The following is a 57,671-nucleotide window of genomic DNA, read 5'->3' as shown; positions in this document are numbered from 1 at the left end:
AGCGTTTGACTACGAATCAAAAGGCCGGGAGTTCGAATCTCTCAGGGCGCGCCATTATTTTCATAAGTATCGGGATGTAGCTCAGCTTGGTAGAGCACCTGGTTTGGGACCAGGGGGTCGCATGTTCAAATCGTGTCATCCCGATTTTTATTTGCGGGTGTAGTTCAATGGTAGAACTTTAGCCTTCCAAGCTAATAGCGTGGGTTCGATTCCCATCACCCGCTTCATGTTTCATTAGAAAGCCTCTGTATACAGAGGCTTTTCTTTTTTTCATAGAAACAACACCTCATTAATAATACCAATCTCCTCTATATTCGTTTGATAAGTGAAAGAATACCTCCAAACTCCTTCATTAAATTCTGCTAAAAGAATCAAAAAATTATAAATACACTCTTTAATTTATTGCGTCACTGTGATAAAGTATACAAAAGCTTGCTTTGCCGGTCATGTTTCTTTATGTTTCGTCTGGTTTGTAACAATGGAAATCATGCAGATACGAATCTATTCAGGTACAACGAACATTCCCAGTCTAACTGTATATTTATGAAAAATTAAGAATAGGTATGAGTTATTCGAGGTATAAAAAGTACGTGAAAAAGGTATCATGCGACAGCATTTGACCATTAATCGAAGCAGAACAAGAAAATGAATAATAAAGCGTGTTTTTGTGCTGTAAATCAGGGTAAATCCCCATTTTTACTAGTAGAAAAATAAAGATTTTCGTACCATTTTATTGTATGATGTTATGAAGGTGTCAAATTTACGTGTACGAATGGAACGATCAGATGGGAGGATAAGCATGACTGAAACTATGGTAACCGCCAGCAAAAGCCAATCCAACAACCTGCTTCGGCGAGACGTGCGGTTCCTGGGCAATATACTCGGAGAAGTTCTTGTCCATCAAGGAGGCACGGAGCTTCTAGATATCGTTGAGAAGATTCGGGAAACGAGCAAATCGTTGCGTGCAGAGTTCTTGCCAGAACTTTATGCAGAGTTCAAAACGATGATCCAGGAATTAGACTCGGAAAATCGCCATCAGGTGATTCGAGCTTTTGCGATTTATTTTCAATTAGTTAACATTGCTGAACAAAACCATCGGATCCGGCGTAAACGGGATTATGAACGTTCTGCAGGGGACGCTGTGCAGCCAGGATCGATTGAAAAAGCAGTACAAGATCTGAAGGAACGCGGACTGTCTCACACGGAAGTAGAGGATATTCTAGAGGAGTTATCGCTGGAATTGGTGATGACAGCTCATCCGACCGAAGCCATGCGTCGGGTTATACTGGACATCCACAAACGGATATCCGAAGATGTCATGTCACTTGATAATCCTACGCTGACGTTGCGTGAACGTGAACAGTTGCGGGAGAAGCTGCTGAACGAAGTCATTACACTATGGCAGACTGATGAGCTTCGTGACCGTAAACCGACTGTGCTTGATGAAGTACGGAACGGAATGTATTACTTTCATGAAACGTTGTTCCATGTACTTCCGGATGTATACCAGGAGCTTGAACGCTGCCTGAATAAATTTTATCCTGACCATGACTGGCATGTGCCGATGTATTTGCGGTTCGGTTCCTGGATCGGTGGAGACCGGGATGGAAATCCTTCGGTAACTTCAGATGTAACATGGCAGACACTGTTGATGCAGCGTAAGCTCGCTTTACGTGAGTATCAACGTATTATGATTGAACTTATGGGACATCTCAGCTTCAGCACGAACATCATTCACGTATCGGATGAACTGGTACAGTCGATTGAGCAAGACCGTAGTTGTGTAACATTGAAAAAAGTGGATATGTGGCGGAATGAAAAAGAGCCATATCGTATTAAATTGGCATATATGATTGCCAAGCTGAACAATGTCCTGGATGAGAACAAAGTAGGACAGCCTGACCGCTATGACAGCGCTCAAGGACTGATGGATGATCTGATGATTATCGATCGCAGCCTGCGTCATCACTTTGCAGACTATGTAGCGGATACGACCATTCGCAAAATGATTCGTCAAGTGGAGTTGTTCGGTTTCCATACAGCTGCATTGGATGTGCGTCAGCACAGCAAAGAGCATGAAAATGCGATGTCAGAGATTTTGGCCAAGATGAACATCGTAGAAGATTATGCTCGTTTGACGGAAGATGGCAAAATCGATTTGCTGGCTCGTTTGCTGGATGATCCTCGTCCGCTGACTTCCCCTTATCACCAATACACAGAGGGGACCAAAGAGTGTCTGGACGTATTCCGTACGATCAAGCGTGCTCAGAGCGAGTTTGGGGCCGGTTGTATCACAAGCTACCTGATTAGTATGACCCAAGGGGCAAGTGACCTGCTTGAGGTTATGGTATTTGCTAAAGAAGTAGGTTTGTTCCGCAAAGAACATAACGGTGAAGTGGTATCTACGCTTCAAGCGGTTCCATTGTTTGAAACGATTGATGATCTTCATGCCGCTTCGGAAATTATGGAGAAGCTGTTCAACCTTCCGGTATATCGCGCAAGTGTGAGTGGACGGAATGAACTTCATGAAATCATGTTGGGTTACTCGGACAGCAACAAGGATGGCGGAGTGGTTACAGCCAACTGGGAGTTGCGCGTGGCGATGAATGCTATCACTGCTGTTGGTAATAAACACGGCGTTAAGCTGAAGTTCTTCCATGGTAGAGGTGGGGCGCTCGGACGTGGAGGCATGCCTCTCAACCGCAGTATTCTTGCTCAACCACCACACACCATTGGTGGAGGAATCAAGATTACAGAGCAGGGTGAGGTTATCTCTTCCCGTTATTCCCTTCAGGGCATTGCATACCGCAGTCTTGAGCAGGCTACATCGGCTTTGATTACAGCTGCACTCAACGGTCTGGAGCCGCAAGAGTCGGAATCAGAGCGTCAGTGGGACAGCATCATCAAAGATATTTCCGAAGTATCCCTGACGAAATACCAGGATCTCATTTTCCGTGATCCAGACTTCTTTACTTTCTTCAAGGAATCGACACCGCTGCCTGAGGTTGGGGAACTGAATATTGGTTCACGTCCATCCAAACGGAAAAACAGCGACAAGTTCGAGGATCTTAGAGCGATCCCTTGGGTATTTGCCTGGACCCAAAGTCGTTATCTGCTTCCCGCATGGTATGCGGCAGGAACGGGACTTCAAAGTTACTATCAGGATAAAGAAGAAAATCTGTCTGTCCTGAAAGAAATGTATGAAAACTTCCCATTCTTCCGTACACTAATTGATACCGTGCAGATGGCTGTTGCCAAAGCGGATCTAGTCATTGCGAAGGAATACTCGGCTATGACTTCCAATGAGGAAGCACGTGATCGCATCTATGGTCAGATTGAATCGGAATTCAAGCTCACCAAAGAGCTGATTCTGAAAATTACCGGAGAAGCTGAAATACTGGATGATGTACCGGTGATTCAAGAGTCGATCCGACTTCGTAATCCGTATGTCGATCCTTTGTCCTACATGCAGGTCCAACTTCTGAGTGAGCTCAGAGATATGCGTGAGCGTGGCGAGGATGACACAGAGTTACTGCGTGAAGTGTTGCTTACGATTAATGGCATTGCAGCAGGACTTCGGAATACGGGTTGATCGTTAATCTGCTTAACAATATATGAAGTGAATTTTCCAGCCGTATAGATAGTAAAAGCTTAATTCTTTCCTCAGCTTGAGTGAGAGATGAAACGGGACTCCTTCGGGAGTTCCCGTTTTTACTGTTTTTGGCGGATATTTTCCGGCACAGTCTTGATTTTTGACCAAAGTTGATTTACGATTTGATTGGTGAATTACAAGTGTGGACGGGTATCAGAAGGCGGAAGACCCATCAGCATGTCTGGGGGAATAAGGGTGGACAATTTGGAGAACAGGCTTGTTAAGCTGGTACTGAAGGGTGACCAGCGGGCCTTTGCAGAAATCGTTGAATTATACAAGGACAAGCTGTTTCATCTGGCATACCGGATGCTGAACAATCGTCATGAAGCCGAAGACGTTGTACAGGAGACGTTTTTGCGTGTGTTTCGCAATATGGAGAAGTATGATCCGAACCAGAAGTTCTCAACCTGGATATACCGGATTGCAACCAATCTGTGTATTGACCGCTTACGGCGGAAGAAACCTTCTTATTCATTGGATGCAGAACTGAATGATCAGGAAGGGTCTGATGGTTATGCGATGCTTCCAAGCGATGATCGTACACCAGAGAGCGAAGCACTTTTGTCTGAGACACAGACACTTATCCGTGAAGCGATTGACAGTTTGCCGGCCAAGTATAAATCAGTCATGATTTTGAGATATTTACAGGACTTGTCGCTACAGGAAATCAGTGATGTGACAGGTATGCCCGTAACAACGATTAAGACTCGTGTTCATCGTGGGCGTGATTTTTTGCGTAAAAAACTGGAGTACAAGTTGTAAATGTAAAACGTCTTTATTTTGGGCGAATTTATTTGAAACATATCCGAAACGGATACGTATGTAATGTATGCAAGTCTTATGCGTGCTTTTTGGCGATGCAAGGACTAAGTGATCTAAGAAAGGATTGGCTCTCATATGGATTGCAACTCGGCCGTCTCTTTAATGCATGAATGTTTGGATGAGTCGTTGTCCCCGGCCCAGAAGGTTGAACTGAAAAGTCACCTTGTGACCTGTCCGGATTGTCGCATGCGCTTTAAAGAGTTGGAACAGACGGAAATGCTACTCTTTGCCATGAAACACTATTCACCGTCTGCCTCGGATGAGCTGACCAATCGAATTATGAATGCTCTGCCCCAGCCCAAGAGACAGCAAATATGGCTCAAATGGGTCAAAGGACATCCCGCGCTGACGGCGGCAGCCTTCTTTTTGGTCGTGATGCTCTTTAGCGCCTGGAATTTCTGGAATCAAAATAACGAAATGGTCGTTAAGGGAAATAATCTGGACCAGATCGTGATTGAAGGAAACACGGTTATTGTTCCGGAGGGCAAGTCCATTGCTGGCGATCTTACGATAGAGAATGGAACTGCTCAGGTATACGGTGATGTAAATGGCAATCTGACGGTCATCGACGGACAGTTGTATCAGGCTTCAACGGCACATATTTCCGGTCAGGTGAAAAGTATTGATCAGGCGCTGGACTGGTTCTGGTACAAAATAACCAATATGGTAAATGAAGTGGCTTACCGCTAAATCAGGGTAGATTCTTCAATGGTATATACCAAGCAGGGTACCTCCAGATTGCTGGGGTACTCTTTTTTTATCTAATGACTTTGTAATTTATGGGATTTGTGTTGTTTCTGCGCAGTTTGTGACTCCCGTAACTTGCAACCTGAACGTTAACGTTATAACCTAGATACTAAAGAGAACATACTACTACATATAGATAAGCTTTTTGCATAAATCCAAAGAGCGTCTTTCAATCCGCAAAATATAGATCGAAATAATTCTATTCGTCTATACGTTGGTTGGATCAGAGTGCTCCTGCCTGGCCAACTTTTGTACCTGAGAGTGAGCTTGAATGGATTATGCAAATGCGAGAAAAGGATTAATTAAATCCTAATGGGTTAATATGAGAGCAGGGTTTACTCATCAATGGGGATAGCGGGGGCTGGCTTATGAACTATTTTGCTGACTTAACGTGGAAAGAGTCCATTAAGGACGTTATCGATATATTGATCGTTACCTATATTATGTACAAATTGATTTTGCTTGTGCGGGGTACCCGTGCGGTTCAGCTGCTTAAAGGTATTCTGTTCCTTGTAGTGATCTGGGCACTAAGTACGTGGCTAAACCTCTATACGCTCAAATGGCTAATGAACCAGATGTTTACGTTTGGTGTCGTTGCGGTCTTTATTATCTTCCAACCGGAACTGCGCCGTGGTCTGGAGCAATTGGGTCGAGGCAAACTGTTTGGACGCTCGGCAGCAGCAAGTGATGAAGAATTAACGGTGTTAATTGGTGAGATTATTAAGTCCGTAAATTATTTGTCACGACGTAAAATTGGTGCACTGGTTGTATTCGAACGGGAAACGGGTCTGAACGATTACACAGAGTCCGGGATCCAGATGCAATCTCTGGTCAGCTCAGAGCTGATGATTAACATTTTTATTCCGAATACACCGCTCCATGATGGAGCCGTCATTATACAGGGCAAACAGATTTCGGCGGCAGCCTGTTATTTGCCTTTGTCCGAGAATCCGTTTATTAGCAAAGAGCTAGGAACGCGTCACCGTGCAGCAATCGGGATTACCGAGGTTGCGGATGCGATCTGTTTGGTTGTTTCGGAGGAGACAGGACAAGTGTCGCTTGCGATGAATGGACAGGTTGTTCGTGATATTAAGGAAGAATCGCTGATTGCCAAACTGTACGAAGAACTGCGTCCAACATCCAATCTGACTAAAAAGAATGGTTGGACTACCTTCTGGAAACGGAAGGGGGGACGTAAAAATGGATAAATGGTTCAATAACAACAATTTTGCCAAGATTCTCGCTTTAGCGGTGAGTTTGTTGCTCTGGTTCATGATACATCTGGATGAAGTACCAACTACGCCAACGATCTCGACCGGGACAACGAATAAGGTTGTGGAGCGCACTGTGCCTGTTCAGCCTTATGGACTCGACAGCAACTCCTATGTACTTACTTCATTAAGTACGGATGAGGTCCGTCTGGAGATTAAAGGGCAGCGTTCGATGTTAACTTCGATTTTTACAAATGATGATTATAAAGTGCTAGTGGATCTTAGTCAGGTGAAGGATGGGTCCAATACACTGCCATTGGTGCCTGATCTGCCTTCCGGGGTTGAGGTAGTCAGCATGGAGCCTTCCATGGTTACGGTCAACGTGGAAAAATTGGGCACCAAATCCTTTGATGTGAATATTGTACCCGAAGGAGAACCATCCGCCGGATATAACGCTGGAACGCCCGTTGTTGAACCTTCAGGTCCAGTTAAGGTAACTCTGCCGGAAGGGCAGCTTGACGCCGTAGAGAAGGTTCAGGGCAGTGTGAGCGTGAAGGATGCGAAGGATGACGTGACGCAGAAAAAAGTGAAGCTTCAGGCATATGATGCCGAAGGCAAGGTCATTGAAAATGCGATTGTTACACCAGAAACCGTAGAAGTCCGTATTCCTGTCAGTCAGCCCTATACAACTGTGCCCTTAAGAATCAAATATTCGGGACAGTTGCCGGAGGGAATGGTGCTCTCCACGGTTGAGCCAAGCGTGAAAGAAGTCTCGGTTTACGGAACAGAGGATGCGCTTGCGGGTATACAGTCCTACGACCAAGTAACCCTTGATCTTACTCAGTTCGATGAGGCAGGGACGTCGACAGTTAACGTGGACTTGACGCCGCCGCCCGGTTTTGAGAAAATCGAGCCTAGTTCGATTCAGCTTAAGGTGACGGTATCGCCTTATGATGAGCTTCAGGAGACGACCAAAGTCTTTCCGAACGTACCCATTACGCTTACTGGCGAGGGGAACGGGCTGGAAGGGACACTGGTTACTCCCAAAAGTGGCGGCTTGAATATTACGCTTAGAGGTTCTTCAACGATGCTTGAAGGTCTAAGTAGCGATGATATCAAGTTGACTGCGGATCTTGCTGGACTTGCGGTAGGTACGCATGAAATAAAGCTTGAGGCTGACTTGCCTCGGTTTGCCAAACTGGATGAATCATCAGTTGATCTGAGCGCTACCGTCAAAATTAGCGAAAAGTCTGATGATACGACGGTTGCTCCTGGCGAAGATCCGAATGATGAAGGAACGGTGGGGCCTGATCCTTCACCAGCCGAAGTCGAGAATGGGGATACCGAAACTGCTCCTGGAGAAGAAGAAACAGAATCGAATACGGACAATCAGGAGCAGAGCCAGCAGGGGAATACCAGTCGAGGTAACTCCAATAACAGTGGTAGCAGTAATAGTGGCTCCAATCCGTAAAAGAAAATGTTCAGTACAGAATTTTAAAAATAACGTTTATGCTCTTATATGATGCGAATAGAAGGAGTTAGATCATGGGGAAATATTTTGGTACAGACGGCGTAAGAGGTGTTGCCAATAAAGAGTTAACGGCGGAGCTGGCTTACAGCATCGGACGTTGTGGTGGTTATGTGCTTGCAGGTGGTGTGGAAAGACCAAAAGTGGTTATCGGTATGGATACCCGAATCTCGGGGCTTATGCTGGAATCCGCACTGGTTGCAGGTTTGCTGTCCATTGGCGCCGATGTAATTCGTCTGGGCGTTGTATCCACTCCTGGAGTGGCGTATATTGCTCGTCTGCTGAAAGCCGATGCAGGGGTAATGATCTCGGCTTCCCACAATCCGGTTGAGGATAACGGAATCAAATTTTTTGGGGGAGATGGCTTCAAACTGTCGGATGAGACGGAGAACCGGATCGAAGAATTGATGGATGCAGAAACGGATCAATTGCCACGCCCTGTGGGTGGTGGTTTGGGAACCGTAATTGTGGATGAAGAATCCCGTTATCGCTATTTGGACTACCTGAAAACAACGGTAAATGAATCGTTCTCAGGACTCAAAATTGTTCTGGACTGTGCTAATGGAGCAGCTTATGAGCTGGCACCCAAATTATTCAGAGAACTTGGTGCAGAAGTCATTGCCATTGGCGCTGAGCCTAACGGCCTGAATATCAATGAGCAATGCGGATCAACTCACCCGGAGCATTTGAAACAAGAGGTGCTGAAACATAATGCGGATCTGGGCCTTGCTTTTGACGGGGATGCGGATCGACTGATTGCTATTGATGAGACAGGCGCTGAGGTCGATGGTGACTTCATTCTGTGTATCTGTGGTGATGCGATGAATCGCGCAGGTAAGTTGAAAGACAGTACCGTGGTATCTACCGTAATGAGTAACATCGGATTCTACAAAGCAACGGAGAAACTGGCACTGAAAACAGCAAAGACTGCCGTGGGTGACCGTTATGTGATGGAAGAGATGCGCCGTGGGGGTTATAACCTGGGTGGAGAGCAGTCCGGTCATGTTATTTTCCTGGATTACAATACAACAGGCGACGGCATGCTGACAGCGATTCAGCTCGTGGACACGATGAAAGCTTCCGGTAAAAAACTGAGTGAACTTAAGGCGCTGATGACCCAGTATCCACAAGTATTGGTGAACGTGCGCGTTGAAGATAAGAGCAAATACGAGGGCAATTCGGCGATTGAGCAAGCTATTGCTACAGTCGAGCAGCATCTGGGCGATAATGGACGTGTACTCGTTCGTGCGTCCGGGACTGAATCCTTGATCCGCGTTATGGCGGAAGGACCAGATAAGGATGAACTTGAACAATTCGTATCTCAAATTGCAGATGTTGTGCAAAAAGAACTGGTATAGGACCTGATCTATAGGCCTTCCAAACACGGTTGTATCAAGGGAATCACTGTCTCATAAGGTTTAATCTAACAGGGTTTATGCCATACAAACCCATTTTCCTACGTCCCGGCCTAGTGAGACCATGGGTCTGTTTATCCGGTCGGGATTGTGGGTAAATATGCCGAAATTGTCACAGGTACTTTGCTCCATTGCAAAATGAACCTGACGTGCATATAATGAGTGGAGTCGTCATTCAGACACAGAAAGTGAGGATCGTAAGGTACTAGTTACACAAGCGCCAGAGCTTGAAGTTGCGCGGGAAGGATTTTGATCGGTATGAATCTTGAAATAATGAAGATGCTACTGAGCAAGATCGACGGCAATCAAGCTGACGAGGTGGAGGTGTTCGGATTGTTCGGCGGGGACCTCCCGGTGATGCACCAGAGCCGTGAACCGGATTGCGGAAAATGGATGGGTGACTGTCCACACAACGCGCCGGTAGGTGCAAGATTCAACTAAAATTCAAATGAATGTGCGCGAAGAGCGTGAACAGTGCGCGGACGGGAAAATGATGTACATTCATGATTGCATCTAATAACAGCTTATGACTGCGGAGCGGCAAGAGGCTGCTCTGATCATTGATAATTGAATAATTGAAAGTTTTCATGATACGTTAGGCAATCATTTTCATTTTTTCGATATGCCGTGCCAGCCTGTTTCTCTTCGTGACACAGTATTCATATACAATCGGAGGAAATAAACTATGTGCGGTATTGTTGGATATATTGGTAATAAGAACACTCAATCGGTATTGGTCGAAGGATTGAAGAAACTCGAGTATCGTGGTTATGATTCTGCAGGTATCGCGGTATTCACACCAGAAGGTCTGCAAATCACGAAAGCTCTTGGTCGTCTTGCGAATCTTGAAGCTAAGCTGGATGGTGCACCACTGGTAGGTAATGCCGGAATCGGACACACACGTTGGGCAACTCATGGTAAACCATCGGATGAGAACTCTCATCCACACACGGATGGAAGCCAGAAGTTCTCTGTTGTGCATAACGGTATTATTGAGAACTACCTGGATCTGAAGGACGAATTGATGGCTCAAGGTCACACGTTCACTTCCGAGACAGATACTGAGGTTATTTCTCACCTGATTGCGCGTGAATACAATGGTGATATCGTTAAAACAGTGCAAAAAGTGATCACGTTGTTGCGTGGCGCATTCGCACTGGGTGTATTGACAGAGCATGAGCCTGAGAAACTCGTAGCTGTGCGTCAAGCAAGCCCATTGATTATTGGTATTGGTGAAGGCGAGAACTTCATTGGTTCCGACATCCCGGCAATTCTGGAACATACACGTAACGTGTACATTCTGAATGATGGTGAAATGGCTGTATTGACACATGATGCTGTCGAATTGATGACGATTGAAGGTAACTTTATTTCTCGGGAAATGATTCGTGTCGATTGGGATGCTGTAACTGCAGAAAAAGGCGGATTCGAGCACTTCATGCTGAAAGAAATTCATGAGCAACCAAAAGCATATCGTGATACAATGCTGGGTCGCATCGATAATGAAAGCAAAAAGGTTCAACTTCCTGAGTTGAAAATGACTGAAGAACAAATCAAAAATATCCGTAACGTTCAAATCATCGCTTGTGGTACAGCGTACCATGCAGGTCTGGTTGGACGTACTGTAATCGAGCAACTGGTACGTATTCCGGTAGAAACAGATGTTGCTTCCGAATACCGCTATCGTTCCCCGATCGTAAGCAAAGATACACTTGTGATCGTGGTGAGCCAATCCGGTGAAACGGCTGATACACTTGCTGCACTGCGTGAAGCACAGTCAAATGGTGCACATGTACTCGCCATCACTAACGTTGTAGGTAGCTCCATTGCACGTGATGCGGACGATGTGATTGCAACACTGGCAGGACCGGAAATTGCAGTAGCTTCTACCAAAGCGTATACTTCGCAGTTGATCGCGTTCAACCTGCTGGGTCTGTACCTTGCACAAGTTCGTGGCACGCAAACAGCAGAAGAGATTGCTCACATGCTGGCAGCAATGCAAGCATTGCCTGAGCAAGTTGAATCCATGCTGGAGCAAGCGGAAGCTATTAAAGGATATGCAGAGCAAATCTCCAAACATGAACATCTCTTCTTCATCGGCCGCGGTCTGGATTATGCAGTAGCACAAGAAGGATCGTTGAAACTGAAAGAGATCTCTTATATTCACTCCGAAGCGTATGCTGCGGGTGAGTTGAAACATGGTACGCTCGCATTGATCGAGGACGGTATCCCTGTCATTGCTCTGGCAACGCAGGAGAACGTTTTGGAGAAAACCGTGAGCAACATCAAAGAAGTGAAAGCACGTGGCGCAGACGTACTGGCAATTACGTACGAAGAGCACGTAGCACCATTGCTGAAATCCGTTGACCAAGCGTTTGCAATTCCTAAGACGCTGCCACTGCTTAGCCCGGCTCTGTCCGTTGTAGCATTGCAATTGCTTGCATACTACGCTTCCCTGGCACTGGGTCACGATGTGGATAAACCACGTAACCTGGCGAAAAGCGTAACGGTAGAGTAAGACTTTAAACTAAATTATTACATGTTTATAGAGTAAAAAAAGCTGCTTCCAGATTTCATCGGAAGCAGCTTTTTTATTTTTGTTGGGACTTTACACTATTGGGATAAATAAATCCTTGAATTCTCGTAATTAATTTGTTATTTGGAATTTTTGTGGAGGTATTCTTGGTGGCAAGAAAGTGGCAAGAAATGTGTTGAAGAACTTTTATGAAGGATACATCTAAACAGGTCTATATGTTTTGAGACTATGACCATTTAAACGTATTTTGGGATCGAATGTTCCCTAAAAGATAAATACGACATTTTTCTCAATAAAATTGCTAAATTGTAAAATTTTGTTGACTTAATCTATTCCAGATAATATTATTATAAGTATAAAAATTCCTTTTATTTAATTGATAAATAATGGAGATTGGAGAATAGATATTCTATTGCTTAAATTCGAGAATAGTAAAATGAAAATACATATTTTATATGAATTCTTTGAGGATGGCATTTGGGTATAGGGAGTTATGTAAAATTTTATCGTTCAATTCAAAAAAAATTGTATTTTTTGTGCATCATGAATAAATGATTGCTATACAGAGTAATCACAATACTGTGTTTTAAATACTGCTATAGCTTAAGAGAGTATGCCTTATCATTGAACTGTAATCAAAGGCTATGTCAAAGTGCAGTAAGGTTATTTAATTCTCAATACGATTAACAACTATAGTATAGAAAATAATTGACCGATGGATAATTAATGACTAAATATAATGAGAAATTTAAGGGGAGTAGATTTATGGTTATGAATTTGACCCACCCGCAAAAACGTATATGGTATATCGAAAAAATACATACAAATTCTCCACTCCACAATATTGGAGGATGCTTACATATAAAAGGCCGTCTTAGTACAGACCTTTTTATGCTAGCAATTCAAAATGTCATACGGAGTCATGAAGGAATGCATTTGCGTTTTGCTGAGGAATCTGGGGAACCTTATCAGTATGTCAATGAGGATAATCAGTATAATATTGACTTTATGGATTTCAGTAATTACGAAGAACCTAAAGGGGTTATGGAGAATTGGGCACAAGAACAATTCGATAAACCGTTTGAATTGGAAAATAAAGTTTTGTATTACATTGTAATTTATAAAATAAGCGAGTCGGAATATGGTCTTTTACTAAAGATACATCACATTATATCTGATGGTTGGTCAACTGCAATTATTCAGCAACAAATCTGTGATCAATACGCCAATTTATTGGAAGGAAAAAAGCAATTACCTGCAATTTATTATTCCTATGTGGATTACATTGATAAAGAAAAAAAATACTTTCAGTCAAAACGTTTTCTGAAGAATAAAGCATACTGGCATGAGAAATTTAGTGATATGCCAGAATTTTTTTTATATAAAGGTATTACAAGTCTGGAAGCTAAACGTCAATCATTTATTATCAGTCAAGAGATGTCTGTAAAAATTAATAACTTCATCGTAGATCACCGGACCTCACTAAACACTTTTTTTATAACTGTGATGTTGATTTATCTTCATAAAGTATTGAATCAAGAAGATATTGTCCTGGGTACCCCTGTAATGAACCGAACTGATAAAGAAGATAAGCAGACGGTTGGTATGTATACGAGTACAGTTCCTGTAAGAATGAATATAAATCCAGATTGGACTATAAATGAACTCTTCAAAGCGGTGATTCTGGAGTTGAAACAATCTTATATTCATCAAAAATATCCTTATGATTTGTTGATTACTGATCTTGGATTAAATAAAAAAGGTTACGACAGCCTTTTCAAAATTTGCGTAAATTATTATAATACCCAATACTTTGAGCATGTTGCTGGATTTCCGGCTGAAGTAAGGGAATATCACGGTCAAAATCAGAGTTATTCTATGCAATTAATTGTAAATGAGTGGACAAACAAGGAGATAAAGCTTAATTTTGACTATAAAATTAACGAATATGCCGAAGAAGAAATTCACATTATGTATGAGAGTATGCATCATATTTTAAATCAAATTGTGATAGATCCAACAAGGCTGATTAAGGATATTCATCTATGTAGTGAGGAAGAGTTTCATAAACGCATCTATGCCTTGAATTCGACGAAGGCAAGCTATCCCCATGATAAAGCAGTCCATCAGATTTTCGAGGAACAGGTAGAGAAAACCCCAGATCATGTGGCACTGCATTTCGAGGGCAAAACAATTTCATACAGAGAACTAAACGACAAAGCGAACCAGTTGGCTTTATTACTGGAAAAGCAAGGAGTAACGAAAGAAAAAATTATAGCAATTCGGGCATCTCATTCCTTTGAACTTATTATTGCTATTTTAGGAGTACTGAAAGCTGGCGGAGCATATCTACCGATTGAACCGACTTATCCAATAGAGAGAATAAATTTCATGTTGACGGATTCAGAAGCCATTCTCTTATTGACGAATGATGACTTACCATCGGGTTTAGAATTTCAAGGTCGAATATTGGATCTTCGATATGAAGAGATTTACACAGTGAATAGCAGAAATGTAGATCGAGGCTCCTCTGCCAATGATCTCGTTTATATGATTTATACATCAGGCTCAACTGGTAACCCCAAGGGGGTTATGATTGAACACCAAAATCTGATCAATTACATTTGGTGGGCCAATAAAACGTATGCAGGAGAGAATGAAATCTTTGCACTATATTCCTCAATTTCTTTTGATTTAACAGTAACTTCGATCTTTGCTCCTTTGATTGCTGGCAATCAAATTTCCATTTATGCCGATGATGGTGGAGAGTTTATTCTAGACAAGGTTATGAAGGAAAATCAGGCCACAATTATTAAGCTTACACCAGCGCATCTTACCTTGATCAAGGATATGGATAATCGGAACTCTTCCGTCAAAAAAATGATCGTGGGAGGAGATAATCTCAAGGTTACAATCGCAAAAGAAGTGGTGGATAGCTTTGGTGGGGTTATAGAAATCTACAATGAATACGGACCGACAGAAGCTACCGTGGGTTGTATGACTTATAAGTACGATGTCGAAAAAGATAGCCGTGGTTCAGTTCCTATTGGCGTAGCTATCGACAATACACAAATTTATTTATTAAATAAGTATTTTGGCCCGATACCCACGGGATTGCCCGGTGAAATCTATATTTCGGGTGATGGTGTGGCTAGAGGTTACTTGAATAGACACGAATTAACTGAAAGAATTTTTATAGATAATCCTTTCAGGCCAGGAGAAAAAATGTATAAGACAGGAGATATTGCGAGATATCTTCCTGATGGAAATATTGAGTATATCGGAAGGAATGATAACCAAGTAAAGCTGAGAGGTTATCGCATTGAGCTAGGAGAGATAGAAAAGTTTCTTTTAGATTATAAGCCCATAAATGACGTCGTTGTAAGGGTTAAGGGAAAATTGCTCTACGCTTACTATGTTAGCGAGAAAGCGTTAAACGTTGGAGAGCTGAAAATCTGGCTGTTAAAGCATCTGCCAACTTATATGATTCCGAATAAATTTGTTTTTCTAGAACAGCTACCATTAACGGTGAACGGCAAAGTTAATTTTAACTTATTAGGCATAGAAGATGACAATGTGAAAGAAATCATCAGCTATCGCAGCCACGAAGAAAAAGAACTAATACATGCTATGGAAGAGATTCTTGGTGTTAAAGATATTAGTATGAATGACGATTTTTACCAAATTGGTGGTGATTCTATAAAAGCTATTCAAATCGCTTCCAAGTTGAAAAATTCCAATATTGATATCACTGTAAAAGACATTCTCAGCAAAGGGTATATCGAAGAGATTGCTGCGGCGATGACTGTAAGAGAGAATGTTAATCCAGTAGATCAAGATCGATGTACTGGAGTTGTAGAAATGACACCGATTATGGAGTGGTTCTTGGCGCAAGATTTTAAGGAGGCCAACCATTATAATCAATCTATTTTGTTGTCGTGCAAGAAAGCTGTGAACTCCGACTATGTTCGGAAATGCATTGATCATCTTATCGAGCATCATGATATGTTACGGCTTAACTATAATGAGGATCAAAATGAGTGGTATTACCGAAATGATTTTAGTAATGATGTTAGTCGAGTCGAATATTTCGATCTTTCAAATGAAGCGGATTGCTTTAGGGAAAAGAAAATAAAAGATCTTGGATATCAAATTAAGTCGAGTTTTGATTTGAAGATAGGTCCATTGCTCAAAGGATGTATCTTCAATTTAGGAGAGGAAGAGCAGTTGATTTTGCTTACTGCGCATCATCTTGTTGTTGATGGTATCTCTTGGAGAATATTAATTGAGGATTTTGTAATCCTACTGGAACAATTTCAACAGGGGGACAGAGCTTCTTTGCCACTAAAAACAAATTCATTTAGCGATTGGTCCAACCACCTACACACTTATAGCCAAGGGATTTCTGAGATGGAGATGGGTTACTGGAGAGAAGTTCAAATGAAGGATGCTTATTTTCCTGTTGAGTTTGAACAAGGACCAGATGATATAAGTTCCTCAGTGATGGTGAAAGCAGAATTGGATAAACAACTTCTTGATGAGTTTTCCCAGAAAATTTATGATATTTACGGACTTACTCTCCATGAAGGTTTGATTGTCGCCCTACTATTAACGCTGAAACCAATCATGCAACAAGACTTGATTGTAATTGATTTGGAAGGGCATGGAAGAGAAACGATTCATGAAGAACTGGATGTATCTAGAACTGTTGGATGGTTTACCAGTATATATCCTGCATATTTCAACGTACAGGATCTGGGATTGGATGTTCAATTGAAGACTTTAAAAGAACAATTGAAAAAGATACCGAACAAGGGCTTTCATTTTGGAATATTACAATTTATAAACCAAACCATTCCAAACGATACAAGTAAAAGGGTTCGATTCAATTACCTAGGGGATTTTGATAGTGCGTTTAACAACAGCTTTTTACGACCGTCTTATATGGATTGTGGATTAAACAGTGGGAATAGTAATCATCTTACTGCACTCATAGATATAGTAGCTATGGTAGTGAATCAAAAATTTCACATCGAGATTACGTTTAGCAAAAACAGGTTTTACTCTGAGACCATGCAAGGATTCTTAAATAATTATATAGAGAAGATAAAAGAGATTGCCCGTTTTTGCGCGAAAAAAAACAATAAAGAGTTTACTCCTTCCGATTTTAAGCTAGATATATCACAAGATGAATTGGACGATTTATTTCAATAGTCAGGTAGGATTTTACTAAAAAATTGAATAGGAGTTCTATTATATGAGTGAATCGGTTGCCAAAAAACGAAAGAATCAATATGAAACAGATCTCCAAGATATCCAATACTACAAGGGAATTCCTTTTAGTAAAGAAATACTTAAGGAAATACGAAATCTTCAGGCAAAAAATAATTGGTATAACTTCTTCTCGATCGCCCTGGACTGGTTACTGATTACGACGGCCATTACTGTATCTCAGATGTATCCCAACTTTTTCGTTTATATACTCTCAATTATTTTGATTGGAGGAAGAATGAGAGGATTGGACAACCTCATGCATGAAGCAAGTCATGGGATGTTATTTAAAAATCGCAAACTGAATAAATGGGTAGCATCTATTTTTGTGGCCTTTCCGACATTTACGAACTACACTGCGTATTGCAACTCCCATTATAAACATCATAAATACTTATGGACCGACCAGGATCCAGATACTTCAGAGCTAAAATCTCTGGGTCTGAGCCAGACGCCGATATCCAAGAAGGAATTCGTGTTCAAATATATTTTTGGCTCCTTCATTATCAAGCATATCTTCAAGAACATTCAAGGCTGCATTACGAGGTTTTTCTCTAGAGAGGAACAGACACCTGTGGAATATGTGATTAAGTTGGGAGTGTGGTCCACTGTAATCGTACTATCAATTACATTCGATTTCTGGTTGCAGCTTATATTGTATTGGTTTGTGACACTGGTTACTGTTTTTCCCATTATTCGGTTTTGGTCTGATCTTTCAGACCACTCGGGTTTGGAAGGGGCAGATCCCCTGTACTCAAGCAGAAACAATTATGGCAATTGGCTAGAAAGACTCATCTTATCTCCTCATCATGACAACTATCATATTGTGCATCACCTTTTTGCATATATTCCTCATTATAATTTAAAAAAAGCGCATATCGTTTTGATGAAAAACCCAGAATACGCAAAGGCTCATCATTGTACGGGCTTCTTTAAAACATTTCTGCCTGGATTCAGTTCTGTGATCGATGATGTTGTAAAAAAATTAAACTTTAAACAACAATAGCATCGATATAGGAAAAGGAGAGTTGTGATATGAAGAAGCTCCAAAAGCTATTATTTATAGTCGTTTTTTTATCTGTATACATCATGTCAATGAATAACACTGTCGTGAAGGCACAACCCATTCAAATAGAACAGCAGCAGGTAGAACGGGTTGTGAAGTTTGTCGAAGATCGGATGAAAAAGGCTAAGATTCCAGGTGCAGCAATTGTCATTGTGCAGGGAGATAAGTTGCTCTATAAAGGAGGCTTTGGGTTCAGGGATTGGGAGGCTGAACAAGTAGTAGATACAGACACCTACTTTGAGCTTGGCTCCACAACTAAAGCATTTACTGCTCTTGCAGTTTTAAAACTCGAACAAGAAGGGAAACTTCAGTATCGAGACCCGGTAACAATGTATATTCCTGAATTCAATATGTATTTTAACGGGGCAAAGGCAGATATTACGCTAGAACAGTTGCTGAACCACACAAGCGGGATTGCATTCAAATCCATAGATAAGATTCCTGTGAGTACGGAAAATGATGCATTGGAGAAAACTGTACAAATGTTAGTGGGCCAAGAGCTGCAAAGCGCCCCGGGTTCGGAATTCTCTTATGCAACAATTAATTACGATATTTTAGGTCTAATTATTCAGCGTGTAACGGGTCAATCATATGAAGCATATATGACAGATCATATTCTAAGACCACTCGGAATGAATAGTACCTATTTATTTGAATCGGATGTCCCGCAGAATAAAGCATCTAAGGGCTACAAAATGTTTTTTTTGAAACCACGCTCGTACGACGCGCCGATCTATAGAGGAAATACGCCAGCTGGTTATATCCTGACCAACGCGGAAGAAATGGAAAAATGGTTAAAATTCCAGTTAGGTTTTCTAGCAGAAGGGCAAATTGACAACTCTTTAATTTTAAAGTCGCATCAATTTGATCTAGCGCATGTATCTGCCGGGGAAGATTGGATGTATAGGGACGGCTGGTATATTGATGACAATGGTGGACGTGTCTATCACGGTGGAAATAATCCAAATTTCTCATCAGCTATCTTTCTTCAGCCGGGTGATGGGTTGGGAGTTGCCTTGCTTACTAACATGAACTCGGATTATACCTATTCAACGGCCAAGGATATTTTAAAGATACTGAACGGACAAAATGTGGATTCTGTTACTTCTGATATATATTCAGTTATCGATAAGATATCCATGGTAGTGTGTATCATCATGTTGGTAGTTATCATTGCAGTGTTAATAGCAAAGTGGAGGTTTATCTTACAGATATTCAATGGACAAAGAGGATTTGTAACCCCGAAGTTCATTACAAGCACTAAGATTGTAATTTATCTGCTCTTATTGATAGTGATTGAATGGGGAATCTACCATATTCCTCAATTTGCATTTAATGGTGTCGGGTGGGACTTTGTATCTGTATGGGCTCCATTTACTACATTGATGGCAGCTGCTGAATTAGGGGGAGGCATTGGATTGTATTTTTTATACAGAATTGCAGGTCTTTTTTTTAGGAGTGGTCATTCTGCTTCTAACCAAGTGAAAACTATAAGAGCAGGGGGCGGAACATGGAAAATGTAGAGTTGAGAATGAAGACTAAGCCTCAAAAAGCTATTAATTACAATCAAAATTTTCTATGGTTTTTATTTGGAAGAAGTCTGTCGGTAATTGGCACGAGTGTATTTGATTTTGTTCTGAGCTTATATGTACTGGACTTGACAGGATCAGTAACGGCCTTCTCTACAATACTAGCCTTGGCTATTCTGCCACAGGCTGCTGTAAATATGTTCGGTGGTGTATTTGTAGATAAGTACAACAAGAAACAGATCATGATTTTTGCTGAAGTATGTAGTGCACTTATCTCCATTCTGTTCTTGTTTTTATTTTTGCAGAATTTCCAAAGTGTTTTTATAATCTCGGTGCTTGTTATCTTGCTGAATGCATTTCAAAGTTTGTTCTGGCTAGCGGGTAACGCCTCTATTCCCAATATTGTGGGTGAAGAAAGAGTAGCAAAAGCCAATTCTAGTTTAGAGGGAATATGGGCGGTCATGAACATCCTGGGGCCAGTCATAGGTGCCCTTATTTACAATAAAATAGGGATGAATATGATTTTTTCTTTAAGCTCCTTAACTTTTTTACTTGGCGCTTCGACAGTTATTTTTATCATTTTCGATAGAAAATCCCCCAGTCAAAGGTTAGCTGAGGAGAGCTATTGGTCTAATTTGAAAGCCGTATTCATTTATATTAATGATCAGAAGATATTAAAGCTTTTGTTGACCGTAGCTGTATTGATTAACTTCATTTATAACCCATTGATGTATTTGGCGATACCTTATATCGCTTACGATGTTGTGAATGTATCGGCAATTCAACTTTCATTGATAAGAGGTGCAGCTGCTGTCGGGACGATCCTTGGTGCACTCTATGTGTTTAGATTGAAGTCAGGCCATGTAATGTTTAAAAAGTTTTTTGTTTTATTGCAGATCCAGGCTTTCATCATAATATGTTGGGCATTTCCATCCTTGCCAATTTTCAATCAAGCTTCCACGTTTCTTATCACCATTGTATTTATTTTTTTGCTGGGTCTAATCAGTATGTTGAACACAGTACAGAATATTCCTATTTTGGGTTACTTTCAACTGGAGATTCCAGAGGAACTTCGGGCTCGGGTATTTGGAATGTTGAAGACGGCATTATTAATATCTACGCCGATCGGGATATGGTTCTATGGGTTGATTTTTAAATATGTCCCCTGGACGTATGTCGTTATCGTTTCTGGTGCAATTATCGTAGTATTATGCTTGATATTAAGTCGTAATCCTATTTTTACAAGTTTTATAAGAAATATTGACAAAAAATAAAGTTAGGGGATCTTTCTATGATAGATATAAAAAAGCTCGAAAAAGAAAATGTGCAAGATATGTATCCCCTGAGCCCTGTTCAGGAAGGAATGCTATTTCATTACCTGAATCATCCCGGCAGTAAATTATATTGTGAGCAGCTAGTTCTAGATTTGGATGGTCATGTAGACAGTGCTTTATTCCGAAAAGCATGGCAGCTCGTAGCAGAATCAAATGAAATGCTGAGAACTGTGTTTCGATGGGATAAGTTAGCGGCTCCACTGCAAATTGTGTTGAAAGAATACCTCCTACCGATCATAGAACATGATCTCTCTAACGAGGAGGATGAAGCTGAACGACAAAGACGCTTACAGAATATTTTAGAAGAAGATCGTGCTAATCTTATAGATATCAGTAGTGAACCGTTTCGAATTATACTCTGCAAGTTGGAGATTGGTCATTATCAAATGATATTGACGAATCATCATATTATATTGGATGGATGGAGTAACGGGATTTTACTGAAGGAATTCTTCCAATTCTATGGTCGGCTTCGAACTGGACAAGAATCTAGAGCTATCGTGAAAAATAAATACAAACAGTTTCTAGAATGGCATCGCCAGCAGGACAGCATGGAGCAAAAATATTTTTGGGAGTCCTATTTGAAGGGTTTTGACACCAAAAATCTTTTACCGACGCGTAGCAGAACTTCTAGGAAAGTCACTGATCCACGTAGTTACAGTTTGACGTTATCAGATGAATTCAAGGAGCGAATGGCACAAACAGTGAGGGAGTTGAAGACAACCTCGGCGACATTATTATATACCGCATGGGGAATTTTACTGCAGCGATATAATAACACGTGGGATGCTGTTCTCGGAACGACGGTATCTGGCAGGAATGCCTCTGTTGAAGGTCTTGATAACATGGTTGGGCTATTCATCAATACACCTCCGCTTCGGGTGAAAACAGAGTTTAAAGACAGGGTCCAAGATCTTCTGAAGCGGGTAGAGGCAGGTATCTATGAGAGAGAGCAATATGAAAGTACTTCTCTCGTAGATATCAAGTCCTGCAGTGAGGTTGGGATTCAGGAGTCTTTATTTGATTCAATACTAGTCATTGAAAATTACCCTCTTGAAAAGACTCTGATGGAGTCGGAAGACGGATTAAGGGTTATTGATTATTCTATATTTGAACAAACTAATTTTGACCTTACGGTAGAAATTGAACTTTTTGATGAAATTAGGTTAACATTCTCATTTATGAATGAGTTGTTTGATGAAGCGATTATTCAGAGGATGGCTATGCACTATGTGAATATATTAGAGCAAATGGTTTGGAATTATAATTTGCCTGTCATCGAGATTGATCTGCTGACAAAAGATGAAGAGAAGCAATTAAGTATAGATTTTAACTCTACTGTAGCAGAATATCCAAATTTTGCGATGATTCATGAGCTGTTTGAAAATCAAGTGAAGAAGACCCCAGATCATGTAGCAGCTGTCTTTGGCAATTTCAAGCTGACTTACAGGGAACTTAACATACGGTCCAATCAGCTTGCTCGGAAACTGAGAAGCAGGGGGATTGGAAGGGATATGATCGTGGCGCTGATGGCTGAACGATCACTGACGATGATTACAGCTATTATGGCTATCGTCAAGGCAGGCGGTGCTTATTTACCGATCGATCCAGAATATCCGCAGGACCGTGTCCAATTTATTCTTGAAGACAGCGGAGCAAAGATGCTCTTAACACAAAAGCATCTGGTAGAGCGTCATACTCTGGATATACAGATAGTAAACGTTGATGATCCCAAGTTGTATGAGGGTGAACGCTCCAATCTGGACCGGACGGGCTCCTCAGAAGATTTAGCTTATGTGATATATACTTCGGGTTCTACTGGAAAGCCTAAGGGGGCCATGATTGCTCATTATTCTCTTGTTAATAGGATCAACTGGATGCAAAAACAATATCCTATCGATGAGTCTGATGTGATTATGCAGAAAACTCCATTTACTTTTGATGTATCTGTGTGGGAAATGTTTTGGTGGGCGGTGACTGGAGCGAGTGTATGTTTCTTGGAGCCTGGCGGTGAAAAAGATCCAAACGCAATTATGCAATGCATTCATCAACACAAAGTAAGTACGGTGCATTTTGTACCGTCGATGCTAAGTATTTTTCTGGATCATGTCAAAGTGATGGATGAAGTGGAGCCGTTTTCCAGTCTGAAACGAGTGTTCTGCAGTGGGGAAGCACTTGGAGTGAGCCAGGCGAAAAATTTTAATGATTTGTTGCATGACACAATGCAGGTTGAATTGATGAATTTATATGGACCTACAGAGGCTGCTATTGATGTATCCTATTTCAATTGTTCGACGGATGATGATCTGCAACTCATTCCGATTGGAAAGCCGATAGATAATATTCAGTTATATATTTTGGATCAGGTTGGAAAACTGCAACCTATAGGTATCACGGGAGAACTCTGTATTGCCGGAGATGGCCTGGCGAGAGGTTATTTGAACCGCAATGAATTAACGGCTGAAAAATTTGTTGATAACCCATTCACGCCAGGTAAAAAAATGTACAGAACTGGAGATCTCGCTCGTTGGTTACCAGATGGAAATATTGAGTACCTTGGCAGAATGGATCATCAGGTGAAGATTCGTGGAGTCAGGATTGAGCTAGGGGAGATCGAAAAGCAACTTGCAGTTTACCCGGTCGTAAAGGATGCAGTTGTTGTCACGAAAATAGATGAGAGCGGAAGTACTTACTTGTGTGCATATTTTACTGCTGAGAACGATGTAGTAATCGGGGATATTAAGAAACATTTAGCTGCAAATTTGCCCAGCTACAGTATTCCTAGTTCTATCGTTCAATTGGAGCATCTTCCTTTATCGTCTAACGGCAAGCTCGATCGTAAGGTATTACCGGATCCTGATCGAACTTCAACCATGGCGATTGAATACACCCCACCTTCGACCAAACTGGAAGAAAAGTTGGTAACGGTATGGCAGCAGGTGCTTGGTGTCCAACCAGTAGGAATTGACTACAATTTCTTTGAATTAGGTGGACATTCATTACGAGCAACGTCTGTTGTATCTAGGCTTCATAAGGAAACGGATGTAAAGATCCCGCTAAGTTACATTTTCCAGTATCCAACGATTCGGGAATTGGCAAGTACCATTGAACAATTAGAGACAAATCATTATATCGAACTACAACCTGTAGAAATAAGGGATCATTACCCGGTTTCCTCAGCTCAAAAAAGACTTTATATTCTAAGCCAATTGGAAAATGGATCTATGAACTATAACATGTCAGGTTCAGTAGTTATAGAAGGCAAACTGGATCGTGAGCGTCTGGAGACTGCACTTCAACATTTGATACAAAGGCATGAAGTACTTCGTACTTCATTTGTGGTCAAGAATGGCGAGGTTGTACAAAAAGTTCATCCAGATGTTCAATTTCAAGTGAAACATGTACAAATGAATGATTTTGAAATTCCAATAGTTATACAACAATTTGTAAAACCATTTGATCTAAGTCAAGCTCCGTTGTTTAGATGCCAACTGATTGAGTCTGAACCGGAGAAGCATGTACTGCTGCTTGATATGCATCATATCATTTCAGATGGTGTTTCAATGAATATTCTCATACAGGACTTTATTGATGTTTATGAGGGGAACGAGCTTCCTGAACTTGCAATACAATATAAAGATTATTCTGTGTGGCAAAATACCATGATAGAATCAAAAACAATTTTAAATCAAGAACAATATTGGTTGGATACATTCAAAGGGGGCGTGCCAACTTTAGAATTGCCTTTGGATGGGGTTCGTCCGACTTCACAAAGCTTTGAGGGGGATAGCTTCACTTTCGAGTTAGAAACAAGGGATACTGAAGCGATATATTCTCTGGCGAATAAAACTGGAACGACGATCTATATGGTGTTGTTGGCTACATATCATCTTCTACTCTCTAAGTATTCAGGTCAAGATGATATTATTATCGGATCGCCTGTAGCAGGCAGACATCATGCGGGAACCGATCGTATTTTGGGCATGTTCGTTAACACGCTTCCGATGCGTAATCAAGCTCGGGATGAATTGACATTTGAGCAGTTCCTTCAACAGGTAAAACAACAATCTCTACAAGCATTCGAAAATCAGGATTATCCTTTTGAGCTTCTCGTGGAAAAAACAACACAAACCAGGGAGATCAGCAGAAATCCGTTGTTTGATACCATGTTTGTTCTTCAAAATACAGAGAACATTCCCATTGATCTAGATGGGCTTTCATTTCAAATATATGATTATGAATCTAATGTCTCTAAATTTGATCTAACGTTGAGTGCCCGAGAAGAAAAAGGAAGCATATTATTTCGATTCGAGTACGGTACAAATCTCTTCAGTAGAGTTACGGTTGAGAGGATGGCGCAGCACTTCCTGAATTTGTTGCAAAATATCCCTAAATCCTTGAGCCAACGTCTGGCCAAAATCAAAATTATGTCATTTTTTGAGGAAAAGCAGGTTTTATTTGATTTTAATAATACGTTCAGTTTGTATCCAAGAGGTAAGACTTTAGGCCAGTTATTCGAAGAACAGGTAGAACGAACACCGGATCAACTCGCAATTGTGCATGGGAATTATCGTCTAACTTATAGCGAGTTGAACGACAAGGTCAATATCCTTTCTCGTGAACTCAGGTCACGAGGTGTAGATCGGGAGGACATCGTCGCTGTGTTGGTGGAACGCACTCCAGAAATGATTATAGGTATCCTTGCAATCGTGAAGTCGGGTGGAGCTTACATGCCTATAGACCCACAATATCCTGAGCAGCGGATTCAATATATGATTGAGGATAGTAAAAGTGTAATGCTTTTAACAACTGATAAACCACCTTTAGGGATCGGTTATTCAGGAGAATGGTTGGATATTAGTCCAGAGAATGAGAGACTGTGGAATTTGGAAGCAGGCCCGGTTATGGGAACTAATATGTCATCGGATTTGGCTTATATAATCTATACTTCGGGTTCTACGGGGAGACCGAAGGGAACAATGATTGAGCATCAAAGCGTTGTTAGACTTGTGAAGAACACGAATTATATCACCTTTGAAGCGGGAGATAAAATCCTTCAGACAGGGTCAATTGTATTTGATGCATCTACCTTCGAAATATGGGGGGCTCTGTTAAACGGATTACAACTGTGCCTTGTTGATGAGGACGTAATTTTGTCTTCTAGCAAATTGCATCAAGCGATAGTTGAGTTGGAGATAAATATGATGTGGCTAACGGCACCCTTATTTAATCAACTCTCTTCAGCTAAACCTGAGATGTTTGAGACGCTTAAATATTTGTTGATTGGTGGTGACGTGTTATCACCTACACATATTCAAGCGGTAAAAAATCAATGTAAGAATGTCACTATTATCAATGGATATGGTCCGACGGAAAACACAACATTTACTACATGTTTTCCCATCAAGGGTGACTACTTTGCAGGAACGATTCCGATCGGAAAGCCGATTAGTAACACTAGCGTGTACATTTTAGATAAGAATCAAATGCCTTGTCCTATTGGTGTCCCCGGTGAGCTTTACATCGGCGGAGACGGATTAGCTAGGGGATATTTGAATAAACCAGAGTTGAGTGAAGAGAAGTTCATATCCATTCCTCTAGAACAGTCAGGTGAACTGACAGATATCCCGGTGTACCGTTCAGGAGATCGCGCACGTTGGCTTGTTGATGGAAACATAGAGTTTATGGGCCGAATGGACACTCAGGTGAAAATACGTGGATATCGTGTTGAGATTCCTGAAATTGAGAAGCGGATTCTCAACTATGAAGGTGTCAAAGCGGTTGTTGTGATTCCTAAGGGCAGCGGAACCAATAAACATCTTTGCGCATATCTCACAGCAGACATCTCATTAAAGCCGGCTGCGATTCGAGAGTTTCTTTCGATAGAATTGCCAAGTTATATGATTCCTGCATACTTTGTCGTTATGGACATCTTGCCTCTAAAACTCAGCGGTAAGATTGATAAGGATGCATTACCAGAGATTGAGAAACATCTGATAATGCAAGGAAACTATAAGGGCCCTTCCAATGATGTGGAAGAGAAATTAATCTTCATGTGGGAAGAACTCTTAGGATTTGAGGGGATTGGAGTAACCCATAATTTCTTCGAATGCGGAGGACACTCCCTAAATGCAACTCTATTAATGGCTGAAATCCATAAGCAATTCGAAGTTGAGGTGCCGCTGCGAGAGTTGTTCAAAAGTTCAACCATTGAACAACTTGCAGCTTATATTAGTGCGTCTACGAAGCTGAATCAATATGTCCCTATTGAACCCTTGGGAACAAGTACTTACTATGCTGCTTCGGCAGGACAGACTAGGTTATATGTTCTTAGTCAATTAGATGGAGTGGGGGTAAGCTATAACATCCCTGCAGCCTTTATAGTGAAAGGCAAGCTGAATCAATCTAAAGTTGAAGGGGTTATTCAACAACTGATTCAAAGACATGAACTGCTGCGTACATCTTTTGAGATGGTTGATGGGAAGGTCGTACAGATTGTACACGATAAGGTTGATTTTGTAATAAACCTATTAGAAACGGAAGAACAAAATATTGAAGATACTCTCAGAGGGTTTATTCGTAATTTTGATGTGCATATTGCTCCCTTAATAAGGGTAGGGATTGCTAAAATTCAAGAGAATAGATACCTGTTGCTGTTTGATATGCATCATATGATAACAGACGGAACCTCCATGGGCATTTTAATAGATGAATTCGCTCAATTGTACGAGGGCATTGAACTATCTCCATGTCGCGTGCAGTATAAAGATTTTGCATTTTGGCAGAACATATTACTTGAGAGTGAAAGGATTCAACAACAAGAACAATATTGGCTTCATACATTTGCCGGGGAAATTCCGGCTCTGAATTTACCAACGGATTATGTTCGACCAACTATCCAAAGTTTCGAAGGTAAGTGGCTTTCGTTTGAACTAGACAGAACGCTATCAGACAAACTGAACGTCTTTGCTAGACAGACGGGTGCAACTCTCTATATGGTCTTACTAGCAAGTTTTAATGTGCTACTCCATAAGTATACCAGTCAAGAGGATATTATTGTCGGCTCACCGATTGCTGGCAGATCACATGCGAATGTGAAATCTATGCTGGGGATGTTTGTGAACACGCTTGCCATGCGTAATAATCCTTGCAGTGATAAGACGTTTTTGAATTTTCTGCGGGAAGTCGAAGAAACGACCTTAACAGCTTTGGAGAACGCTGACTATCAATTTGAACAGCTTGTGGAAAAGCTGAACATACCAAGAGATAAGGGAAGGAACCCTTTATTTGATGTCTTGTTCGCACTTCAAAATATGGATATGAAAAAGCTTGAAGTTAAAGGACTTCAATTTGAGTCTCTTCGTCTGGATCACCGCGCTGTGAAGTTTGATCTTACACTTAACGCAGAGGAAAGTGACGGTGTAATTCAATTTCTCTTGGAATATTGTACAAAGTTGTTCCGGGATGAGACAATGGAACGTTTTGCTTTGCATTATAAATGCATTCTTGAGCAAATTGTTGAGAATCCTGACATGAAGATTGCAGAGATCGAGCTGTTATCATCAGATGAGAGAGAGCAATTGCTGTTTGGTTTTAATAACACAGAAGCTGAATTTCCGAAAGATGTCATGATTCAAGAATTGTTTACAGAGCAGGCAGAAAGGATACCTGAACGGATTGCTGTCGTGTTTGGTGGTGACAGTCTGACATTTCAGGAACTTCACGAACGTTCCAACCAATTGGCCAGAGTGCTTAGGGATAATGGGATAGGAAGAGATGATGTCGTAGCACTAATCGCTGAACGTTCAATTGAGATGATTATAGCTATTATGGCCATTGTTAAAGCGGGAGGGGCTTATCTTCCAATAGATCCTCATTATCCGCTGGAGCGTATTCAATTCATGCTGGAGGACAGTGGTGCTCAGATTGTATTGACGCAAAACATATGGCTGGCCCGGTTTACTGCGTGTCATTCAAAGGTAATGAGCTTGAATGATCCGACTTTATATCAAGGTGACAGCTCGAATCTGGATCGCATAGGCACTTCCGAAGATCCGGCATATATCATCTATACTTCCGGATCTACTGGGAAACCGAAGGGAGTTATTATTGAACATCAAGCATTGGTGAACCGAATTCTATGGCAGCAAAAGCAATATCCTATCGGTGAACAGGATGTTATTATGCAAAAAACTCCATTCACTTTTGACGTGTCGGTATGGGAGATGTTCTGGTGGTCGATTACGGGCGCTCGAATATGTTTCCTACAACCTGGAGGTGAAAAGGATCCTGTTGCAATTATTGAGTGTATCCATCATCACCAGATTACCACAATGCATTTCGTGCCATCGATGTTAGGTATCTTCCTTGAAGAATTTGAAAGGCCAGAGATGATTCAGAAATTAACAAGTCTTCGTCAAGTTTTTACTAGCGGAGAGGCCCTGAGCGGAAAACAAGCAATGAAATTCAATGAACTTCTACGCGATAGCATAGGGGTTAAACTGATTAATCTCTATGGACCAACCGAAGCTGCAATTGATGTAACATATTTCGATTGTTCTATGGGAGATGATCTAGAAACCGTCCCTATTGGTAAGCCCATCGATAATATTCAGATCTATATTGTTGACGCCGAGAATAAATTGAAACCTCTTGGGGTTCCAGGAGAACTATGCATTGGTGGCACTGGCTTGGCAAGAGGATATCTGAATCGCAGTGAACTTACGGCAGAAAAATTTGTACTTAACCCTTACGTTCCGGGTAGCAGGATGTATAAGACCGGGGACATGGCTAAATGGTTGCCTAATGGGGAGATAGCATATCTTGGAAGACTCGATGACCAGGTGAAAATTCGTGGGCTCCGAATTGAGTTAGAGGAAATTGAAAGGCAATTGGTTCAACATTCTCAAATTAAAGAAGCAGTAGTGATGGCAAGAAATCGTATAGGAAGTCCATATCTATGTGCTTACTTTACCGTTTCCTCAGAGGTAACAATTAGCGATTTACGGACATACCTCTTAAAGAAGCTTCCGGATTACATGGTGCCTAGTTATATGCAACAACTTGAAAACATTCCACTCAGTCTGAATGGAAAGGTAGATCGGAAGGCACTTCCGGAACCTGACAAAGAAGTCATTACACAAACACCATATATTGCACCATCAACTCTTCTTGAAATAAAGATTGCAGAAATATGGAATGCGATTATTGGACTGGAGCATGCCATCGGCGTAGATGATAACTTTTTCGAGATTGGAGGACACTCTCTTAGCGCCGCAGCTGTGGTGTCCAAAGTACGCAAACAGTTGATGGTTGAACTTCCACTGAGTGAAATGTTCAACAGTCCTACTATTAAACAACTTGCTAATTATATTGAAAGCCAGGAGCACGTTTCCTATAATTCTATTCAATCTGCAGAGTCCAGGGATTATTATCCCGTATCCTCGGCGCAAAAACGGTTGTACATGATGTGCCAGTTTAATGGAGCTGATACGAGCTACAATATGCCTGTCGCTTTGTCTCTTAAAGGTATCCTTAATATGGCCAGTTTGGAGGGAGCAGTTCGGAAGCTCATAGAAAGACATGAGGCATTGCGTACGACTTTTGATATTGTAGACGATCAAATTGTTCAGAGAATTCATGCGGATACAGTTAGTTCCATTGATATTCTGCCAGATTCGGGACGTCATATCCATGAAATTCAGAGAGAATTTGTTCGGCCGTTTGCCTTGACTCAAGCCCCTTTGTTAAGGGTAGGGCTTATAAAAATTGCAGATAATGAGCACATGTTGCTGATGGATATGCATCATATCATCTCTGATGGTTTGTCTATGAACATCCTGATTCATGAGTTTTGTAGTATGTATCAGGGGCTGGTATTACCCGAAATTGGTATTCAATATAAGGACTATGCTGTATGGCAAAATAGTAATCAATATAAGGTAATCATAACTAAGCAAAAGGATTATTGGCTTGAGATTTTCTCGGGAGATATCCCTATGTTGGATTTGCAAACGGAAGGACTGCGTCCCGCAATCCAGAGCTTTAATGGGGCTAGCATAGAACTTCAGCTGGACAAACAGCTAAGTTTATCCCTCAAGCGTTTGGCAACTGACAACGGAGCGACCCTGCACATGCTTATGATGTCAGCATTTTATGTCTTGTTGTATAAATATACCGGTCAAGAAGATTTCATTATTGGGACGCCTATTGCTGGTAGAGGGCAGGATGACTTGAAAAATACCGTTGGAATGTTTATCAATATGCTACCGCTACGAAATAAAGTATCTGGTGGGCAGACTTTCAACCAGTTGCTCCAAGCATTCAAACTGAATGCACTTGCAGCTTATGACAATCAGGATTATTCGTTCGATGATCTGGTAGAACAGCTCCATTTGCAAAGAGATTTAAGTAGAAATCCATTATTTGATGTGGTGTTTTCTTTACAGAGTAGCAGCCAAGATGTTTTTTCAATGGGCGAGGATTTAAAACTTAATTTGTGCAATTTGGAGAGTCGTACTGCGAAATATGATTTATCTGTGGATGTTCTGGAACGGCCAGATGCGGTGTCTATTAGCATAGAATACTGTACTGACCTGTTTTCCAAGCTAATGGTAGAAAATCTTGCAAATCATTATGTAAATATTCTTAAGGAAGTAGTTGGATTCCCTGAGATTAGGATTCGGGAGCTTAACATGCTATCGGTAGCGGAAGCAAGCCAGATTTTGTATGGGTTTAACACAACTGAGAGAAGTTACGAACGTGACCAGACATTGCATGCACTGATCGAAAAGCGCTCAGTATTGACCCCACATGAAACATCATTGGTTTATGGTGATGTCAAGATTTCGTACGATCAGTTAAACAAAAGAGCAAATCAGGTTGCGCATGCTCTTAGAGAACAAGGAATATCTAGGAACGATATCGTTGGGATTCTGGCTGAACGTTCTATAGACATGATTGTAGCAATACTTGCTGTACTAAAAGCGGGGGCAGCTTATATGCCTATTGATCCCGATTATCCAGAGGAACGTAAGAAATATATGTTGAAGGACAGTAGAGCCAAGCTCTTGATGACAATGGGAATTACGATGGCACCAATTGATTATAGTGGGCCTGTAATCAACCTTGGTGACAGATCGCTGTACACAGGAGTCTCTCATAACCTTGTGAACGTGAATGAGGCGCAAGATCTTGCTTATATCATGTATACGTCGGGGTCTACTGGAAATCCGAAAGGTGTTATGCTCACACACCAGAGCGTTCATAATCTGTCCATGTACTATCATGAAATGTTTGATCTGTCACTTCATCGACATATTGTTCATATGGCTAATGTATCGTTCGATGCTTCAATCGTCGAAATTTTCCCACCACTTATATATGGAGCTACGATATTTATTCTTGAGAAGAATCAAGCGCTTGACCGGAGGGCGTTCATTAAGTTTGTGAAGGAAAAACGGATTCAAATCGCTCAGTTTGTACCGGTGACGCTGAAAGAGCTCCTGAGCTACGATGAGAAGCCTGAAAGTCTGGATATTGTTATTGTTGCGGGAGATAAGCTGGACGATACTCTGAAACTTGATATTCTCTCAAAAGGGTATCGATTGACTAATCATTATGGTCCTACCGAGGGGACAGTAGACTCGATCGTAGCAAGATGTAATCCGTGGACTACGACTATCGGAAAGCCTATCGCAAACACCAGAGTTTACATTCTGGACAGGGATAACAATGTTGCCCCCATTGGCGTTCCAGGAGAACTATGCATTGCCGGAGATGGGCTTGCCCTCGGATATCTGAACAATCAGGAACTTACAGCCGAAAGATTTTCAGATAATCCTATACGTCCTGGCGAAGTGATCTATAGGACTGGTGATCTAGGAACCTGGACAAGAGATGGAGATATCATATTTTTAGGTCGTAAAGATAATCAAATTAAGCTAAGGGGATACCGAGTCGAACCAGGGGAAATTGAAGAGAAATTGCTCAAATTTGTTGGAATTAATGAAGCTGTTGTCATTGATCGCTTGGATAAGACAGGAAGCAAATATCTTTGCGCCTATGTGATTTCAGATGGGGACTTCGATCTTAAAGCGATGAAGAGATATCTTTCAAAGGAACTTCCCGAGTATATGATTCCTGCGCGCTTCATGCGAATCGAGGAGATCTCGTTAACTTCCAGCGGCAAAGTAGATCGTAGAGCTTTACCAGAACCGGAGAACTTACAGGATCTGGGTATCGAATACACCGCACCAGTTAATGAGACTCAGAAGATTTTAGTGCAAATGTGGGAGCAAGTTCTTGATGTAGCTGGCATTGGCATCCACCATAACTTCTTCGAGTTAGGCGGACATTCGTTGAAAGCAACTATTCTTATATCCAAAATACACAAGGAACTGAATACAGTTGTTCCTTTGGCCAAACTGTTTAGTAACCCTACAATTCAAGATTTAGCAACATTCATTCAGGCAGCTGAATACAATCCGCATATTTCAATTCAGCCTGCGGAGCTCATGCCATATTATCCAGTATCCTCTTCTCAGAAAAGAATTTATATCATGTGGAAGATGAACGAACAATCCACAGCATACAATATGCCATCAGGAATGGTTCTTGAGGGGAAACTGGACAAGCTGAAGTTCGAGAATGCAGTGAAGAGACTGGTTGAACGGCATGAAATATTAAGAACATCGTTTGATTTGATTGATGGTGAACCTGTACAGATGGTTCGATCTCATGCGGAACCGGATATCCAATTCTCAAATGGAACAGAAGAAGAACTCAGAGAGCGTACATTACATTTCATTAGACCTTTTGATTTAACCGCTTCTCCTTTGTTCCGGGCAGCTCTGATTACTTTTGAAGAGAACAAGCATTTGATGTTGTTCGATGTCCACCATATTGTATCGGATGGAATATCATTATCAATTATGTTGCAGGATTTCTCGAGCTTGTATGGGGGAATCGAATTAGATGAACCAAAACTTCATTACAAAGATTATGCTGTCTGGCATAACAATTTAATGCAATCGGAAGAGATTAAGGCATCCAGAAAATACTGGATCGGTAGTCTTAGAGATTTTGCTTATACTGAGTTGCCTGTTACTAGAGTGCCTGTCGGACAACGACCGGAGGGCATAGTGAAACAAATGGTGATCGATTCTGAATGGATAGGACATGTGAATAAATTTTGTCAGAAACATGAGATAACACGTTCCGTGTTTGTACTGGGTGTTTTCCAGATGGCACTACTACGTGTCATGGATCGAAGTGAACTTACGTTAGGGGTAACGGTAGCTGGTAGAAAACGAGAAGAAACAGAGTATATGCCGGGAGTATTCCTTAATCTGATGTTGATCAGTTCCAACCTACGTCATGCGGAGACGTTCACAGATTATTTGCACCAGCTACACGATAAATTGACGGAAGGTCAGGAGCATCAAGATTATCCGTATGAGTGCCTATATGCTGATGCTAAGGAGCTATTAAACTTTCGCTACGAATCTTTATTTTCAATCTTGTTTAATTATTTGCCACTTAAGGATGCCAAGACATGGTCTTTTGAAGGGTTTAACGTTCAGCCGTACGCATTTGAGAAGTTGGAGCCGAAATACGGATTGACGCTCTATGCAGCTGAGACAGAGGACAGCATCACGCTGGACTACTTGTTTAATGACAGCATTGAGGAGTCAATGATGGCGAACTTGACTGAAGGATTCAAAACAGTACTTGAAGTTGTAGTTGAGCAGAACGATATACCGATTAGTCAGGTCTTCCTGTCGCCGAAAGAGAGCTCGAATGCATTTCTGGAGGAATTCGACGCAACATTTGATAACGATGATTTCTTCTGATTATTTGAAGCGGGGGGCTACAATGTATGGCATCACTAGCAACCATGAAATTAAAAAACGTTCATGAGACAGTAAGTTATGCAGCAAGTAATACACCTGATCACATCGCGATCGAGTGGGGTACCAGAAAGGTCACTTATGCTGAATTGGAACAGCAGTCGAATTCGATCTCAAATTTTTTGAGAGAGAAGGTAGGAGAGCAAAAAAATATCGGAGTAATGCTGGATAGCAGCATTGCTCTCGTTTCATCCATTCTTGGAATATTCAAATCCGGTTTGATATACGCACCAATGGATCCCTATTTTCCCGAAAAGCGGCTCCAATACATGCTGAATAAAATTGAGTGTGAGTGGCTGATCACCGGTGCTGCCTGGTTGGATAAGGTGGATTTGATTATGAAGGATGCAAACAGGAAGATCAACGTGCTGCTCCTAGACGATGAAGAGGTTAGTAGAAAAAGCTACGATCATATCAATGTATTTGTACTTAAGACGGATGCTGAACACGATAAAGAGTTAGCTGTAGTTGAGGACAACAAGAATGGCTATATTATTTTTACATCAGGATCTACGGGGAATCCAAAAGCGATTCTAGGAAGACACCGAAGCCTGAAACATTTTATTGATTGGGAAATTAGAGAATTTGGCGTCGATCAGAGCTTTAGAATCAGTCTTCTGACTTCACCTTCGTTTGATCCTTTCTTAAGAGATGTATTTGTTCCTTTATGTGCAGGAGCAACAATCTGCATTCCTGACAGTAGAGAGAAGATTGCTAATTCGGCATATCTCCTACAATGGCTGGAGCAGAAAAATATTCACTTAATGCATCTCGTTCCCACACTATTTCGAGCCTTAATTACAGAGATTAAAGACTCGAATAGATTAAAGGATTTGCGTTATGTCCTGATCGCTGGTGAAATGCTGAGAGGAAGCGATGTAAACCCATTTATGGAACTCTTCGGTACCAGAATCCAGCTGGTGAATATGTACGGTCCGACCGAGACCACGTTGGCAAAGTTTTTCTACAGGGTACAGGAAGAGGATGCCAACCGGATCACGATTCCCGTGGGACGACCCATTGCGGATACAAATGTGATGATTCTGAATAGCGAAATGCAGATCTGTCCAGAGGGGAACATAGGAAATATCTACATTCGGACACCCTATATATCATCGGGTTATTACAATGACCGTGATTTAACTGCAGCCGTTTTCATGAAAAATCCGTTTACGAATAATCCGCAGGATATTATTTATAAAACTGGAGATGTCGGCAAGATGATGCCTGGGGGCTACCTGGATTTAATAGGCAGGGCCGATCATCAGGTCAAGATTCGTGGATTTCGAATTGAACCGGAAGAAATTGAGAATATGTTATTGAAACACGAGGATATTCAGGAAGCTATTGTAACAGCCAAGGAGGAAAAAGGCGGAGAGGCCTTGTTGTGTGCCTATATTATTGCCAACAGAGAACTTACTGTTCCTGAATTAAGAGAACATCTGTCCTCTGATTTGCCGGAGTATATGATTCCATCCTACTTTGTTCAATTAGAATATATGCCGCTTACGCCAACAGGAAAAGTTGATCGTAAATCGCTTCCAATGCCGCAAGCGGTCCTGAACATTGGTGTTGAATATCAGGCACCCAATAACGAAGTCGAGCAGAAGCTTGTCCATATCTGGGAACGGGTCCTGAACATTCAGGAGATTGGCATTAACTATAATTTTTTCGAGATTGGCGGTAATTCGATTAATTCTCTCAAGATCGTGAGTGAAATTCAGAAAGAATTCCAGGTGAATATATCATTGGGCGAATTGTTTTCAAATCCGACGATAACTGCTTTGGCAAGTAGTATTGAGACGGAGGACATGTTCGCACATATGGAATGTGTAGTCAGAATGAATCGAATTTCCAGTGACAAAAAAAATATATTCATTCTTCATAGTCTGGATGGAACAGTATTCGGGTATAAAGGATTAGCCGAGCGTCTTGAACAGGATTGCAATTTCTATGCTGTGCAGGGTAAAGGATTAATCGAAGGATCTGCATTACCTCAGAACCTGGATGAATTAGTGTCATTCTATATGCATGAGATTAAGCAGGTACAGCCCAAGGGCCCTTATATCATTGGGGGGCATTGCTTCGGAATTATGTTTGCGTATAGCCTCGTACAAATGCTAGAGAATCAAGGAGAAACTGTTGAGAAGCTAGTCGTCATCGATGAGCAGCCATGGTTGAATGAAAACCAGCTTAAATATGTGTGGCTCAGATCTGCTTTGTCGAGACCATATAAAGTGATAAAACGATCAATGCTTAGAAGATTTCGCAAATCACCGAATAATTGGACTCATGACTATTATCTAAGACATTCCAGAAAAAATATAAGCAACTTTCCACAAATGACTGTTCAAGAAAACTTCAGATTTATAGAAAAGAAGTACAAAATTAGGTCCAAAATTGAAAGTGATATTTTTGCTATCAAAGCAACTGATTCGGTCTGGGTAAGATTCACTCAATCCTATTGGGAGAAGATGACCCGAGGGAAAGTTAATATCATAGATATTCCGGGGGATCATTGGAATCTATTCGCTGATCCCTATCTACAAGGCTTGGTTGAAAGCTTCCAGAAAGAATTAAAAAAATAAATGACATAAAAAGGAGAATTCAATTATGCAAATGGCACTGCATTTAATGGAGCCTTGGTTGATCGAAAATCAATATTCGAAATTTAATCTAGGGGAAAGCGGAATCGAAGACCGCACACTCGGTGAAGTCCTTGAGCTAACTGAAACGAAGTTAGAGGAGCTGCTTCAGTGCAGTTTTAAGAATAACGATACGTACGGTTCTCTCCAATTGAGAACAAGTATTGCATCTTTCTATGACAATGTAAGCCCTGAAGAGATTATTGTGACAACAGGTGTAAGTGAAGCAGTCTTTATTTATTATCATCTTCGTTATGAACCAGGTGCGAATGTGATTGTTCCTTTCCCTGCTTTCCAGACTTTGTATGAAGTGCCCAAATATTTGGGGTATGAAGTCAGATTATTGGATCTCCAGGCCGAGGAGGGATTTAAAATCAATATAGAACGCTTGAAATCGATGATTGACAGCAACACCAAGATCATTGTACTGAACAATCCCCATAATCCTACCGGCGCTCTTCTTACCGATAGTGAAGTTGCGGAAATTATCCAGATTGCTGAACAGTATGGAATTGAAATATTGGCTGATGAACATTATCGGTTTATTCCTTATGGAGATGAAGAGTTAATTCCATCTCTATACGGAAAGTCGAAGAGTGTTATCGCAATGGGGTCCATGATTAAATGTCTTGCATGTGTCGGACTTCGAGTAGGTTGGGTAGTTGCAGACAAAGCGCTAATCGATCAAATTCGTGATTTTAAAGATTATACGACACATACGATTTGTTCGATTAATGATTTTCTGGCCTATCGCCTATTGCTTCACTGGAAAAAGATTGGTTTGGAGCACAAGTCATGGGTATTGGAAAATGTAACTGAATTTAGAAAACTCGTTGCCAAACACAACTCCGTCATAGATTGGGTTGAACCGAATGGTGGAATCGTGGCCTTTCCTTTTCTAAAAGATAAGTCGATCAGTAGCCAGCATTTTGCAGAGAGGTTGATTGAAAGTACTGAGGTGTCGGTTCTGCCTGGTGAAGTCTTCGAGCGACCAGGACATTTCCGGGTTGGCTTCGGTCTCCACCCTGACAAATTTCGTGTTGCTATGGAACGGATGTCTCAATTCCTCACAGCAAAAGCATGGGAATAAATTTTAATGGATCAGGTTTTCTTAATAGGTATGACGAAGTTTATTATACCTATGGAGACTGCAGTTTGTATTGTAAATATTCACGAAAAGGGTCGCCAAGCGTTGTCTTTATTGCTGGCTTAGGTGACAGTTGTGAGACATGGAATCAGATTCAGGATCAGACATCAGAAGTGGTATCCACGTTCTCGTATGATCGGGCAGGGGTAGGCAGAAGTGAAGGAACTTCTGTCCCCCGGACTTGTATAGATCTGGTGAACGAGATGTTGGGATTGCTGTTGGCACATGATATAAAATCGCCGTTTATATTGGTAGGTCATTCTTTCGGAGGTTTGGTAGCCAGATTATGCGGAAGCTTGTATCCAGATCTTGTGTCAGGGATTGTTTTAGTTGATGGGGTCCCCGAATATAAGGAGCTTGCCTATGAAAAGGTATTGACTGGAACACTGCTTGCTGACAATAGGGAGTATTACGAGAATCCACTTTTGAATCGTGAGCGGATTGATAAGGTAATTAGTTATGAACAGATTGCTCAACACTCTCAGTTATACAGTATTCCCCTCTCAATCATTACAAGGGGGTTACCGGATCAGATGGAAGACACGTGGCCAGCTCAAGCCATTCTGGAAATTGAGCAAAGGCTACAATTCGACTTTCAGAAGTTATCGACGTCAAGTAAACATCGGATTGCTCATTGCAGTGGACATGATATCCATCATGATGAACCGGAAATTGTAATCGAAGAGATTATGGGCATATTAAAGGAGATGAAAAAATGAACGAATTGCGTGCAAAGCTTATAATGGATCTGCAGAGGATTGAAGCAGAGGAATACCACCTCCGTGAAGGGGAATATTTGCAAGATATAGTATCACTAATGCTGCGATATATCGGAGATCCGCATCCCGAACTTCGCGACGAGTTAATTTATCCAACGTTCTATAATTGGATCCAAACAGAGAATCGATTTTCGGGTGCAGAGCTGCGTGATCTTCTAAATACTCTGATGGATGAGCATCATTTGTTTTATCATATTGGCAATGAAGGGGATGAGACGGTATTTACAAGGGCATTCTCCGCACTGCCTATTGTATTGATTATTCGCTCACATAGGCAGAAGCCATTTTTGGATCCATTTGATTTTATAAAGCTGAAGAATGCACTTCTTCGTTACTATAGGGAAGAGAAAGATTTAAGGGGGTATGTGCCTCAGGGAGGTTGGGCTCATAGTGCAGCTCACGGTGCGGATATGTTGGTGGAGCTGATACAATGTCCAGAGAGCAAATCAGAATTACAGTTGGAAATTCTTATTTCCATTCAGAACATGCTGGAAAATGGAACACATATCTTCAGTGAAGAAGAAGATGAGCGAATTACAACCATTTTGGATACAATGATAGAACACAGTCTGCTTTCGCAAGAGGATATCGTATCATGGATTAATGGATTGGTTCAATGCACAAGATGGCCGAGAAGTCGCAGTCAGGTGATATCCCGAGTGAACGTAAAAAATTTCCTGCGCAGTCTCTATTTTCGTAGGGCACAGGATGAACGAGATAATATCTTTGTTGCAGCCATACATTCAGCTGAGAGGGAATTAAATAAATTTGCTGCGTCCAGGGTTTAAATATATAAACAGTATTGAGACAAGAAAATGACAGTCTGCAAAAAAAATTTATGATGGGTCTCCGCAATTTCAAGGATTCAAACGAGATGGGAAGCTTTACGCAGAATTTCATCTGTTTAGCTGAGAAACATTTAATATTCTAATGTTCAGAGTATGACAGGAAATTCAAATTAAAGGAGCCCAAGCCCAATTCTCGAATCAGCTTAACTTAGTTCTCCTTGTTTCTTGTGGATGATCAAGTGAATGTGAATAATTAAATTAAAATGAATTCGTAATGAGCCTGAATGATGTGTATACTTCGGGCTCAATTTTAATGTACGCTCAGCATGGGAGATAACTTGGTGGTGAAAGTCCGCTACAAGCTTGGCAGTAGGAACTGTTAGTCAAAGGCAATGGTGTGTCCATCGCGAGGTGGAATCTGAAGGAAGCCGGAGGCAAACCCTCGGTCTGACGAACAGAAATCGAGGGGCCAGTACTGCCCGAACGAAACCCGTCATGTAAATGTGGCAGATGGATAACGCGAAGACTATCGCTCTTACGGAGGTCTCAGCGACGTTAATAGAAAAAAAGGAAAGACGGAGTAAAGCTTGTGGTGAAAAACCAGCAGATGTTATACTACAGGGGAATTTTTTTGGGGGAAGGGCCGAACAATCGTAAGTCTTAAGTACATATTGGAAGAAAATCGACGTGATGAAAGCAGAATACCAAAAGCGCTGACCCCAAAAGGAACATGAAAAGGATACGAGAGCGTGGAGCGGCACCATTCGGGAAAGTAGAGAAAAAGGCGGTGCAATGGACTCACTGCAGAACAGATTCTGGACATAGACAATCCAATCTGAACAGGCATATAGTTATGCGGTAGAAATCCACCTGTCGAGGTACTACAATATGTTGGATCGTGATCTGCTGATGAATTTGTTGAGCAAACAAATCCAGGACAAGCGTGTAACCGACCTGTTAAAAATACCTTGAAAGAGGATTGGTGCACAACGGAATACGCCTTGAACCGAAAGAAGGCCCCTCCGCACGGAAGTCCGCTGGCCTCGCTTTTGGAAAACAACTACCTTGACGAATTATACCAGGCGATGAGGAGTAAACGAGATCCGTTATGAAGATGATATCGTGGTGCTTGTCCAAATTAGACGGGCAGCAGTGTGGTTCTGGAATCATGCCAGATGAACAGGAATAAAAGCAAGGTAGTCAGCGTAGTGGCCCGGGAACATTTCATATTCCTAGGCTTTGCATTGGAAAAGAACAGAAAAGGGTGTACATTTAAAAACACTTATAACTTTAAAAATCCAAAATTAAACAATTTTGTATCTTTTTCAAGGGTGTCAAATTTTTTTTGTATCAAAAGGTTCCTAATGACAAACTGTCATCAGGGCCTTTTTATTTTGAACAAATTAGAGTTTTTATGTCCAGACCCACACTCAATTTGAATCAATAGAGTACAAATCATTCTGCAACGAAATGCTCCCAGTCTGTCCAGTTTCAACCTGTACCTCTGTGGCAAATACCCCGGGCATACGTCCGTCTGGGAACCAGGGCATCTCTTTGTCGATTACAATAAACATGCCTTCTGCGTCACCGATGGGGGCAAATTGCTTTCCGTCTCCGGCAAAGGGTTCAAGGTGATACTGTCCATTCATTTTGCTTATGGTATCGGGAACATCATCGACGGGCAGGCCGATCTCGCTAATGCACAGCAGCTGCCCAGAATCAAAGGTTTCGTCGACTGCATTATCCAACGAATGGTGAGCGATGAACTCCATCAAATTGCCGCTGGGGTCATAGAAATAGAAAGCTGTTGCATCCCAGTAGGGGAAATAGAATTCATCTTTATCATCTTTAGAAAGCAAAGAGATTTTTCGATCTTGAACCCACTTCTTGGCTTCAGCGAGTTGGTTTGTCGGAATCGTAAATGCGACATGATAGAAGGGCTTTTCCTGATCAGGAGCTTGCTGAAATGAAAGGACCGAATTTCCTGTGCGAAGCGATACGGACGATGTACTCTCCTCCAGTAGCTCCAACTCCAATAACGTACCGTAAAACTGCTTCATTGCCTCCATTTGACCTGTGAACAAGTTAACCTCTTTTATTTGCATTCAAGTCACTCTCCCTCTGATCTTATCCTTGATTAAAATAATCAATGGTTTTCTCAATAAATGCTTTGGCAGATTGGGTCAGGTAACGGTCGGACCGATGAATGATCTCAAAGTGACGGTAAGGAGCATCGTCCGTAATTCGGATGATGCGTAGTGTCGGTTCATTCATTGCCTTGATCAGTGGATATGGCAGCACTGTTCCGCCAACGTTAGCTTTGACCAGACTAATAATGGAGGTTGCCGAACTTGTCTCCATGATTGTATTCAAGGTAAAGCCATATTTGCGGCAATAGCCATCAACCAGTTCTCTGCCTGTGAACCCTTCCGGGAACATTACGGTCTGAATATCGCGAAGTTCTTTAATACCAATCTCATTTCGTTCAGCCCAAGCGTGGTTTTCCGATACGGCGAGTACGTATTCTTCACTGCATAAAGGAATGCAGACAAGACGGTCATCAGAAATGGAAGTAAGCTCAATGCCGATGTCGACTTCGTTATCCAACACTTGATTCAATACATAAATCGAAGAAACAACCTTTAATTTCACCTTGGGAAAATGGGTATGAAAATTAACGAGCAATGGAGTAAGACGGTAGTCCAAATCGGACGGCAGGACTCCAATCACCAGCTTGCCTCGCTGATCATTGCGGAATTCAGCTAATGCATCTTGGGTATTCTGTAAATGCCGAACCATTTGTACACAGTGCTCCAGAAATAGCGTTCCCGCCTGCGTCATCACAATCTTTTTACCCACCCGGTCGAACAAGGGAACACCCAACTCATCCTCCAACGCTCGAATCTGTTGGCTCAGGGTAGGTTGAGAAATGCCAATTTTATCTGCTGCACGTGTGAAATGGAGTTCCTCACAAACGACGATAAAGTTCTCCATTTGACGGATTTCCATATGCATTCCCTCTAATCATTGGTTTTTATAATCATTTTAATAGAAACTATTGTATTGTTCAATCATTATAATGCTTCTATACTAGTCTTGCATCACAAAAAGATCTACAGCCTGGATCAATAGTGAATGCAACTATATAAGAATACATGAGGTGATCCTTAGTGAAACTGTTTTATATCGTCCTGGCGCTTATTCTGGCTTCATTGAATTTGCGACCACCTATTACATCCATTTCTCCCTTAATGAGTACCATACAAAGTGATCTGGGTATTAGCGGAATTATCGCAAGTCTGCTAACTACGCTTCCCGTATTATGTATGGGTATATTCGCTCCATTTTCCGTAAAGTTGAGCAGGAGATGGGGGAATGAGGGCGCGATCGTTTTGGCTTTAGTCCTTATTGGAATAGGTACGGCATTGCGGTTGTTCGTGGGTGCAACGCCTCTGATGATGTTTACTTCATTTCTATCCGGTGTAGGGATAGCATTGGCCGGTCCGCTGTTGTCCAGCTTTATCAAGCAGTATTTCCCTATGCGAGTTGCTGCCATGGTGGGGCTCTACTCTACAGCAATGGTCGTGGGGGCCAGCATTAGTGTTGGATTATCGGTTCCCCTTCAAAATCTCCTGGGTGGTTCGTGGAAGAGATCGTTAGCGATGTGGGCATTGCTCGCCGTCCTTGCTTTGCCGATCTGGATAAAATTAGCCTTGTCAGCACGAAAGGATCGACAATCCGGGCAGGTTTCAGCTGTGAATGTTGAAGCTCTTCCAGTGAAAAATATACGAGCATGGGTACTGACGTTGTTCTTCGGACTGATGGCAGCGATCTTCTATTCATTGACTGCATGGCTTGCGCCTGCGATCCAGAGCCAGGGATATACGAAAGAGACTGCCGGAAGCATCCAAACGTTATTTACTTTAATTTCATTGCCGTCTACGTTATTCATTCCAATGCTCGTTCACCGTTACCAAAGACGTGTATTCTGGCTTGTTGGATGTGCGTTAATGGAGTTAATAGGAGTCTTAATGCTGAACCTGTCCGTCAGTCCTTGGCTGGCCGCGATCCCACTCGGCATTGGTGCCGGGGGATTATTCCCGATCGCTCTAATGTTGCCCATTGATGAGACGAATAACGCTCAGGAAGCCAGCGCTTGGTCAGCCATGACTCAATCGGGCGGTTACATTCTGGGGGCTCTCGGTCCACTGGCGATCGGTTGGCTCCATGATACCACGGGCAGTTTTGTCCAAGCGTTCTATGGTCTGGCTATAATCATCGTGCTGCAAATCATAGTTCAGTTGGCGATAGGCAATAAAAAAAGCTCTCCAGCAGTTCATGATAAATCAGAGTCCAGAGTTTGACGAAAAAGATGGATATCGATGTGCAATGAGGTCTCTGGAGGTATCATCTTCATGCTGGTTCCTGTTGCGGGCACACATTGCAAATGGTTAGTTGGTGGCGGTAGTTAAACATGGTCGAGCAAGTCCAGATAGTGCTGTCGTAAGGATTCCTTTAAGGTATCGGGCTCCATGATCTTGATGGACTTGCCAAAGTTTGCGAGATAGCGAATGATGAACTCAATCTCATGGAATTCATACGACCCGACTAAATAGGCGTATCCATTTTGTCCAGTATCAGCTCCAGATTCGTTAATGATTCGCATGGATGGAAACTGTTCTTGCTGGAACAGCTCAACCCCGGCTTCATTGATCAGACATTTGAATGGGATAGCGTTCTCTGATGGTTTCCATAACGAGTGGGCATCCTGTAGATTGAGTTCATTAATATGTGGTATAGGTTCGATATCTGTCGCCTCGGATGAGGTGATCCGGTCACATCGGAACACACGGTACGCCTGTTTATCGAGATCATACGCCTGACAATACCAGTAGCCTTTCATGGCATAGAGGGCGATTGGCTGAATGGTGCGTATGCTGGGCTTAGTTTTATCGGGATTTGAGCTGGTATCTGGGTTACTGCTACTACTGCGAATATATTGATACGTAATCTGTATCACTATATTCTGTACAGCGGCCATTAATAGAAACTCCAAATGCTCACTATCCCGGATTTGCTCGGTGTGTCGAAAAGAGACCCGATGCTGGATTTGTTCAATATCCTGTCTCTGGTTTTCGGATAAGGCACTTAGAAACTTCTCGTGAATGGAACGAAAAGAGATCTGAAAGGGCAGGTTGGTAAAGCTGCGCAATGCCTGCATGGCAAAGTAGAGGGCATGAAGCTCACTTGTATTAAATGAAATGGGTGGCAGCTGCATTTGCTGAAGCAAACGATATCCCCCATAACGTCCATACTCGGCATAAATGGGAGCACCGATTTCCTCCAATGACGCGATGTCTCGTAATGCGGTTCTCTTGGATATCTGAAACTCCTGCATGAGATCTTGCAGGGTGAAGTGTTGTTTTTGATTGATAAAGCGCAGCATCTGGTTCATGCGTTCTGATTTTTTCATAAAAAAACCTCTCAATGGTGCCATGGATTGGCACCTTTTGTCGTTATAGTAAACAGTGTAATCCAATCACACGAAGGAGGCAATACAGATGAATTTTGAAGTGATCCCGTTTCTGTCGATGAATGGAGACGCTGCGGCAGCCATTGCTTTTTATGAGAAGTACCTGGGGGCCAATGTGTTGTTCAAGAAAAATTATAAAGAGATGAAGGAAATGAATCCGGGGTTTGAGTATCCTGAAGGGCAGGATGAATATATAACACATTCGGTACTCCAGATCGGGGTAAATAAATTGATGATTGCTGAGGAAGAAATGGATACGGGTCGACCGTGGCAGCAGGGAAACAGCACGTCATTATGCATTCAATCGAAAGATAAAAGTACGATGACGGAGCTGTATAATTCGCTGGTACAACATGAGCAGGTTAGGGTGTTGGTGCCTTATGAGCAAAACGAGTTTAGTCCGGGGTATGGAATCGTCCGTGATCCGTTCGGAATCGTGATTCAGCTTTGTGTGACGGTGCATGATTTTTAATTAGGTGAAAGTGAATCCGTAATGAGCCTGGAGGATGTATATCCTTTGGGCTCATTTTGAATTCTTTAGAAGTTGTGGTCTTCTTTTCCCTATACTTTTTGCAAACGGGTAGCTTCCAGCTTGGCAAGACGTTTCATCACTTTCTTCAGCATAACGGAGGCTTTGACACGGAGAGGAAGATCGTTGGATATTTCGATGCTGTACGTACCAGCGAGAATTTGCTCTTTGAGCTCGGCAACCGATGCACATGGACGATCCAGCACATTGAACACACTACCGTATTGCAGGCACTGGTGGGTATCGCTTCCGGCAGTGACGGGTTTACCGAGGGACTGGGCGAATGGTTCAACCTGACCGCGGCACGTCTCGATGCCGTATTGATACATATCCTTGGCGTTCAGATCAAAAGCGTCCAGACGTCCCAATAAATCACGATCGAGTTGATACAGCGGGGTGGACTCGCGGAAAGGGTGTGCGCCAATTTTGAGCAAAGGCCATGCTTCGGCCATATCCAACAGATTGGCAAAAGGAATGAATGAACCTTTGGCTGTATATTGCTCCAGGCCGCTGCGGACGGCAAGAATATGTTCTTTTTGACCCACCAGCAAAATATGTCCTGTCTCCTGAATATCCACTTCCATGCCGGGAAAAATGCGCAGTCCATCTGCATCGTAGTACTCCCCGTTGTATGGATAAAGACGATCCAGCGTCTCATAGACCTCGTAGAAGTTGCGGGTGTTAAAATGTTCGGTAAGCGCAAGGGCTTCGAGCCCGCTGGCTATGGCTTCGTTGACCATTTCGGTGAAGTAATCGACCGAGAAATCAGAGTTTTTGGATAATTTGCCGTGTGTATGAAGATCAATGCGCATAGAAGACACTCCTTTATTCCATGAATGATTAATGGTATGAATAGTTACAGCATTTTATTTTGAATTACAGAATCTCGTAATGCCCGCCGAGCCAGAACAGCAGTGCAACATAGATTGCCGATCCGGCGAGAAATCCGAGGTCACGTGAGTTGATTTTCAGATGGGCCAGCTTCAGGCGTTTGGACTCAGGATGTTTCATGCCGTACGAGAAACCGCGTGTCTCCAGTGCTTCCACCGTTGTGCGGGAACGTTTGGCGGTAGCCAGCATTAGCGGGAAGAAGGACACAACGAACAGCTTCATATAGTAGACAACGAGCCGCCAATAGAGCCATCCGTGCCGGGAGGGAACCTGACCTCGCAGTCTGTAGGACAGCATGATGTTGCGGAATTCACCGAACAGCACCGGCAATATGCGGTAAGCATAAGAGAGGCTGAAAGAAAACGTCGCAGGCATGCCGAGCGCAAGTAACCCATCGCCGATCCGTTCCGGGTCCATGCCCGAAAAGACGGTGATACTCGCCAGCGAGACGATGGACAGCTTCAAAGTAAGCAGCAGCAGGGGGAATGCAGATTCCAGATTGCCACCGAAGAACAGCGAGATGATAAACATCCACCCGACCTGACCGATCAACCCCAGGCAGAGAATGATAATGATAAAAGGAGCGGCTCTGGACAATATGGTGGTAGTCACCATCAACAGAAACATGCCGAGCAGCACAGTCCCGTTATGAACAAACCAGGGAACGATGGCAAAAAAGAGATACCAGATCAGCATGGCACGGGGATCAATCCGCGACAGGCTGGCATGTCCGCTGCCATATACGGTATTCATCAGCTCAAGCTGAATGCGTTCAATGGATATTTTGTCAAACCAGTTGCGGACAAGCTGCATGATGCATATCCTCCTTGGTGAGTGATTGATTCAAGAGAGTATCAACAAAAGCCTCGGTTGTCGGTGAAAGTGTCGGTAGACCCATCCGGTGAGAGAGCTCCATGATCTGTGTAAGCGCAAGTCCGGAGCGGCGCAGAAGGGACTCATCCGCAAACACGTCGGCAGGTGTGCTGTCTGCTTCCACCTGACCATTGTGAAGCACGATAACGCGACTAGCCCACTGGGTAACCAGCTGCATATCATGCGTGGCAATGACGGTTGTTCGCACATGCTGATCCAGCTCATCCAGTACACCTATCAGTTCCTCGCGGGTGGCAAGGTCCAGATTGGCAGTGGGCTCATCCAGCAGCATAAGTGAAGGCTTCATGGCTGCACCGATGGCAAGTGTGACACGCCGCTGTTGTCCGCCACTGAGAAGCCGGGCATCCCGCTCTTGCAGCGGAGTAAGCCGAAAACGCTCCAGTACATGTGCAATTTGCTGGTCAGCTTCCGGGATGCGACGGTTCTTCAGGAAATACGCGACTTCTTTACGAACACTGTCTTCGATAAACATTTCGGAAGAGTTCTGAAAAATATAGGCGACCTTCCCCGCCAGCTGCTCCAAAGAGGAACGGTGCGTAACTTCACCCAGAACACTGACACTGCCTTCTTGAGGTAGGCTAATGCCAGCCATCATCTTCAGTAAGGAGGATTTACCCGCACCATTGTTGCCAATCAAGGCAATCCGTTCTCCTTCATGGAGTGAAATATTAACTCCACGAATGACTTCATGTTCTTTTTTGCCCAGTCCTCTGTAACGTAGCCGGGTTTGATGAAACTGTACAATAGGGATCAACGGTTCAGCAGCCCAGGCAGGCGTTGAACGCTTGGTATTTGCAATTTGGCTAGAAACGTCGCGTGCCAAGTTCGAATAGGATGAAGGTTCATTTTGCAAAGAAGCGGATGGAATGGATGGGTAATGCTCGGCAAAATAAACGTTTGCTTCTTCCACAGTAATCGGGAAGCGTCGTTCTGAACCTGAGAGGCCCGCAATTGTTTTTTCTCCCTGCGATAACTCTGCAGCCTGAATAGCTGCCCGTGTAACCTCAGGAGGTTGAATGCCCAGCCGTTCCAGATCCGCAATTCGATTCAAACCTTCCTTAACAGGAAGGTTCCACAAGACCCGGCCTTTGTCCATCAATACCACATCTGCGCAGAAGTCGGCGATAAATTCAGTATGGTGCTCGATGACGATAATCGTCTTGCCATATTCCGTATTCAATTTCGAAAGACACTCATAGATGAGTCTTGCATGCTGCGGGTCAAGCTGTGAGACAGGTTCATCCACGATCAGGATATCGGGGTCGAGCGACAGAGCTCCGGCCAGAGCGAGCAGATGTTTCTGCCCACCACTCAATTCCCAGATGTATCGGTTATGAATGGTATCCAGACCACACATGGCAAGTGCGCGTTCTCCGAGCTCCCGATAGTTGGGCAGTCCGTAGTTGAGTGGTGCAAAGCAAGCCTCGTCCAAGACGGTGGGACGCACGAGCTGGTTATCGAAATCCTGATAGACGTAACCGATCTTTCTGGACAGATCTGCAACACTTCGCCCTTCGGCAGGCATGCCAAGTACATGAACTTCACCGGAGAAGTCTCCTGTGTAGAATTGAGGAATAAGGCCATTGAACAACTTGCACAGGGTGGATTTGCCGCAGCCGTTGCCCCCGATAATGGCTGTAAAACTGCCTCGTGGGAGTTCGAGTGAAGCTCCGTTCAGGACGGGCTCTTCGGAGCCAGGATACGTAAAGATGACATTTTGAATGGAAATGGCAGAATCCGATGCGGAAACAGAAGCTGATGTGGACATTTCATTATGCATAAGGGCGATTCTCCGTACCGGGTACCGTTTTGTTTTTGCTTCGTTTAGCGCGCATGATCAGTAATGTCACCACAGCAACCAATGCGGCAGCTCCGATACTAATCCATATTGAAGCCGAACCATATTGATCTGCATAGTCCGTCTCCCAAACAGCGAAGTTGATATCCATTTCGGACAGGGATTCCGCACCAAAGGCCAGCCCAAGCAGCAGCACACCGATCAGGATCAGTTTCGGACGGAAGAAGCCGATTCCTTCATACTTCATCCCTGGATTACGAGGTTTGATGCCGAGCAGTGGTTCAATTTTGCCATAGAGTAGGGGTACGAGATACAGCGTAGGCAGCAGAGCGAACAGGATGCCTGAGAACAGTACGTCATTCAGAAAGCCAACCCCTTCAATCAGCACAACACTTTCCGCAAGTCCAGGGACGGCTTCCAGCTGCTCCACACCAATCCACACTTTACCGATATCCACCAGTGAACTAAGGAACTGATGAATGATGACGCCTGTCATAGCTGCGATTCCGACCTGTCTGCGATTGCGAGGATCACTGACCATACGTCCTGCGACATACATGGCAAAGGAAAAGGTAAGGAATTTCTCCAGCTCGCCCAGTCCGCCAAATTGCCCCAGCATCAGCTCACCGAAGATCACTTCGCCAAGAGCCGCACCAAGGGCAGCAATCATGGGGTGGAACAAAATGCAAAGTGTCAGCGGAATGAAGGCAAAGTACTCAACAGACAATTCAATCGGTCCAAGCTGGAGCTTGGGAATAAGCTCTGTGAACATGTTGGACAAGCCGTACAGTGACATGGAAAGCACAAACACCATCATTTTCTGTGAAGACGTCAGCGTATAACGCTCAGTCATCTTCTTCATCGTTACATACCTCCCTGAAAGTTAGTGATCATCATAGCCACAGTCTAGGGGCAGAGTATTAACGGGAAAGAAGACATTTGTAAATCTGATGTAATTTTTATTACACATTATAAAAATAATGAAAAAAATATTACATACATTACCCACTTCTCTTCCTTTCAACTGATATACTGAGTGCAGAGCGAGAAAAGGAGTGCATACGGAATGAATTTGTTTACTCATAAAGAACAGCTGTCACCAGGTCATCTGAAAATTGCTGATTTTGTTGAACGCAATCCGGAAGAGATTCTGTTCATGACGGAACAGGAGATTGCGGACAGGTTGGGGGTCAGTATTGCGACCGTATCCCGTTTCTGGCGGGCGGTTGGATATGACAATGCCAAAGCATTCAAAATCCGGCTTCGTACATCCGAAGACACTACACCTGCCCTTAAATTAAATAAAACCATATCCCGCATGGATACGGACAGCCTTCCCGTTCAGTTACTGGAGGCCTCCGTCAGCCATTTGCAGGAGACGTTATCCCATATGAAGCAGGGGGATCTGGAGCACGCAGCAGCGATCCTTGCTGAAGCACGAAGAGTATATGTGTATGCTCCAGGGCCTTCCGCTGGTTTGGCGGAATTATTGTCCTTTCGGTTATCCCGATTCGGATTGACGGTCATCCACCTCGCCGGAGGTGGCCATGAATTATTGGAATCACTGATGCATATGCAACGGGAGGATGTTGTGCTGCTGATGTGTTTTACAAGACTCTTGCCTGAAGCAGAGGTCATTCTGGATTATGCCAGAGATACAGGCAGTAAAGCCGTACTTGTAACAGATCGGGAAGACCTCTTATATGGATTGGGGACGGAGTTATCTTTTTACGTTAGTAGAGGGGAGCTTGGCGAATTTCATTCCATGGTTACTCCACTACTGTTAATGGAACAACTGGTGCTGGCGGTGGGATTGATGCAGAAGGACCATGCGCTGTCTAAGCTGGAGCGGCTCGCTGACTTGCGCAGTCGATACGCAGATAAATTGCCGCGAGACTGATGGATGAAATAGGTAGCGTAATATACAGAGACGACTACTGATAACATCAAAGCTATGGAAGGTTATACCATAATTAGGGGCGGTTAATCCGCTCCTTTTTGTGTTAGAATTTGCTCATGAAAAATAATGTTTAGACAGTTAGTTTATTGGGTATAAAAAGTCAAGCCGTAACGAATTGTTAGAAATTGATTTGGGAGTGATCCAATTGACTGCAATTGGAGTATACAATAATAGAGTCGTCTCTATTCAGTTGAATACATAATTGCACTACAACAGGAACTGCCAGAATGAGAACGGTTTAATCATGGGAAGAAGTCAGGGAGTGGGGATCGCTTTGCCTATAGTAGATGTGGAAAAAAAAGATGTTGTTACCGATGCGCTGGTCATTAAGGCCATGGAGAAAAGTCTGGCTATCATTCGATTCGATATGGATCGACGGGTTACGTATGTAAATGAAGTTTTTGCCCAGACGATGGGCTATTCCGTAGCTGAGATGTATGGCATGCAGCATGAGCAATTTTGTTTCGACGAATTCGTGAAAAGCCCTGACTATAATGCGTTTTGGAGTAGTATTTTTAACGGTACTAGCTTCCAGGATAAGGTTGAACGCAAGGATGCAAAGGGAAATCCCGTATGGCTTGAAGCGACATATATGCCCGTCTATGATGAATTGAATCAGAATATATTGGGTGTGTCCAAAATAGCTACAAACATCACGACCCGTCAGAATAATATTTCAGCTGTAGTTAATGAACTGAAGACGATGTCACATGATCTGAACGAACATGCTGATATCGGCATTGAGCGAAGCCGTGAGCTGATGTCCAGTATCACGTATATATCTGAAGTTTCCGCCCACAACCGAGCGACACTGAATCATTTGCAAGAACAGGCACGTTCTATCCAGGGAGTTGTTAAAACGATTCGCGAAATTGCGTCGCAGACCCAGCTTCTGGCCCTGAACGCTGCGATTGAAGCGGCACATGCAGGCGAATATGGGCGCGGGTTCGATGTTGTAGCCAAGGAAGTACGCAAACTATCGGCCATGGTCGAAAATTCCATTAATGAGATTCGGGATAGTGTGAATGGGATAACCAAAGAGATTACGAACATTTCTGGCGGAACACAGAAGGTGGAAGGCTACGTGGAGCGAAGTCAGCAGCAGATCGAGGTGGCGTTGAATGATTTTACAACCATTGCGGCGTCTGCACATCTACTTGATGAGAAGGCGCAACACGTAACCAAAATCGTATAGATAAGGTAAACTCCAATAACCCCTAGGGAAGCGGGTGCCAATAGAGGCATCTGCTTTTTTGTTGTTCAAAAAAACGGGAATTATTGTGAGCAATCGGGGAAACAATACTCTGGAATACCTGCAAGTTCATAGCGCAGAGAAATGTTGGGGTGAGGGTGATGTGGTCAACGATTTGGTCGTACGTGCCGGAGTGGCCCATATGGTTACAGGCTTTTTTGTTATGTGTCATTCCGCTATCGATTCTGAAAATAACCCGTTGGATTCGTTCTTCCGTGGATCAGGGAAGCTTCGCAATTTCTACAGATCAAAACCAAGGCAATAACGACGAGCAATCTGTATCATCAGGATCTGATGAGAACCAGAGTTTAGAAACAGGGCGTTATGCCAATATCAAGCTTACCGGGAATTATGTTACCGATTTAATTAGTTCAAAGGAGACCTTTGCTCAGAATGCTGATGTACATATTCGAGAGTTTACAATACGAGGCACGAATACAAGGGCAGCGGTCATGTATATTGATGGTCTTGTGGACCAGCAATTGATTGATGAGCATCTGATTACACCTCTGATGATCAGGGGTGTACCGGAACTGCAACAGGAGAGCTTCCTTCATCCAGTCGATATACATCAGATTAAGAACTATCTAAGTAATCAACTTCTGCCTGTCAGCCAGATACAGGAGACCGAATCGTTACAGGAGCTGGCCTTGGGAGTACTTGGGGGTAAAAATGCACTCCTTGTGGATGGCATGCAAGGTGCACTGATGATTGGCACACCCAAAGGAATAAGCCGCAACATTGAAGAGCCCTTGTCCGAAGCATTGCTTCGCGGGCCAAGAATTGGATTTACGGAGCATCTCAGTGACAATACAGGTATACTGCGACGCTTCGGAAGCAATCAGAGTTTGTTTATTCAGAAATTTGAAGTGGGTACCCGGATCAAGAAGGATCTTGCTATCGCGTATATAGAGGATATTGCCGATCCTGAGCTTGTGGCAGAGGTCCAGAGGCGCATAGAAGGATTGGATATGGATGTCATGCTGGAATCCGGTTATGTGGAGCAGCTAATTGAAGACGATGAGCTGAGTCCGTTTCAACAGATCCAAAACACGGAAAGGCCAGACCGCGTAATCAGCGGAATGTTAGAGGGGCGTGTTGCCATACTGCTTGATGGTACACCGTTTGCCTTAATTGTGCCCGCAACCTTCAGTATGCTGCTGCAATCTCCTGAGGATTATTATGAGCGCTGGATACCAGGCACATTTCTGCGCATGCTTCGTTTTCTGGCAGCCATGATTGCGCTATTTGCTCCTGCCTTGTACATCTCCTTTATTTCATTTCATCCTGGTCTGATTCCCACGAAGTTGGCATTGACCATTATTGAGACGCGAAATGGTGTACCGTTTCCTTCCATTATTGAAGCTCTCATTATGGAGACAGCCATTGAAATATTGCGTGAGGCTGGTATCCGTCTGCCCAAACCGATCGGTCCGGCGATGGGCATCGTCGGTGGTCTCATTATTGGGGATGCGGCCGTACAGGCCGGTATTGTCAGTCCATTTCTCGTCATCGTAGTTGCGGTAACGGCGATCTCCTCATTTTCCATCCCTACCTATAGTGCTGGAATTACACTGCGAATTTTACGTTTTACAGGCATGTTCAGTGCAGCGGCGCTTGGATTATTCGGGGTGATTATGTTCTTCCTGCTTATTTGCAGCCATCTCGTGCGCCTGAAAAGCTTTGGGGTTCCCTATGTCAGCCCAGTGGTTCCGTATAGCTTGAGCGAATGGAAGGACTTGCTGATCCGTGCACCATTAAAAATGATGAGGCGGCGTCCGCGCATGATGAACCCTACCGATCCGGATCGCAAGAAATAGATGAATAGCAAGATTAACAAGATTAACATAAACATTTTAAACCAGAGCAAAGAGGTGATAACGTGAATCGTCCCACGGATAAGCTGACGACAACCCAGACCGGAGTCATGATTATCAATTACATGCTGGGCGCTGGGATTTTGACACTTCCGCGTACTACGGTTGAGGCAGTAGACACACCGGATGTCTGGATCTCCATCATCATATCCGGGCTAATCGCCACGTTTATCGGCATTATGCTCGTCATCCTGTGTCGACGATTTCCTGGCAAAACGGGTTTTCAGTTTGTTCAGGAAATAACAGGTTCATGGATTGCTTTTATACTGGGAGCGGTTGCGATTATCTATTTTCTGGTCATTTCGGCATTTGAAATTCGGGTCATGGCAGAAGTAACCGGACTTTATCTGCTGGAAGGAACACCGGTCTGGGCTATTGTTATGGTCTTCATGTGGGTGGGCATCTATTTGAACTCAGGCGGTCTTGGTGCAGTAGCACGTTTATTCGAGATTATTTTGCCCATCACACTTATCATTTTTGTCATTGCGATTTTGCTTAGCAGCAAACTGTTTGAAATTAATAACCTGAGACCCGTATTGGGAGAAGGGATTATGCCGGTATTCAAGGGACTTAAGTCAACTTTGCTTGCGTATACGGGCTATGAAGTGATGTTTGTCATCATGGCTTATATGCAGCACCCGCAAAAAGGGATCAAAGCGGTAATGTGGGGTACGCTCGTTCCGACAGGCATCTACTTAATTACGGTAGTTATGGTAATCGGAAGTCTTTCCATTGAAGGCATGAAAACTCGAACGTGGCCTACCCTGGATCTGATGAGAAGCTTTGAGCTACAGGGATTGATCTTTGAGCGTTTTGAATCGCTGCTGCTCGTGATCTGGATCATGCAAATCTTCTCGACCTTTTCGATCACACACTATGCAGCTACCGTTGGCTGTGCCCAGTTGTTCAAAAGCAAGAAAATTTTACCCGCCATGTTTATCCTGCTGCCTGTAATTTATATCATCGCCTTAATTCCCAAGGATGTGAACGAAACATTTCAACTGGGGGATGCGGTGGGTAATTTATCCATTTACCTATTTGGAATTCTGCCTACAGTCCTGCTGTTGATTAGCATCCTCCGCAAAAAAGGAGGGAAGTACGCATGAGTCGCAAAGTCAGATTAGCGCTATTGCTGCCTGGATTAATGCTGCTGTTGTTTACCTCTGGATGCTGGAGCAGCAAAGAGATTGAGGATCTTAGTGTGTACGTGGGACTGGGTATTGATGTTGCCAAAGAGACAGAATTTGAGAAGAGTGTGAATGAACAGGGTGGACACTATCCGAAAAGGAATAATATCACAGCTACGGTTCAGATTGTTCCTAAGGGATCATCCAAGGAAGAGAGCCAGCAAGGATCACCTGGAGCAGGGAAGTCCTATTTTAACGAACAATTAACAGGCGATTCAGTTATACAGATATTTCGTCAGTTTTCTCTGAGAAGAGATCGGCCGCTGATTGGACATCATCTGAAAGTCATCGTGGTATCCTCCGAGGTGGCCCGGAAATTCAGACTGGATCAACTGCTTGATTTTGTGTTGCGTGATAATGATATTCGGCCAAGCTGTCTGGTTGTTGTCAGTGATCGCAGGGCACTGGATGCATTGACGTCCAACGATCCCAGTGAGATTCCTTCATTCTACCTTACCGGACTTGTGGACAATGTGTATCGTACCAATAAAATTCTGCCACCAGTGTCACTCGCCAAATTGGATGCAACCATGCAATCGGGATCAAGCTATTTGCTGCAAAATGTCATCTCCTATGAGGGGGAACACAAGTTTTCGGGAGCGGCCATTTTTAGCGGGAAAACGAACCGATGGATCGGAAGTCTGAATCAGACGGACATGGAGGGACTATCCTGGGTACAAGGAAAAGCGAAAGGTGGGGTCGTTAAGACGTATACACACAAAGACGGCAGCACCATAACCTACGAGATTAAACACATAAAATCGAAAATTATTCCCACAGTTAAGGGGGACGATATTTCATTTCATGTTCAAATAGAATCAGACGGCTGGTTTATGGAAAATTGGACAGCTCCGGAAGCGCATGGTTCTGAGCATTATCTGGATGGTCTGGAGAAGGACTTCGGTCATATGGCTGAACAACAGGTAGATCAATTGCTTCACAAAATGCAGGATGTCTACAAGGTGGATGCAGCAGGGTTTGGCGATAAGCTGCGAATCAAATATCCACGGGTATGGAAGAAAATTAAAAATAACTGGGACGAAACGTTTAGTGAAATTCCGATCACGTATGATATTAAAGTTAAAATCACAAATCAGGGATCATCGACGGAATAAGGGGACGTTCTTTTTGTTTTTCTGATCGCTGCAATTAGTTTGAATTGTGCCTACGGAAGTGGTGACGGAAGCGGTCGGTATCTGATCCGTGGGGACCCAAAGCTAATTTTTGAGAAGTGACTTATACAACATGTACAGAGAAGAGCCCTCTCTATCCGATATGAACTGTGACCCGTAAGATAGACACTTTGAAAAAAGTGCCCTCTTACGGGTCTTTTGTGTTTTAATCAGATTAGAAAAAGTTTGCGAGGGTGC

Annotated in this window: 31 protein-coding genes and 3 tRNA genes (1 of these 34 running past the window's edge); 27 read left to right on the top strand and 7 right to left on the bottom strand. The window is 42.8% G+C overall.

The features are described 5' to 3' along the window. The 20 genes from CRO25_RS32370 to CRO25_RS32275 all read left to right on the top strand — a co-directional run. Positions 1-54 (top strand) — tRNA-Arg (locus CRO25_RS32370) (it extends 23 nt beyond the left edge of the window). A gap of 16 nt (positions 55-70) precedes the next feature. Further along, positions 71-144 (top strand) — tRNA-Pro (locus CRO25_RS32365). Positions 145-153: 9 nt separating this feature from the next. Further along, positions 154-224, top strand: a tRNA-Gly gene (locus CRO25_RS32360). Between the two features lie 575 nt (positions 225-799). Beyond that, positions 800-3,592, top strand: coding sequence for a phosphoenolpyruvate carboxylase (gene ppc, locus CRO25_RS32355; protein ID WP_079697719.1), 2,793 nt, complete (start codon positions 800-802; stop codon positions 3,590-3,592). A gap of 255 nt (positions 3,593-3,847) precedes the next feature. Next, positions 3,848-4,414 (top strand): RNA polymerase sigma factor SigW, encoded by a 567-nt coding sequence (gene sigW, locus CRO25_RS32350; protein WP_017692117.1) that lies wholly within the window; start codon positions 3,848-3,850, stop codon positions 4,412-4,414. Between the two features lie 135 nt (positions 4,415-4,549). Next, on the top strand, positions 4,550-5,164 hold the full coding sequence (locus CRO25_RS32345) for a zf-HC2 domain-containing protein (protein WP_063567043.1): 615 nt from the start codon (positions 4,550-4,552) through the stop codon (positions 5,162-5,164). A 425-nt stretch (positions 5,165-5,589) separates the two neighbouring features. Then, the gene (gene cdaA / locus CRO25_RS32340) at positions 5,590-6,429 is read left to right on the top strand and encodes a diadenylate cyclase CdaA (protein ID WP_063567044.1); all 840 of its coding nucleotides are present in this window, start codon (positions 5,590-5,592) and stop codon (positions 6,427-6,429) included. Beyond that, a complete protein-coding gene (locus tag CRO25_RS32335; protein WP_177031286.1) occupies positions 6,422-7,903 on the top strand; it encodes a YbbR-like domain-containing protein in 1,482 nt (493 codons plus the stop codon). The genes cdaA and CRO25_RS32335 overlap by 8 nt, the downstream gene beginning before the upstream one ends. A gap of 74 nt (positions 7,904-7,977) precedes the next feature. Then, complete coding sequence (glmM, locus tag CRO25_RS32330; protein WP_064640679.1) at positions 7,978-9,318, top strand: phosphoglucosamine mutase; 1,341 nt, start codon at positions 7,978-7,980, stop codon at positions 9,316-9,318. A gap of 330 nt (positions 9,319-9,648) precedes the next feature. Beyond that, positions 9,649-9,816 carry a hypothetical protein gene (locus CRO25_RS33640; protein ID WP_170867960.1) on the top strand — a complete coding sequence of 56 codons (168 nt, stop codon included), beginning with the start codon at positions 9,649-9,651 and terminating at the stop codon, positions 9,814-9,816. 244 nt (positions 9,817-10,060) lie between these two features. After that, a complete protein-coding gene (gene glmS / locus CRO25_RS32320; RefSeq protein WP_063567048.1) occupies positions 10,061-11,893 on the top strand; it encodes a glutamine--fructose-6-phosphate transaminase (isomerizing) in 1,833 nt (610 codons plus the stop codon). Between the two features lie 783 nt (positions 11,894-12,676). Continuing rightward, positions 12,677-17,125, top strand: coding sequence for a non-ribosomal peptide synthetase (locus CRO25_RS32315; RefSeq protein ID WP_079697717.1), 4,449 nt, complete (start codon positions 12,677-12,679; stop codon positions 17,123-17,125). 43 nt (positions 17,126-17,168) lie between these two features. Continuing rightward, entirely contained in the window at positions 17,169-18,188 is a 1,020-nt protein-coding gene (locus CRO25_RS32310) for a fatty acid desaturase family protein (protein WP_079697716.1), read from the top strand. Between the two features lie 29 nt (positions 18,189-18,217). Beyond that, positions 18,218-19,771 carry a serine hydrolase gene (locus CRO25_RS32305; RefSeq protein ID WP_079697715.1) on the top strand — a complete coding sequence of 518 codons (1,554 nt, stop codon included), beginning with the start codon at positions 18,218-18,220 and terminating at the stop codon, positions 19,769-19,771. Then, positions 19,759-21,051: an MFS transporter gene (locus tag CRO25_RS32300; protein WP_079697714.1), complete on the top strand. Its 1,293-nt coding sequence runs from the start codon at positions 19,759-19,761 to the stop codon at positions 21,049-21,051. Before CRO25_RS32305 ends, CRO25_RS32300 begins: the two co-directional genes overlap by 13 nt. Before the next feature lie 17 nt (positions 21,052-21,068). Continuing rightward, positions 21,069-34,964 carry a non-ribosomal peptide synthetase gene (locus CRO25_RS32295; RefSeq protein ID WP_079697713.1) on the top strand — a complete coding sequence of 4,632 codons (13,896 nt, stop codon included), beginning with the start codon at positions 21,069-21,071 and terminating at the stop codon, positions 34,962-34,964. A 26-nt stretch (positions 34,965-34,990) separates the two neighbouring features. After that, on the top strand, positions 34,991-37,609 hold the full coding sequence (locus tag CRO25_RS32290) for an amino acid adenylation domain-containing protein (RefSeq protein ID WP_079697712.1): 2,619 nt from the start codon (positions 34,991-34,993) through the stop codon (positions 37,607-37,609). A 25-nt stretch (positions 37,610-37,634) separates the two neighbouring features. Further along, entirely contained in the window at positions 37,635-38,756 is a 1,122-nt protein-coding gene (gene gntC / locus CRO25_RS32285) for a guanitoxin biosynthesis PLP-dependent (S)-gamma-hydroxy-L-arginine cyclodehydratase GntC (protein WP_079697711.1), read from the top strand. Between the two features lie 65 nt (positions 38,757-38,821). Then, complete coding sequence (locus tag CRO25_RS32280; protein WP_256863807.1) at positions 38,822-39,532, top strand: alpha/beta fold hydrolase; 711 nt, start codon at positions 38,822-38,824, stop codon at positions 39,530-39,532. Continuing rightward, positions 39,529-40,380 (top strand): DUF2785 domain-containing protein, encoded by an 852-nt coding sequence (locus CRO25_RS32275; RefSeq protein ID WP_079697709.1) that lies wholly within the window; start codon positions 39,529-39,531, stop codon positions 40,378-40,380. The genes CRO25_RS32280 and CRO25_RS32275 overlap by 4 nt, the downstream gene beginning before the upstream one ends. A gap of 1,430 nt (positions 40,381-41,810) precedes the next feature. Here CRO25_RS32275 and CRO25_RS32270 read toward each other — a convergent pair. Next, positions 41,811-42,485: a VOC family protein gene (locus CRO25_RS32270; protein WP_079697708.1), complete on the bottom strand. Its 675-nt coding sequence runs from the start codon at positions 42,483-42,485 to the stop codon at positions 41,811-41,813. Between the two features lie 22 nt (positions 42,486-42,507). Then, positions 42,508-43,389, bottom strand: a complete 882-nt coding sequence (locus CRO25_RS32265) for a LysR family transcriptional regulator (protein WP_079697707.1) — start codon at positions 43,387-43,389, stop codon at positions 42,508-42,510. A 161-nt stretch (positions 43,390-43,550) separates the two neighbouring features. On the opposite strand from CRO25_RS32265, the gene CRO25_RS32260 reads away from it, so the two are divergent. Then, positions 43,551-44,744, top strand: coding sequence for a CynX/NimT family MFS transporter (locus CRO25_RS32260; RefSeq protein ID WP_079697706.1), 1,194 nt, complete (start codon positions 43,551-43,553; stop codon positions 44,742-44,744). A 104-nt stretch (positions 44,745-44,848) separates the two neighbouring features. On the opposite strand, the gene CRO25_RS32255 is transcribed toward CRO25_RS32260, so the two are convergent. Next, positions 44,849-45,853, bottom strand: a complete 1,005-nt coding sequence (locus tag CRO25_RS32255; protein WP_079697705.1) for a YafY family protein — start codon at positions 45,851-45,853, stop codon at positions 44,849-44,851. Between the two features lie 88 nt (positions 45,854-45,941). On the opposite strand from CRO25_RS32255, the gene CRO25_RS32250 reads away from it, so the two are divergent. Then, positions 45,942-46,385 (top strand): VOC family protein, encoded by a 444-nt coding sequence (locus CRO25_RS32250; RefSeq protein ID WP_063567055.1) that lies wholly within the window; start codon positions 45,942-45,944, stop codon positions 46,383-46,385. 89 nt (positions 46,386-46,474) lie between these two features. Here CRO25_RS32250 and CRO25_RS32245 read toward each other — a convergent pair whose 3' ends face one another. From CRO25_RS32245 to CRO25_RS32230, 4 genes are all read right to left on the bottom strand, one after another. Then, positions 46,475-47,254 (bottom strand): PHP domain-containing protein, encoded by a 780-nt coding sequence (locus CRO25_RS32245; RefSeq protein ID WP_072735609.1) that lies wholly within the window; start codon positions 47,252-47,254, stop codon positions 46,475-46,477. A gap of 64 nt (positions 47,255-47,318) precedes the next feature. Continuing rightward, a complete protein-coding gene (locus tag CRO25_RS32240) occupies positions 47,319-48,146 on the bottom strand; it encodes an energy-coupling factor transporter transmembrane protein EcfT (RefSeq protein WP_079697704.1) in 828 nt (275 codons plus the stop codon). After that, positions 48,121-50,007: an ABC transporter ATP-binding protein gene (locus CRO25_RS32235; RefSeq protein ID WP_079697703.1), complete on the bottom strand. Its 1,887-nt coding sequence runs from the start codon at positions 50,005-50,007 to the stop codon at positions 48,121-48,123. Before CRO25_RS32235 ends, CRO25_RS32240 begins: the two co-directional genes overlap by 26 nt. Further along, positions 50,000-50,887 carry a hypothetical protein gene (locus CRO25_RS32230; RefSeq protein WP_063567058.1) on the bottom strand — a complete coding sequence of 296 codons (888 nt, stop codon included), beginning with the start codon at positions 50,885-50,887 and terminating at the stop codon, positions 50,000-50,002. The genes CRO25_RS32235 and CRO25_RS32230 overlap by 8 nt, the downstream gene beginning before the upstream one ends. Before the next feature lie 204 nt (positions 50,888-51,091). On the opposite strand from CRO25_RS32230, the gene CRO25_RS32225 reads away from it, so the two are divergent. The 5 genes from CRO25_RS32225 (at position 51,092) to CRO25_RS32205 (ending at position 57,416) form a co-directional block, all read left to right on the top strand. After that, entirely contained in the window at positions 51,092-51,925 is an 834-nt protein-coding gene (locus CRO25_RS32225) for a MurR/RpiR family transcriptional regulator (protein ID WP_079697702.1), read from the top strand. A 304-nt stretch (positions 51,926-52,229) separates the two neighbouring features. After that, positions 52,230-53,180: a methyl-accepting chemotaxis protein gene (locus CRO25_RS32220; RefSeq protein ID WP_063567060.1), complete on the top strand. Its 951-nt coding sequence runs from the start codon at positions 52,230-52,232 to the stop codon at positions 53,178-53,180. 158 nt (positions 53,181-53,338) lie between these two features. Beyond that, positions 53,339-55,057 carry a spore germination protein gene (locus tag CRO25_RS32215; RefSeq protein WP_079697701.1) on the top strand — a complete coding sequence of 573 codons (1,719 nt, stop codon included), beginning with the start codon at positions 53,339-53,341 and terminating at the stop codon, positions 55,055-55,057. A 62-nt stretch (positions 55,058-55,119) separates the two neighbouring features. Continuing rightward, entirely contained in the window at positions 55,120-56,220 is a 1,101-nt protein-coding gene (locus tag CRO25_RS32210; RefSeq protein WP_072735605.1) for a spore germination protein, read from the top strand. Beyond that, the gene (locus CRO25_RS32205) at positions 56,217-57,416 is read left to right on the top strand and encodes a Ger(x)C family spore germination protein (RefSeq protein ID WP_063567062.1); all 1,200 of its coding nucleotides are present in this window, start codon (positions 56,217-56,219) and stop codon (positions 57,414-57,416) included. Before CRO25_RS32210 ends, CRO25_RS32205 begins: the two co-directional genes overlap by 4 nt. The last annotated feature ends 255 nt before the right edge of the window (positions 57,417-57,671 follow it).

The organism is Paenibacillus sp. RU5M, from assembly GCF_900221055.1.
Classification (GTDB): domain Bacteria; phylum Bacillota; class Bacilli; order Paenibacillales; family Paenibacillaceae; genus Paenibacillus; species Paenibacillus marchantiae.
This window is presented reverse-complemented; position numbering and strand designations above follow the sequence as displayed.

Coding starts and splice junctions, on each gene's coding strand:
- glmM (WP_064640679.1), top strand. CDS start 7,978: ATGGGGAAATATTTTGGTACAGACGGCGTAAGAGGTGTTGCCAATAAA.
- ppc (WP_079697719.1), top strand. CDS start 800: ATGACTGAAACTATGGTAACCGCCAGCAAAAGCCAATCCAACAACCTG.
- CRO25_RS32270 (WP_079697708.1), bottom strand. CDS start 42,485: ATGCAAATAAAAGAGGTTAACTTGTTCACAGGTCAAATGGAGGCAATG.
- CRO25_RS32255 (WP_079697705.1), bottom strand. CDS start 45,853: ATGAAAAAATCAGAACGCATGAACCAGATGCTGCGCTTTATCAATCAA.
- CRO25_RS32240 (WP_079697704.1), bottom strand. CDS start 48,146: ATGCAGCTTGTCCGCAACTGGTTTGACAAAATATCCATTGAACGCATT.
- gntC (WP_079697711.1), top strand. CDS start 37,635: ATGCAAATGGCACTGCATTTAATGGAGCCTTGGTTGATCGAAAATCAA.
- glmS (WP_063567048.1), top strand. CDS start 10,061: ATGTGCGGTATTGTTGGATATATTGGTAATAAGAACACTCAATCGGTA.
- CRO25_RS32300 (WP_079697714.1), top strand. CDS start 19,759: ATGGAAAATGTAGAGTTGAGAATGAAGACTAAGCCTCAAAAAGCTATT.
- CRO25_RS32290 (WP_079697712.1), top strand. CDS start 34,991: ATGGCATCACTAGCAACCATGAAATTAAAAAACGTTCATGAGACAGTA.
- CRO25_RS32310 (WP_079697716.1), top strand. CDS start 17,169: ATGAGTGAATCGGTTGCCAAAAAACGAAAGAATCAATATGAAACAGAT.
- CRO25_RS32235 (WP_079697703.1), bottom strand. CDS start 50,007: ATGCATAATGAAATGTCCACATCAGCTTCTGTTTCCGCATCGGATTCT.
- CRO25_RS32305 (WP_079697715.1), top strand. CDS start 18,218: ATGAAGAAGCTCCAAAAGCTATTATTTATAGTCGTTTTTTTATCTGTA.
- CRO25_RS32215 (WP_079697701.1), top strand. CDS start 53,339: ATGTGGTCAACGATTTGGTCGTACGTGCCGGAGTGGCCCATATGGTTA.
- CRO25_RS32225 (WP_079697702.1), top strand. CDS start 51,092: ATGAATTTGTTTACTCATAAAGAACAGCTGTCACCAGGTCATCTGAAA.
- CRO25_RS32250 (WP_063567055.1), top strand. CDS start 45,942: ATGAATTTTGAAGTGATCCCGTTTCTGTCGATGAATGGAGACGCTGCG.
- CRO25_RS32315 (WP_079697717.1), top strand. CDS start 12,677: ATGGTTATGAATTTGACCCACCCGCAAAAACGTATATGGTATATCGAA.
- cdaA (WP_063567044.1), top strand. CDS start 5,590: ATGAACTATTTTGCTGACTTAACGTGGAAAGAGTCCATTAAGGACGTT.
- CRO25_RS32230 (WP_063567058.1), bottom strand. CDS start 50,887: ATGAAGAAGATGACTGAGCGTTATACGCTGACGTCTTCACAGAAAATG.
- CRO25_RS33640 (WP_170867960.1), top strand. CDS start 9,649: ATGAAGATGCTACTGAGCAAGATCGACGGCAATCAAGCTGACGAGGTG.
- CRO25_RS32295 (WP_079697713.1), top strand. CDS start 21,069: ATGATAGATATAAAAAAGCTCGAAAAAGAAAATGTGCAAGATATGTAT.
- CRO25_RS32335 (WP_177031286.1), top strand. CDS start 6,422: ATGGATAAATGGTTCAATAACAACAATTTTGCCAAGATTCTCGCTTTA.
- CRO25_RS32220 (WP_063567060.1), top strand. CDS start 52,230: ATGGGAAGAAGTCAGGGAGTGGGGATCGCTTTGCCTATAGTAGATGTG.
- CRO25_RS32265 (WP_079697707.1), bottom strand. CDS start 43,389: ATGGAAATCCGTCAAATGGAGAACTTTATCGTCGTTTGTGAGGAACTC.
- CRO25_RS32205 (WP_063567062.1), top strand. CDS start 56,217: ATGAGTCGCAAAGTCAGATTAGCGCTATTGCTGCCTGGATTAATGCTG.
- CRO25_RS32275 (WP_079697709.1), top strand. CDS start 39,529: ATGAACGAATTGCGTGCAAAGCTTATAATGGATCTGCAGAGGATTGAA.
- CRO25_RS32245 (WP_072735609.1), bottom strand. CDS start 47,254: ATGCGCATTGATCTTCATACACACGGCAAATTATCCAAAAACTCTGAT.
- CRO25_RS32345 (WP_063567043.1), top strand. CDS start 4,550: ATGGATTGCAACTCGGCCGTCTCTTTAATGCATGAATGTTTGGATGAG.